The organism is Ralstonia sp. RRA, from assembly GCF_037023145.1.
Classification (GTDB): domain Bacteria; phylum Pseudomonadota; class Gammaproteobacteria; order Burkholderiales; family Burkholderiaceae; genus Ralstonia.
The window spans coordinates 2,839,916-2,897,586 of the sequence record NZ_CP146091.1 but is presented as its reverse complement, the minus strand read 5'-3'; the positions used below and the strand labels follow the sequence as shown (position 1 = coordinate 2,897,586).

General features: G+C 64.0%; 50 protein-coding genes (1 of these 50 cut by a window edge). 28 read left to right on the top strand and 22 right to left on the bottom strand.

Annotated features, from left to right (window positions below):
- The 4 genes from dgoD to V6657_RS13935 all read left to right on the top strand — a co-directional run.
- Nucleotides 1-626, top strand: partial view of a galactonate dehydratase gene (gene dgoD, locus V6657_RS13950; RefSeq protein ID WP_048933059.1) — the 3' portion only. 523 nt of this gene lie to the left of the window's left edge; the window shows 626 of its 1,149 coding nt (coding positions 524-1,149); its start codon lies beyond the left edge, outside the window; its stop codon occupies nt 624-626.
- 132 nt (nt 627-758) lie between these two features.
- Nucleotides 759-2,774 carry a transketolase gene (gene tkt, locus V6657_RS13945; RefSeq protein WP_048933058.1) on the top strand — a complete coding sequence of 672 codons (2,016 nt, stop codon included), beginning with the start codon at nt 759-761 and terminating at the stop codon, nt 2,772-2,774.
- A 74-nt stretch (nt 2,775-2,848) separates the two neighbouring features.
- On the top strand, nt 2,849-3,847 hold the full coding sequence (gene gap / locus V6657_RS13940) for a type I glyceraldehyde-3-phosphate dehydrogenase (protein WP_048933057.1): 999 nt from the start codon (nt 2,849-2,851) through the stop codon (nt 3,845-3,847).
- A 320-nt stretch (nt 3,848-4,167) separates the two neighbouring features.
- Nucleotides 4,168-5,202, top strand: coding sequence for a LysR family transcriptional regulator (locus V6657_RS13935; protein ID WP_048933056.1), 1,035 nt, complete (start codon nt 4,168-4,170; stop codon nt 5,200-5,202).
- Between the two features lie 82 nt (nt 5,203-5,284).
- Here V6657_RS13935 and fur read toward each other — a convergent pair whose 3' ends face one another.
- Nucleotides 5,285-5,716 carry a ferric iron uptake transcriptional regulator gene (gene fur / locus V6657_RS13930; RefSeq protein WP_021196003.1) on the bottom strand — a complete coding sequence of 144 codons (432 nt, stop codon included), beginning with the start codon at nt 5,714-5,716 and terminating at the stop codon, nt 5,285-5,287.
- Between the two features lie 163 nt (nt 5,717-5,879).
- On the opposite strand from fur, the gene V6657_RS13925 reads away from it, so the two are divergent.
- The 8 genes from V6657_RS13925 (at nt 5,880) to V6657_RS13890 (ending at nt 15,146) form a co-directional block, all read left to right on the top strand.
- On the top strand, nt 5,880-6,539 hold the full coding sequence (locus V6657_RS13925) for an outer membrane protein assembly factor BamE (protein WP_048933055.1): 660 nt from the start codon (nt 5,880-5,882) through the stop codon (nt 6,537-6,539).
- Nucleotides 6,540-6,659: 120 nt separating this feature from the next.
- Entirely contained in the window at nt 6,660-7,451 is a 792-nt protein-coding gene (gene dapB / locus V6657_RS13920) for a 4-hydroxy-tetrahydrodipicolinate reductase (RefSeq protein ID WP_048933054.1), read from the top strand.
- Nucleotides 7,452-7,627: 176 nt separating this feature from the next.
- Nucleotides 7,628-10,261, top strand: coding sequence for a leucine--tRNA ligase (leuS, locus tag V6657_RS13915; RefSeq protein ID WP_048933053.1), 2,634 nt, complete (start codon nt 7,628-7,630; stop codon nt 10,259-10,261).
- Nucleotides 10,262-10,285: 24 nt separating this feature from the next.
- Nucleotides 10,286-10,804 (top strand): LPS assembly lipoprotein LptE, encoded by a 519-nt coding sequence (gene lptE / locus V6657_RS13910; protein ID WP_048933052.1) that lies wholly within the window; start codon nt 10,286-10,288, stop codon nt 10,802-10,804.
- Nucleotides 10,805-10,817: 13 nt separating this feature from the next.
- Nucleotides 10,818-11,894, top strand: coding sequence for a DNA polymerase III subunit delta (gene holA, locus V6657_RS13905; protein ID WP_048933051.1), 1,077 nt, complete (start codon nt 10,818-10,820; stop codon nt 11,892-11,894).
- A 63-nt stretch (nt 11,895-11,957) separates the two neighbouring features.
- Nucleotides 11,958-13,238: a glutamate-5-semialdehyde dehydrogenase gene (locus tag V6657_RS13900; RefSeq protein ID WP_048933170.1), complete on the top strand. Its 1,281-nt coding sequence runs from the start codon at nt 11,958-11,960 to the stop codon at nt 13,236-13,238.
- 59 nt (nt 13,239-13,297) lie between these two features.
- Nucleotides 13,298-13,720, top strand: coding sequence for a CopD family protein (locus V6657_RS13895; RefSeq protein WP_048933050.1), 423 nt, complete (start codon nt 13,298-13,300; stop codon nt 13,718-13,720).
- 16 nt (nt 13,721-13,736) lie between these two features.
- Complete coding sequence (locus V6657_RS13890; RefSeq protein WP_048933049.1) at nt 13,737-15,146, top strand: class I SAM-dependent RNA methyltransferase; 1,410 nt, start codon at nt 13,737-13,739, stop codon at nt 15,144-15,146.
- 34 nt (nt 15,147-15,180) lie between these two features.
- Here V6657_RS13890 and V6657_RS13885 read toward each other — a convergent pair whose 3' ends face one another.
- The 9 genes from V6657_RS13885 to V6657_RS13845 all read right to left on the bottom strand — a co-directional run bounded on the left by V6657_RS13885 (nt 15,181) and on the right by V6657_RS13845 (nt 25,450).
- Nucleotides 15,181-16,203, bottom strand: a complete 1,023-nt coding sequence (locus V6657_RS13885; protein ID WP_048933048.1) for a response regulator — start codon at nt 16,201-16,203, stop codon at nt 15,181-15,183.
- A 70-nt stretch (nt 16,204-16,273) separates the two neighbouring features.
- Complete coding sequence (gene phcR / locus V6657_RS13880) at nt 16,274-17,380, bottom strand: two-component system hybrid sensor histidine kinase/response regulator PhcR (RefSeq protein WP_137884643.1); 1,107 nt, start codon at nt 17,378-17,380, stop codon at nt 16,274-16,276.
- 8 nt (nt 17,381-17,388) lie between these two features.
- The gene (locus V6657_RS13875) at nt 17,389-18,732 is read right to left on the bottom strand and encodes an ATP-binding protein (RefSeq protein ID WP_048933046.1); all 1,344 of its coding nucleotides are present in this window, start codon (nt 18,730-18,732) and stop codon (nt 17,389-17,391) included.
- On the bottom strand, nt 18,733-20,127 hold the full coding sequence (locus V6657_RS13870) for a class I SAM-dependent methyltransferase (RefSeq protein WP_048933045.1): 1,395 nt from the start codon (nt 20,125-20,127) through the stop codon (nt 18,733-18,735).
- A gap of 640 nt (nt 20,128-20,767) precedes the next feature.
- Nucleotides 20,768-21,805: a response regulator gene (locus V6657_RS13865; protein WP_048933044.1), complete on the bottom strand. Its 1,038-nt coding sequence runs from the start codon at nt 21,803-21,805 to the stop codon at nt 20,768-20,770.
- 186 nt (nt 21,806-21,991) lie between these two features.
- A complete protein-coding gene (locus V6657_RS13860) occupies nt 21,992-23,452 on the bottom strand; it encodes an NAD(P)(+) transhydrogenase (Re/Si-specific) subunit beta (protein ID WP_048933043.1) in 1,461 nt (486 codons plus the stop codon).
- Nucleotides 23,452-23,787: an NAD(P) transhydrogenase subunit alpha gene (locus V6657_RS13855; RefSeq protein WP_048933042.1), complete on the bottom strand. Its 336-nt coding sequence runs from the start codon at nt 23,785-23,787 to the stop codon at nt 23,452-23,454. Before V6657_RS13855 ends, V6657_RS13860 begins: the two co-directional genes overlap by 1 nt.
- A 78-nt stretch (nt 23,788-23,865) precedes the next feature.
- Complete coding sequence (panD, locus tag V6657_RS13850; protein ID WP_009241493.1) at nt 23,866-24,228, bottom strand: aspartate 1-decarboxylase; 363 nt, start codon at nt 24,226-24,228, stop codon at nt 23,866-23,868.
- An 82-nt stretch (nt 24,229-24,310) separates the two neighbouring features.
- On the bottom strand, nt 24,311-25,450 hold the full coding sequence (locus tag V6657_RS13845; protein WP_048933041.1) for a Re/Si-specific NAD(P)(+) transhydrogenase subunit alpha: 1,140 nt from the start codon (nt 25,448-25,450) through the stop codon (nt 24,311-24,313).
- Nucleotides 25,451-25,731: 281 nt separating this feature from the next.
- Between V6657_RS13845 and V6657_RS13840 the strand changes: the two genes are divergently transcribed.
- From V6657_RS13840 to V6657_RS13820, 5 genes are all read left to right on the top strand, one after another.
- Nucleotides 25,732-27,801, top strand: coding sequence for a TonB-dependent siderophore receptor (locus tag V6657_RS13840; RefSeq protein ID WP_048933040.1), 2,070 nt, complete (start codon nt 25,732-25,734; stop codon nt 27,799-27,801).
- Nucleotides 27,802-27,803: 2 nt separating this feature from the next.
- Complete coding sequence (locus tag V6657_RS13835) at nt 27,804-28,958, top strand: DUF1624 domain-containing protein (protein WP_048933039.1); 1,155 nt, start codon at nt 27,804-27,806, stop codon at nt 28,956-28,958.
- A 72-nt stretch (nt 28,959-29,030) separates the two neighbouring features.
- Nucleotides 29,031-29,525 (top strand): NUDIX hydrolase, encoded by a 495-nt coding sequence (locus tag V6657_RS13830; protein WP_048933038.1) that lies wholly within the window; start codon nt 29,031-29,033, stop codon nt 29,523-29,525.
- Nucleotides 29,522-30,634 carry a tRNA 2-thiouridine(34) synthase MnmA gene (gene mnmA / locus V6657_RS13825; RefSeq protein ID WP_048933037.1) on the top strand — a complete coding sequence of 371 codons (1,113 nt, stop codon included), beginning with the start codon at nt 29,522-29,524 and terminating at the stop codon, nt 30,632-30,634. Before V6657_RS13830 ends, mnmA begins: the two co-directional genes overlap by 4 nt.
- A gap of 101 nt (nt 30,635-30,735) precedes the next feature.
- A complete protein-coding gene (locus V6657_RS13820) occupies nt 30,736-32,334 on the top strand; it encodes an FMN-binding glutamate synthase family protein (RefSeq protein WP_048933036.1) in 1,599 nt (532 codons plus the stop codon).
- Nucleotides 32,335-32,358: 24 nt separating this feature from the next.
- Here V6657_RS13820 and V6657_RS13815 read toward each other — a convergent pair whose 3' ends face one another.
- Nucleotides 32,359-33,390, bottom strand: a complete 1,032-nt coding sequence (locus V6657_RS13815) for a porin (protein ID WP_048933035.1) — start codon at nt 33,388-33,390, stop codon at nt 32,359-32,361.
- Nucleotides 33,391-33,629: 239 nt separating this feature from the next.
- Here V6657_RS13815 and V6657_RS13810 point away from each other — a divergent pair, with 239 nt between their 5' ends.
- Genes V6657_RS13810 through V6657_RS13800 form a run of 3 tightly spaced genes read left to right on the top strand, consistent with a single transcriptional unit; the run spans nt 33,630 to nt 36,714 of the window.
- Entirely contained in the window at nt 33,630-34,490 is an 861-nt protein-coding gene (locus tag V6657_RS13810; protein ID WP_048933034.1) for an N-formylglutamate amidohydrolase, read from the top strand.
- 5 nt (nt 34,491-34,495) lie between these two features.
- Nucleotides 34,496-35,260 carry an IclR family transcriptional regulator gene (locus V6657_RS13805; protein ID WP_048933033.1) on the top strand — a complete coding sequence of 255 codons (765 nt, stop codon included), beginning with the start codon at nt 34,496-34,498 and terminating at the stop codon, nt 35,258-35,260.
- A 35-nt stretch (nt 35,261-35,295) separates the two neighbouring features.
- Nucleotides 35,296-36,714 (top strand): SLC13 family permease, encoded by a 1,419-nt coding sequence (locus V6657_RS13800; RefSeq protein WP_048933032.1) that lies wholly within the window; start codon nt 35,296-35,298, stop codon nt 36,712-36,714.
- Between the two features lie 30 nt (nt 36,715-36,744).
- On the opposite strand, the gene V6657_RS13795 is transcribed toward V6657_RS13800, so the two are convergent.
- Nucleotides 36,745-37,353, bottom strand: a complete 609-nt coding sequence (locus tag V6657_RS13795; RefSeq protein ID WP_048933031.1) for a glutathione S-transferase N-terminal domain-containing protein — start codon at nt 37,351-37,353, stop codon at nt 36,745-36,747.
- Between the two features lie 230 nt (nt 37,354-37,583).
- Here V6657_RS13795 and purB point away from each other — a divergent pair, with 230 nt between their 5' ends.
- The 4 genes from purB (at nt 37,584) to V6657_RS13775 (ending at nt 41,156) form a co-directional block, all read left to right on the top strand.
- Complete coding sequence (purB, locus tag V6657_RS13790) at nt 37,584-38,963, top strand: adenylosuccinate lyase (RefSeq protein ID WP_048933030.1); 1,380 nt, start codon at nt 37,584-37,586, stop codon at nt 38,961-38,963.
- Nucleotides 38,964-39,224: 261 nt separating this feature from the next.
- Nucleotides 39,225-39,806, top strand: a complete 582-nt coding sequence (locus tag V6657_RS13785; RefSeq protein ID WP_048933029.1) for a cytochrome b — start codon at nt 39,225-39,227, stop codon at nt 39,804-39,806.
- 116 nt (nt 39,807-39,922) lie between these two features.
- Nucleotides 39,923-40,501, top strand: a complete 579-nt coding sequence (locus V6657_RS13780) for a YceI family protein (RefSeq protein WP_048933028.1) — start codon at nt 39,923-39,925, stop codon at nt 40,499-40,501.
- Nucleotides 40,502-40,559: 58 nt separating this feature from the next.
- Entirely contained in the window at nt 40,560-41,156 is a 597-nt protein-coding gene (locus V6657_RS13775) for a YceI family protein (RefSeq protein ID WP_048933027.1), read from the top strand.
- A 74-nt stretch (nt 41,157-41,230) separates the two neighbouring features.
- Here V6657_RS13775 and V6657_RS13770 read toward each other — a convergent pair whose 3' ends face one another.
- From V6657_RS13770 to V6657_RS13760, 3 genes are read right to left on the bottom strand one after another with little or no spacing between them, the layout of a single operon-like run.
- A complete protein-coding gene (locus V6657_RS13770) occupies nt 41,231-43,486 on the bottom strand; it encodes a molybdopterin cofactor-binding domain-containing protein (RefSeq protein ID WP_048933026.1) in 2,256 nt (751 codons plus the stop codon).
- Entirely contained in the window at nt 43,487-43,960 is a 474-nt protein-coding gene (locus V6657_RS13765) for a (2Fe-2S)-binding protein (RefSeq protein WP_048933025.1), read from the bottom strand.
- The gene (locus tag V6657_RS13760) at nt 43,957-45,213 is read right to left on the bottom strand and encodes a cytochrome c (RefSeq protein WP_248694659.1); all 1,257 of its coding nucleotides are present in this window, start codon (nt 45,211-45,213) and stop codon (nt 43,957-43,959) included. Before V6657_RS13760 ends, V6657_RS13765 begins: the two co-directional genes overlap by 4 nt.
- A gap of 521 nt (nt 45,214-45,734) precedes the next feature.
- On the opposite strand from V6657_RS13760, the gene V6657_RS13755 reads away from it, so the two are divergent.
- Nucleotides 45,735-46,361, top strand: coding sequence for an IS1595 family transposase (locus tag V6657_RS13755; RefSeq protein ID WP_248694658.1), 627 nt, complete (start codon nt 45,735-45,737; stop codon nt 46,359-46,361).
- Nucleotides 46,362-46,428: 67 nt separating this feature from the next.
- Here the strand turns inward: V6657_RS13755 and secF are convergent, their stop codons facing one another.
- The 5 genes from secF to queA form a co-directional block, all read right to left on the bottom strand.
- On the bottom strand, nt 46,429-47,400 hold the full coding sequence (secF, locus tag V6657_RS13750) for a protein translocase subunit SecF (protein WP_048933024.1): 972 nt from the start codon (nt 47,398-47,400) through the stop codon (nt 46,429-46,431).
- Nucleotides 47,401-47,488: 88 nt separating this feature from the next.
- A complete protein-coding gene (gene secD / locus V6657_RS13745; protein WP_048933023.1) occupies nt 47,489-49,381 on the bottom strand; it encodes a protein translocase subunit SecD in 1,893 nt (630 codons plus the stop codon).
- Between the two features lie 237 nt (nt 49,382-49,618).
- Entirely contained in the window at nt 49,619-49,948 is a 330-nt protein-coding gene (gene yajC, locus V6657_RS13740) for a preprotein translocase subunit YajC (protein WP_031329700.1), read from the bottom strand.
- A gap of 108 nt (nt 49,949-50,056) precedes the next feature.
- Nucleotides 50,057-51,208: a tRNA guanosine(34) transglycosylase Tgt gene (gene tgt, locus V6657_RS13735; RefSeq protein ID WP_048933022.1), complete on the bottom strand. Its 1,152-nt coding sequence runs from the start codon at nt 51,206-51,208 to the stop codon at nt 50,057-50,059.
- A gap of 1 nt (nt 51,209) precedes the next feature.
- Entirely contained in the window at nt 51,210-52,262 is a 1,053-nt protein-coding gene (gene queA / locus V6657_RS13730) for a tRNA preQ1(34) S-adenosylmethionine ribosyltransferase-isomerase QueA (protein WP_048933167.1), read from the bottom strand.
- A gap of 93 nt (nt 52,263-52,355) precedes the next feature.
- On the opposite strand from queA, the gene recG reads away from it, so the two are divergent.
- Entirely contained in the window at nt 52,356-54,533 is a 2,178-nt protein-coding gene (gene recG / locus V6657_RS13725; protein WP_048933021.1) for an ATP-dependent DNA helicase RecG, read from the top strand.
- A 12-nt stretch (nt 54,534-54,545) separates the two neighbouring features.
- On the opposite strand, the gene V6657_RS13720 is transcribed toward recG, so the two are convergent.
- Together V6657_RS13720 and V6657_RS13715 are read right to left on the bottom strand one after the other, a co-directional pair.
- On the bottom strand, nt 54,546-54,977 hold the full coding sequence (locus tag V6657_RS13720) for a hypothetical protein (protein WP_053166352.1): 432 nt from the start codon (nt 54,975-54,977) through the stop codon (nt 54,546-54,548).
- 229 nt (nt 54,978-55,206) lie between these two features.
- Nucleotides 55,207-55,353 carry a hypothetical protein gene (locus V6657_RS13715; protein ID WP_160315281.1) on the bottom strand — a complete coding sequence of 49 codons (147 nt, stop codon included), beginning with the start codon at nt 55,351-55,353 and terminating at the stop codon, nt 55,207-55,209.
- A 402-nt stretch (nt 55,354-55,755) separates the two neighbouring features.
- Between V6657_RS13715 and V6657_RS13710 the strand changes: the two genes are divergently transcribed.
- Nucleotides 55,756-56,034 carry a hypothetical protein gene (locus V6657_RS13710; protein WP_137884641.1) on the top strand — a complete coding sequence of 93 codons (279 nt, stop codon included), beginning with the start codon at nt 55,756-55,758 and terminating at the stop codon, nt 56,032-56,034.
- The gene (locus tag V6657_RS13705; protein ID WP_160315280.1) at nt 55,989-57,518 is read left to right on the top strand and encodes a hypothetical protein; all 1,530 of its coding nucleotides are present in this window, start codon (nt 55,989-55,991) and stop codon (nt 57,516-57,518) included. Before V6657_RS13710 ends, V6657_RS13705 begins: the two co-directional genes overlap by 46 nt.
- Nucleotides 57,519-57,671 lie beyond the last annotated feature (153 nt).

Here is a 57,671-nt window from a genome sequence, read left to right as displayed (position 1 = left end):
GCAACACGGTTGAGTTCGGGCTCGACTTCCACGGCCGCGTGTCTGCGCCGATGGCCAAGGTGCTGATCAAGGAGCTGGAGCCGTATCGCCCGCTCTTTATTGAGGAGCCTGTTCTGGCCGAACAGGCTGAGACCTACGCCCGTCTGGCCGCGCAGACCCATCTGCCGATTGCCGCCGGCGAGCGCATGTTCTCGCGCTTCGACTTCAAGCGCGTGCTGGAGGCAGGCGGGGTGTCGATCCTGCAGCCAGATCTGTCGCACGCGGGCGGCATTACCGAATGCGTGAAGATCGCCGCCATGGCGGAGGCCTACGATGTGGCGTTGGCGCCGCATTGCCCGCTTGGGCCGATCGCGCTCGCCGCCTGCCTGCACGTCGATTTTGTGAGCTGGAATGCCACGTTGCAGGAGCAGAGCATGGGCATCCACTACAACAAGGGTGCCGAATTGCTCGATTACGTGCGCAACAAGGCCGATTTCGCGCTGGAAGGCGGCTATATCCGCCCGCCGCGCCTGCCGGGCCTGGGCGTGGACATTGACGAAGCGCTGGTCATCGAGCGCAGCAAGGAAGCCCCCGACTGGCGCAACCCCGTGTGGCGCCACGCCGACGGTTCCGTGGCGGAGTGGTAAGCCTGGCGGGCGAGGGGGGCCGGGAGGGGGCGCTGTCCCCCGTTTTTCTGACCGCGATCACCCCAGCGGGGGCATGTCCGTCTGGTAAAATCGCGGTTTTCCCGCCTACCGTCTCTCCGCCCGCAGGTTCGCATGACCGCCCCCGCACTCCACTCGAATACCACCCAGCCCACTCAGCTGATGGCCAACGCCATCCGCGTGCTTGCCATGGACGCCGTCCAGCAGGCCAATTCTGGTCACCCCGGCGCGCCGATGGGCATGGCAGACATCGCCGTGGCACTGTGGAGCCGCCACCTGCGCCACAACCCGCTGAACCCGCGCTGGCCGGATCGCGACCGCTTCGTGCTGTCCAACGGCCACGGCTCGATGCTGATCTACGCGCTGCTGCACCTGACCGGCTACGACCTGCCGATGTCGGAACTGAAGAACTTCCGCCAACTGCACAGCAAGACCGCCGGCCACCCGGAATACGGCATCACCCCTGGCGTTGAGACGACGACCGGCCCGCTGGGCCAGGGCATCACCAACGCCGTCGGCATGGCGCTGGCTGAACGCCTGCTGGGCCAGGAGTTCAACCGCCCCGGCTTTGACATCGTCAACCACCACACCTACGTCTTCCTGGGCGATGGCTGCCTGATGGAAGGCATCAGCCACGAAGCCTGCTCGCTGGCCGGCACGCTGGGCCTGAACAAGCTGATCGCGCTGTGGGATGACAACGGCATCTCGATCGACGGCGAGGTCGTGCACTGGTTCAACGACGACACCCCGAAGCGCTTCGAAGCCTACGGCTGGAACGTGATTCGCGCCGTGGACGGCCACAACGTGGACGCTGTGGACGCCGCCATCGCTGAAGCCAAGAAGTCGAACAAGCCGACGCTGATCTGCTGCCGCACCGTGATCGGCAAGGGCGCGCCCAACAAGGAAGGCGGTCACGACGTGCACGGCGCCCCGCTGGGCGGCGTGGAAATCGCTGCCGCGCGCGAAGCGCTGGCTTGGCCGCACGCCCCGTTCGAAGTCCCGCAAGCCGTGTACGACGCATGGGACGCCAAGGGCCAAGGCCAAGCCGTGGAAAAGGCCTGGAACGCACTGTTCGATGCGTACTCCGAGCGCCACCCGGCCGAAGCCGAGCAATTCGAGCGCCGCATGCGCGGTGAACTGCCGGCCAGCTTCGAAAAGGCCGTCGAAGAGTTCATCGAGAAGTGCGAGCTGAAGGCTGAAACCATCGCCACCCGCAAGGCCAGCCAAAACACGCTGGAAGCCTACGGCCCGGTGCTGGGCGAGCTGCTGGGCGGCTCGGCCGACCTGACCGGCTCGAACCTGACCAACTGGAGCGGCAGCAAGGCCGTGCGTGTGGATGCCTGGGGCAACCACATCAACTACGGTGTGCGCGAGTTCGGCATGAGCGCCATCATGAACGGCATCGCGCTGCATGGCGGCTACATTCCGTACGGCGGTACGTTCCTGACGTTCTCCGACTACAGCCGCAACGCCCTGCGCATGGCCGCGCTGATGAAGATCCGCTCGATCTTCGTCTTCACGCACGACTCCATCGGCCTGGGCGAAGACGGCCCGACGCACCAGTCGATCGAGCACGTCGCCAGCCTGCGTCTGATCCCGAACATGGATGTCTGGCGCACCGCCGACACCACCGAAACCGCCGTCGCCTGGGCCGCAGCCATCGAGCGCCAGAACGGCCCGAGCTGCCTGATTTTCAGCCGCCAGAACCTGCCGTTCCAGGCACGCAACCCCGCCACCCGCGAAGCCATTGCCCGCGGCGGCTACGTGCTGCGCGATGCGGCCAACGGCAAGCCGGACGTGGTCATCATCGCCACGGGTTCGGAAGTCGGCCTGGCGGTTGGCGCGGCTGACCAACTGGCTGCCGAGGGCATCCACGCCCGCGTGGTGTCGGTACCGGCGACCACCGTGTTCGACAAGCAGGACTCGGCTTACAAGGCCAGCGTGCTCCCGCATGGCGTGCCGCGCATTGCCGTGGAAGCGGGCGTGACGGACTTCTGGTGGAAGTACCAGGTGCAGGCTGTGGTCGGCATCGACACGTTCGGTGAATCGGCCCCGGCGGGCGTGCTGTTCAAGCACTTCGGCTTCACCGTCGAAAACGTGGTGAACACCGCCAAGAGTGTCATTGCTTAACTGAATTTGCGCATGCGGCACCCACGAGGTGCCGCGTTGCTTTCGATTTCATCTTTGCTATCAGGAGACTGACCATGACCATCAAGATCGGCATCAACGGCTTCGGCCGCATCGGACGCATGGTGTTCCGCGCCGCCATCGCCAACTTCAAGGACGTCGAAGTCGTTGCCATCAACGACCTGCTCGAGCCCGACTACCTGGCGTACATGCTCAAGTACGACTCGGTGCACGGCCGCTTCGACGGCGAAGTCGCGGTCGACGGCAACACGCTCGTCGTCAACGGCAAGAAGATCCGCCTGACCGCCGTGAAGGACCCGTCCGAGCTGAAGTGGGGCGAAGTCGGCGCCGACGTGGTGATCGAGTCGACCGGCATCTTCCTGACCAAGGAAGGCGCACAGAAGCACATCGACGCGGGCGCCAAGAAGGTGATCATGTCGGCCCCGTCCAAGGACGACACCCCGATGTTCGTGTTCGGCGTGAACCATGAGTCGTACAAGGGCGAAGCGATCATCTCGAACGCCTCGTGCACGACCAACTGCCTGGCACCGGTTGCCAAGGTGCTGAACGACAAGTGGGGCATCAAGCGCGGCCTGATGACGACCGTGCACGCTGCCACCGCCACGCAGAAGACCGTCGATGGCCCGTCGAACAAGGACTGGCGCGGCGGCCGCGGCATCCTGGAAAACATCATCCCGTCGAGCACTGGCGCTGCCAAGGCCGTGGGCGTGGTGATCCCGCAGCTCAACAAGAAGCTGACCGGCATGTCGTTCCGCGTGCCGACCTCCGACGTGTCGGTGGTCGACCTGACCGTCGAACTGGAAAGCGCTGCCACGTACGCTGAAATCTGCGCCGAAATGAAGGCACAGAGCCAGGGCGCACTGAAGGGCGTGCTGGGCTACACGGAAGACAAGGTTGTGGCCACCGATTTCCGCGGCGATGCGCGCACTTCGATTTTCGACGCTGAAGCCGGTATCGCGCTGGACGGCACCTTCATCAAGGTCGTGAGCTGGTACGACAACGAGTGGGGTTATTCGAACAAGTGCCTGGAAATGGCGCGCGTGGTGGCCAAGTAATCCGCACTTTGTGGCACAGGAAACGTGCCACAGACGTGTTCATGATGCAGGCCAGTTAATCTGGCTGGTGCTTCATGCAAAGGCGGCATGATGGGCTTTCGAACCTGTCTGCCGCCTTTGTTATAGTGCGAAACGAAAACGTTTGCGCAGAAGCAAATTTAGGGTGCGGGCCACTGGAATTCGCTTTGAAAATTGAGACGTGTTCCGTACACTGAACAAATACTACATTGTGATGTGGCGGCTATTTGCGGCCCATCTGGCCGTTGCTCTTGCAACGTTTGCCATTTCAGCTTTCCAACGTGTCTGAGCCAAGGCATCCCATGGTCAACGTCGATACCAAGCTGTTGGTGATTTTTGTCGAGCTGCTCAGCAAGCGGAACGCCACATACGTGGCTGAAAAGATGCACATGACCGCGCCCGCGGTGTCGCATTCGCTGGGCCGTCTGCGCGAGATCTTCGACGATCCTCTCTTTATTCGCGTCCCGCATGGCCTGACGCCAACGCCCAAGGCGCTCGAACTCGGCCCCAAGGTGCGCGAGATGCTCGACCTGTGGGCGGCCATCAACGAAGGCGATATCGCCACGTTCGATCCGGCAGAGGCCACCGGTGCGTTCAACGTCAGCTTTGCCGGTACGTTGGGTGATGCATTGTTCGATCGCTTCCTGCTGCGCATCAAGCGCCTGGCACCGGGCCTGCAGGTGCGTCTGACCGAATCGTCCTCGTGGGAAGCCGACGTGGCCGCCATGCGTGCCAACGAGCTGGACCTGGCGTTCTCGCCGTTCCCCACGCGGCATCCGGAGATCATGGAAGAGGTCGTGACCTCCTTCAACATGTGGGTCTGCGCACGCAAGGACCACCCGATCCTCGCCGAGCGCTGCACGCTCGAGCAGTACCTCGAGTGCGAGCACATCTTCATCGCACAGGGCAGCCCGGGCAACCGCGTGGCACCGTCGCTTATTCCGCTGGACTACGCACTGCAGCAGCGCGGCCTGAAGCGCAACTCCACCATGACCGTGCACGGCTGGCGCACCCAGGCCGAGGTGGCGAGCCAGACCGACATGATCTTCACGGTCAATTCGCTGATGAAGGATCTGGTGTGCGATGCGTACAACCTGAACGCCTTCCCGCTGCCGTCCGAGCTTGAAACCGTGCTGGGTCTGAACATGCTGTGGCACCGCAGCCGCAACACGCATCCGATGCTGGTGTGGGCGCGTCACCTGTTCAAACAGGTGGTGGCCGAATACACCGGTCAGGCATTGGGCGCGCCGGCGCACTCGCCGCTGCAGGCCGATGAGTCGGGCAAGAGCGGCAAGGGCGATGCAGAAAAGGAGGGCGAGACGCGGCTGTCCGTCTGACGCCTGCTGTGCTCCCGTCCCAATGAAAAACGGCCGCAGACGATGCGGCCGTTCTCTTTTGTGGGTGGCGCTTCAGCGCGATTCAGCGTTTGGGGCGATGTGGGCAGGGCTCTTTCGTGCAGTTGCCGTAGAGCGACAGTGCATGCTCCTGCAGCGCAAAGCCGCGCGCACGGGCGATGCTTTGCTGGCGCTGCTCGATCTCGGCGTCAAAGAATTCTTCCACACGGCCGCAGTCTAGGCACACGAGGTGATCGTGGTGCTTGCCCTCGTTGAGCTCGTAGATGGCCTTGCCGGATTCGAAGTTGTTACGCGACAGCAGCCCGGCCTGCTCGAATTGGGTCAGCACACGGTAGACCGTGGCTAGGCCAATATCCATGTGCTCGGCGAGCAGGATGCGGTACACGTCTTCAGCGCTCATGTGGCGCTCTTCGCTGGTCTGAAAGATCTCGAGGATCTTCAACCGCGGCACCGTGGCTTTCAGACCGATGTTCTTGAGGTCTGCAGGACTCGGCATGCGCCTGGCTCCCTAGAGTACAATGTTCGGATATTTCAATCATAAGGGTTTTGGCGGCAAAAGTCCTATTGGACAGGCTGAACGGGCATATGAGATGTGCCTGGGCCGTCGCCATCCCTCACGTACCGGGCCCGTCCCGGGACCGTTTCAAGGCCGATCGCTCATGACCTTTTCCGTTGCGCGCAGTCCTGTCCGTTTTGCCACCATCGCTGCCCGTCGCGGCGGCCTCGTACTGGGCACCATGCTTGCTGCATCGGCGTTGCTGGCTGGATGCGGTACCTACGACAGCACCACGCGCAAGATCGCCAATGCCATCACGCCGTATCGCATCGATATCGTGCAGGGCAACTTCGTCTCGCGCGAGCAGGCAGCGCAGCTCAAGGAAGGCATGACGCGCGATCAGGTGCGCTTCGTGCTCGGCACGCCGCTGCTGACCGACATGTTTCACGCCAACCGCTGGGACTACGTCTTCTCGTTCAAGCGCGGCAACACGAACGTCGTGCAGGAACGCAAGCTGACGCTGTGGTTTGACGGCGATCGTCTGGCCAAGTGGGTGGGCGCGGATGATCTGCCGTCCGAGACCGAGCTGATTGCCGAGATCGATGGCATCAAACGCCCGAAGAAGGAGGCCGCTGAGGCCGCCGCGGCTGCGGGTGCCGCGCCGGCAGCACGCGCGCCGTCGATTCCGTCGGCTGAAGTGAGCGACCGTGTGCAGTCGACCACCGGTGCCAAAAACACCGTGGACGTGACGCTACCGGAGCGCCGCACCGGTGGTGGTGGCAGTGACGCCGCCGTTCCGCCGCCGGCCACCCAGCCGCAGTGACGCGCCGAGGGGCGGATTAGCCAAACCGGCAACCCATCTTCAAGCGAGCGGCGGACTGGTTCCGCCGCTTGTCCGTTGTACAGACCGTTTTTTTATTCGTACTTTTCCGCGCTGACTGACATGAAAATCGCGATTGCAGGCGCCTCGGGCCGCATGGGCCAGATGCTGATCGACACCGTATTGCGTACCCCGGGTGCGACGCTGGCTGCGGCACTGGACCGTCCCGGCAGCGAAGCCGTAGGCCAGGATGCAGGCGCCAAGCTGGGCAAAACCACGGGCGTGATCGTAACGGATGACGTGCGCGCAGGGCTGTCGCAAGCCGACGTGCTGATCGACTTCACGCGCCCGGACGCGACGCTCAATCACTTGAACATCGCGCGTGAGCTGGGTACGGGCGTGGTGATCGGTACGACGGGTTTCACGGCCGAGCAGAAGGCCAGCTTCAAGACCTACGGCGAATCGATCGGCGTGGTCTGGGCGCCCAACATGAGCGTGGGCGTGAATGCGACCTTCAAGCTGATCGAGTTGGCCGCCAAGATCCTGGCGCAAGGCTATGACGTCGAGATCATTGAAGCGCACCACAAGCACAAGGTCGATGCGCCGTCGGGCACCGCACTCAAGCTGGGCGAGATCGTGGCCGAGGCACAGGGCACAAAGCTGGCGGACCGTGCGGTGTACGCACGTGAAGGTGAAACCGGCCCGCGCGAGCTCGGCACTATCGGCTTTGCCACCGTCCGCGGCGGCGACATCGTGGGTGACCACACGGTGCTGTTTGCCGGCGAAGGCGAGCGCATCGAGATCACGCACCGCTCCAACACGCGCCAGTCGTATGCCGAAGGCGCTGTGCGTGCCGCCGTGTTCCTGGCCGGCAAGAAGGGCCTGTACGACATGAACGACGTGCTCGGCCTGTAAGTCAGGCGGGCAAGAACGGGCGTCGGCAGGCCTGTCTGGCGCCCTTTCCGCAGTGTCGCCATCGCCCGGATAGGGTGGGTGGCGACGGTATAATCGGGCCTTTTCCGTCATTCACTCTGGCCACGCGCGCTGCGCGAGGCTGCAATCGCCCGGGGCTCCCTGGGCGACCCATCGCCATGCAAGACAAATACTCCCCGTCCGACGTTGAACAGCAGGCCCAGCAACACTGGCAGGCCAAAGACGCCTACCGCGTGACCGAACACGCGCGCGCCGCTGACGGCTCGGACAAGCCCAAGTTCTACGCCTGCTCGATGCTGCCGTATCCGTCGGGCAAGCTGCACATGGGCCACGTGCGCAACTACACGATCAATGACGTGATGACGCGTCAGCTGCGCATGAAGGGGTACAACGTGCTGATGCCGATGGGCTGGGACGCCTTCGGCATGCCGGCGGAAAACGCAGCGCTCAACAATGGCGTGGCCCCGGCCGCCTGGACCTACGACAACATCGCTTACATGAAGAAGCAGATGCAGTCGATGGGCCTGGCGATCGATTGGTCGCGCGAGGTTGCTACCTGCAACCCGGACTACTACCGCTGGAACCAGTGGCTGTTCCTGAAGATGCTCGAAAAGGGCATCGCCTACCGCAAGACCGGCACCGTCAACTGGGACCCGGTCGACCAGACCGTGCTCGCCAACGAGCAGGTGATCGACGGGCGCGGCTGGCGCTCGGGCGCGGTGGTGGAAAAGCGCGAGATCCCGATGTACTACCTGCGCATCACCGAGTATGCGGAGGAGCTGCTGTCCGACCTGAACCCGCTGGGCTGGCCCGAGCGCGTCAAGCTGATGCAGCAGAACTGGATCGGCAAGAGCGAAGGCGTACGTTTCGCCTTCCCGCACAGCATCCCGGGCGATGACGGCAAGCTGATCAACGACGGCAAGCTGTACGTCTTCACCACGCACGCCGACACCATCATGGGCGTCACCTTCTGCGCCGTGGCCGCCGAGCACCCGATCGCCACGCACGCCGCGCAGACCAACCCCGCACTCGCCGCGTTCATCGACGAATGCAAGCACGGCAGCGTGATGGAAGCCGACATGGCGACCATGGAAAAGAGGGGCATGCCGACGGGCCTGACGGTCACGCACCCGCTCACGGGCGAATCCGTGCCGGTGTGGGTCGGCAACTATGTGCTGATGACCTACGGCGACGGCGCCGTGATGGGCGTGCCGTCGCACGACGAACGCGACTTCGCTTTCGCCAACAAGTACAACCTGCCGATCAAGCAAGTCGTGGATGTGAAGGGCCAGCCCTACGACACGACCACCTGGGCCGAGTGGTACGGTGACAAGGAACACGGCGTGCTGGTCCACAGCGGCAAGTACGATGGCCTGAACTACAAGCAAGCCGTCGATGCCGTGGCCGCTGACCTGGCCGCCAAGGGCCTCGGCGAGAAGAAAACCACCTGGCGCCTGCGCGACTGGGGTATCAGCCGCCAGCGCTACTGGGGCACGCCGATCCCGCTGATCCACTGCGACAGCTGCGGCGTGGTGCCGGTGCCCGAGCAAGACCTGCCGGTGCGCCTGCCCGAAGACCTCGTGCCGGACGGCACGGGCAACCCGCTCAACAAGGACCCGCGCTTCCTGGAATGCACGTGCCCGTCGTGCGGCAAGCCCGCGCGCCGCGAGACCGACACGATGGATACCTTCATCGATTCGTGCTGGTACTACATGCGCTACACGTGCCCGGACGGCGCCACGATGGTCGACGCCCGCAACGATTACTGGATGCCGATGGACCAGTACATCGGCGGCATCGAACACGCGATCCTGCACCTGCTGTACGCGCGCTTCTGGACCAAGGTCATGCGTGACCTGGGCCTTGTCAAGTTCGACGAGCCGTTCACCAACCTGCTCACGCAGGGCATGGTGCTCAACGAGACGTACTACCGTGAAGACGCGTCCGGCAAGAAGCAGTGGATCAACCCGGCCGATGTGGACGTGCAGACCGACGAACGCGGCCGCCCAGTGGGCGCCACGCTCAAGGCCGACGGCCAGCCGGTGGTGATTGGCGGTGTGGAGAAGATGTCGAAGTCGAAGAACAACGGCATCGACCCGCAAGCGCTGATCGACCAGCACGGCGCCGACACCGCGCGCCTGTTCACGATGTTCGCTGCACCGCCCGAGCAGCAGCTCGAGTGGAACGATGCCGGCGTGGAAGGCGCCTCGCGCTTCCTGCGTCGCCTGTGGAACTTCGGCGTGGCGCATGGTGATGCGATCCGCGCTGGCCACGGCAATGGCGTTGTCGCTGGTGCGACCGATGCCGACCGCGCGCTGCGCCGTGAGCTGTACACCGTGCTCAAACAAGCCAACTACGACTACGAGCGCCTGCAGTACAACACCGTTGTCTCGGCGACGATGAAGATGCTCAACGCGCTGGAAGGCGCCAAGGACGCCGGTGCCGATGCGCGCCGCGAAGGCCTCGGTATCCTGCTGCGCGTGCTGTACCCGGTGGTGCCGCACATCACGCACGTGCTGTGGACGGAGCTCGGCTACGCCGGCGCGTACGGCGACTTGCTCGACGCCCCGTGGCCGCAGGTCGACGAAAGCGCGCTGGTGCAGAGCGAGATCGAACTCGTGCTGCAGGTCAACGGCAAGGTGCGCGGCAGCATCGTGGTGCCGGCCGATGCCGACCGCGCTGCCATCGAGGCGATTGCCGCCAAGGACGAAGCCGTCCAGAAATTTGCTGAAGGCAAGCCGCCCAAGAAGATCATCGTGGTGCCCGGCCGTCTGGTGAACGTGGTGGCCTGACCGGCCATCCCACTCAAGGAACGTATGGTTATGTCGTTGTCCCGTCGTCGCTTTGGTCGCTCGATCGTCGTCCTGGCTGCCGCTTTGCCGGTGCTGTCCGCTTGCGGCTTCCATCTGCGCGGCAACAATGACTTCGCTTTCAAGCGGCTATACATCAACCTGCCGCAAAACTCGCTGATGCGCGCGCAGCTGCGCCGGCTGATCGACAACGGCTCCGACACCGTCATCGTGTCGGACAAGAAAGATGCCGACGCGCTGCTCGACGTGCTGGCCGAAGACCGCGTGAAGACGATTTCGTCGCTCACGCCGCAGGGCGTGGTGCGCGAGTACCGCATCACGTATCGCTTCCGCTTCCAGCTGCGCGATGCGAAAGACAACCTGCTGATCCAGCCGTCGGAGATCACGCAGTTCCGCGACCTGTCGTACAACGAGACGCAGGTGCTGGCCAAAGACTACGAAGAAGCGGCGCTCTACCGCGACATGCAGGGCGATACGATCAACCAGCTCGTGCGGCGTCTGGCTGCCGTGAAGCTGCCGTCGTAAGCACAAGCTGGCCATGCAACTGCGGCTCGACGCGCTCGAAGGGCACCTCAAACAGGCCAGTACCAAGGGCTTGGCGCCGCTGTATGTGGTGCACGGTGACGAGCACTTGCTCGTGCTGGAAGCCGTCGATGCGCTGCGTCAGGCCGCCCGGGCGCAAGGCTTCTCCGAGCGCGAGGTGATGAGCGTCGAGCGCGGCTTTTCCTGGTCGCGCGTGACTGAGGCGCAGCAGTCGATGTCGCTGTTCGGCGATCGCAAGATCGTCGAATTGCGCATTCCGTCCGGCAAGCCCGGCAAGGATGGCGGCGAGGCATTGCGCGCGTTGGCGGCGGGTACACCGTCTGGTCCGGCCACCGACACCATCACGCTGATCACGCTGCCGCGCCTGGACTTTGCGACCGCCAAGTCGGCGTGGTTCGCGGCGCTGGAAGGCGCGGGCGTGTCGATCAAGGTCGACACTGTGGACCGCACCAAGCTGCCCGGCTGGATCGGCGAGCGTCTGGCGCGCCAGCAGCAACGCGTGGAGCCCGGCGAACCCGGTCGACGTGCCCTGCAGTTCATCGCCGACCGCGTGGAAGGCAACCTGCTGGCTGCGCACCAGGAAATCCAGAAGCTCGCTTTGCTGCATCCGCCGGGTGTGCTGACGTTCGACGATGTGCACGATGCGGTGCTCAACGTGGCGCGCTACGACGTGTTCAAGCTGTCCGAAGCGATGCTGGCCGGTGACGTGCCGCGCTTGGTGCGCATGCTCGAAGGCCTGCGCGGCGAGGGCGAGGCCACGGTGCTGGTGCTCTGGACGTTGACCGAAGAAATTCGCGTATTATCAAAAATCGCCTCGGGCGCAGCCCAAGGCAAGCCGGTGGCCTCGATGCTGCGTGAACTGCGGGTCTGGGGCCCGCGGGAACGGTTGGTGCCGCAGGCGGCGCAACGGCTGTCCCAGCGCGAACTCGAGGGCGCGCTTTCCATGGCCGCCAAGCTGGATCGGCAAGTCAAGGGCTTGCGTGAACCGTCGCTGCCGGCCGAGCCGTGGGATGGCCTGCTGCAACTGGCGATGCGCATTGCGCGGCCGGGCAGTCTTCCCGTTCCGGCATAGTCCAGCGCATCACCTTCTTGTCCTCACATTGAATTCGCCGGCACATTGCCGGCCGCGATCATCATGAAGCAGCTCGACGTGAACGAATACATGGCCCTCATTGGCCGTCAGGCGCGCGCCGCCTCGCGTGGCATGGCCCGCGCCGGCACCGCGCAGAAAAATCGCGCGCTGCTGCACATCGCCGCCGCCATCCGCCGTGACGCTGCCAAGCTGAAAGAGATCAACGCCCGCGACGTCGAGCGCGCCCGCGCCAACGGCCAGGACGCCGCCTTCATCGACCGCCTCACGCTCACCGACCGCGCCATCGACACGGTGGCTGCCGGCCTAGAGCAGATCGCCGCGCTGGCGGACCCGATCGGCGAGATCAGCAACATGAAGTTCCGCCCGACCGGCATCCAGGTCGGCCAGATGCGCGTGCCGCTGGGCGTGATTGGCATCATCTATGAGTCGCGTCCGAACGTGACGGTGGATGCGGCGGCGCTGTGCATCAAGTCGGGCAATGCGACCATCCTGCGTGGCGGTTCGGAAGCGATTGAGTCGAACGGCGCACTGGCTGCGCTGATCGAAGAAGGGCTGGCGGATGCCGGTCTGCCGGCCAACGCCGTGCAGGTGGTGGCGACCACGGACCGCGCTGCCGTCGGCAAGCTCATCACCATGACGGAGTACGTCGACGTGATCGTGCCGCGCGGCGGCAAGAGCCTGATCGCGCGCCTGATGGAAGAAGCGCGCGTGCCGATGATCAAGCACCTGGACGGCATCTGCCACGTCTACATCGACGCCGATGCCGACATCGAGAAGGCCGTGCGCGTGTGCGACAACGCCAAGACGCAGCGCTACGCACCGTGCAACACGATGGAAACGCTGCTCGTGTCGCGTGACATCGCCGCGCGCGCGCTGCCGCCGCTGGTGAAGATCTACCAGGATAAGGGGGTTGAGCTGCGCGTCTGCCCGGCCACGCGCGCCACGCTGGAAGCCGCCGGCTTCGGCAATCTGAAAGATGCCGTCGAAGCCGACTGGCATACCGAATACCTCGCGCCGATCCTGTCGATCCGCACCGTCGACGGCCTGGATGCCGCCATCGAGCACATCAACACCTACGGCTCGGCGCACACCGATTCGATCATCACCGAGAACTACTCGACCGGCATGCGCTTCCTGCGCGAGGTCGATTCGGCCAGCGTGATGATCAACGCCTCCACGCGCTTTGCCGACGGCTTCGAGTACGGCCTGGGCGCCGAGATCGGTATCTCCAATGACAAGCTGCATGCGCGTGGGCCGGTCGGGCTGGAGGGACTGACCTCGCTGAAGTACGTCGTGTTCGGACACGGCGAGATTCGTACCTGATCTGACGCGACATGCGCGCCGCCACGAGCGGCGCGCATTGCTTCTAACGAGAACAACACATGCTCTGGGTCAAAGCCTTTCACATCGTCTTTATCGCGTCTTGGTTTGCCGGGCTGTTCTATCTGCCGCGCATCTTCGTCAATCTGGCGATGGAAACCGAACGCGCAGCCATCACGCGACTGCTGATCATGGCGCGCAAGCTGTTCCGCTTCACGACCATGCTGGCGATCGTTGCGATCCTGCTCGGCCTGTGGCTGCTCTTCGGCTACCGCATCGGCCTGACGCCGCCCAATGGCTGGATGCACGCCAAGCTTGCACTCGTGCTGGTGACGATCGGTTACCACCATGGCTGCGGCGTGCTGCTGCGCAAATTCGAGGCGGGTGCCAACAAGCGCTCGCACACCTTCTACCGCTGGTTCAATGAACTGCCGGTGCTGTTGTTGTTGGCGATTACGATCCTGGTGGTCGTGAAGCCGTTCTGATTTTCTTGGTTTTCTGATGGCAACTGCATACTTCGCGCCGTGCCCCCGCGGGCTGGAACAAGCGCTGGCCGATGAACTGGCCGAAATCTCGATCCGCCCCGAGGTGGATGAGCTGGCCGCGTTTGAGGTCGGCCGTACCGTGCCAGGCGGCGTGCATTTCTTTGGCACGCAGGGCGCGGCGTATGCCGTCAACCTGCACAGCCGCATCGCCAGCCGCGTGCTGATGCGATTGGCCTCGCGCGGGTATCGCTCGGAAGACGACATCTACGCGCTGGCTGCCGCGCAGCGCTGGGAAGACTATTTCACGCCGGACGAGATGATTCGCGTGGATGTGACCGCGCACAAATCGCCGCTGCAGAGCCTCAAGTTCGTCGGTCTGCGCGTCAAGGACGGTGTCTGTGATCGCTTCCGCCAGCGCATGGGCGCGCGGCCCAGCGTCGACACCGTCTCACCCGACGTGCGCATCTACGCGTACCTGACCGAGACCGATTGCACGATCTACCTCGACACGACCGGCGAGCCGCTCTTCAAGCGCGGCTGGCGCGAGGAGAAGGGCGAGGCGCCGCTGAAGGAAAACCTCGCGGCGGGCATTCTTCGCCTGACCGGCTGGACGGGCGCGAAGGGAGAACCGTTCTACGACCCGATGTGCGGCAGCGGCACGTTCCTTGTCGAAGCTGCGCAGCGTGCCTTGGGTATTGCACCCGGCAGCAAGCGTGCCTTCGCGTGCGAGTGGTTGATTGACCACGACGCCAAATGCTTCAAGCGCCTGCGCGAGGCGGCTGCCGATGCGGCAGCTGCGTCCATGCGACGGGCGCCGCCGCTGGTGGCCGGTGCTGATATTTCCACCGACATGCTGGCTTATGCCAAGGCCAACTGGCAGCGTGCCGGTCTGCCCGGCGAGCCGCTGCTCAAGCAGGTCGATGCGCGCTTCGGCAAGCCGCCGTTTGAGGCCGCCGGCGTGTTGCTGATGAACCCGCCGTACGGTGAGCGTATCGCCGTGCGTGGTGCCCAAGGTTCGCGCCGCCGCCGACCGGAAGGCGAAGGAGAGGATGACGGCACTGTGTTCGAGCGCGCCAGCCGTGCGATGGGTGCCCCGCGCGACGATGCACGCCGCCCGATGCGCGAGCATCGCCAGCCCGAGCCGCCACCGCCGGTTGATCCGGTGGAAGAGGCCGCCGCCAACGAATTCGCCCAGGCCTTTGCGGGTACGCTCAAGCGTGAGTTCTCCGGTTGGAAGGCGTTCGTCTTTACCGGCGATCTTTCGATGCCGCGCCGCATGCGGCTGAAAGAATCGCAGCGCACGCCGCTCTATAACGGCAACATCGAATGCCGCCTGTTCCGCTTCGATATGGTGAAGGGGGGGATGCGCGATCGCCCGGCCCGCGATACGGCTTCGGGTTCAGAAAACGACAACGCCGACGCATAAGCATCGGCGTTGTGCGAAAGGCCGCCTGGCAGAATCAGGCGGCCTGCTGATTCTCCTGGAAGTGCTCCATCCAACCCGCCAACTGGTCTGGCGTGAGTTGCGTCAGGTGATCAACCAAGCGTAGCTTGACGGTCGCGCCGTCGCGCTCGGCCTTGATCGACCAGCCCTTGCCGTCAAGCCACAGCAGGAAGGCCAGCCACTTGGCATGCGCTTCCGACACCTTGTGCGTTGACGCGGTCTCCAGAAATTCCGTCAGCGTAGTGAGGTCGATCACGGCTGCCGCATCACCGCCAGCCGGCGAGACCTTGCCTTGCAGCATTTCGGTCAACACGTCCAATGCCTGCGTGGCAGGTGTGCTGTCGAATCGTGACGACAGGTCTTGATAAATCTGCCGCACTGCGTGGCTCAGCTCACCGGTGCGCAGGCTTTCTTCGCTGACGAGTTCGGTGTAATCCTTCACTGCCCAATCTGGTTGCTCCATGGCGTGCAGCCCGACGGCCGCCGCTGCGTGCAGGTAATCGTTGACAGCGCTGAACGACGGCAGCCCGGACACTGCCAGATACAGCGTCTGCAGCGCGCCGATGCGATGCGTGAGCGTCTGGCTCTGGCGCACGGTCATCTTCTCGCGCAGCAGGGCATCACGCTCGCGGCGCAGGTCGGAAAATTCCAGCGCCTGCTTCAGTTCCACGCGCAGTGCGGTGATGTCCCACGGCTTCTTGATGTAACGATGGATCTGCCCTTGGTTGACGGCTTCCACCGTGTCCTCGATTTCCGAGTACGCCGTGGTCAGGATGCGCACCAGGTGCGGATAGCGCTCGCGCGCATAGCGCAGCAGTTCGTTACCGAGCTCACCGGGCATGCGCTGGTCCGACACGAGCACGCCCAGCGTGGCGGCGTGCTGGTCAAGCATGCGCTTGCCTTCTTCAACCGAGGTGGCGGTGACGACCGGCGCCAGTGAACCGATGGCACGGCCGAAGTAAGTCAGCGCCAATGTCTCGTCGTCCACGTACAGGATCTTGGGCGGGGTTGTGGGCGTGTGGCCCCCGGGATTGGTCATCCATCACTCCTCATAGCAAATGCAGTCAATACGCGGATCAGGTGCAGCGTGGTTCGTCTTGTTGATGGGGTCATGGGAACGTCAGAGTCACGCGCGTGCCTGCGCTGGGTGCGGAGTCAATCGCAATCGCTCCCCCGAACGATTGCATGATCCGCGTACAAAAAATCATGCCCATGCCGTTGCCGCCTTCTTCGGCGCGCGTCGTCACAGGGTCGATGGTCAGCCGCTTGAGGACATCCGGGGCGATGCCGGGGCCGTTGTCTTCAATGCGGATCATGTGGCGGATGCCACTGGCTTCCGGCGCGTTGCTGGCGACGATCTCAAGGCGCGGCAACGGCGTGCGCCGCAGCGCGTGCAGCGCATTGCTCGTCAGCGACGACAGCACCAGCATCACGCAGTTGGGCAGCGTGGCGATCGGGAAATCCTGCTCTACGCGGTACGACACCCATTCACGCTGCGCGCTGGTGAACGGGTATGTGTCAAACAGCGAGCGGATCAACCCGCTGGCGCTGTTGGGTGTGGCCGCCGTGCCGGGCTTGCCGTAGGTGTTGCGCACTGAATTCAGGAACGAGGCGATCACCGACAGGCAATAGCGCGCGTTGTCCTGCACGCGGTCAGCCGCACGGCCGATTTCCGGCAAGGCTTCCGGCACGAACTCGGTCTGGTCCACGCGCATGCGAATGCCACGCGCAAAGTTGGAGATGGCTGCCAGCGGTGTGTTCAGTTCGTGCGCGAGAAAGGCGAGTGTCTCGTCGATTGCCATCAGGCGCTGCGTGCGCAGCAGGCGGTCCTGGCGCAGCGCCAGCGCTTCCTGCAGCGAGCGCCGCACGTCTTCCGGCTTGTAGGGCTTCTCCAGAATCTTGAACACGCGACCTGTGTTGACCGCCTGGATCAGCAGATCCTTGTCGGCATACGCGGTGACGAGGATGGTGGCGATGTCGCCGTACTCCGCATCAATGAAGCGCAGCAGCTCCGTGCCGTTGCCGCCGGGCATGCGGAAGTCCGTCAGCACCACGCTGATGCGCTCGTGCGCGTCGTGCAGCACGGTCTTGGCTTCCTCTACGCTGTTGGCCGTCAGCACCTCGTAGCCGTCGCCGATCGTGCGCGCGAACCACTTGCAGGCCTGCAGCTCGTCGTCGACGTAGAGGATGGTGACGGTGTCCGGCGTGATGTCCATGATGCGTCCTACTCCGAGCGCGGCAGATCGAACGTGAAGCGTGCCCACTCGCCTTCCTGGCTCGTCACGGCAAGCGTGCCGCCATGGCGTTGGATCACGCTGTAGCTGATCGACAGGCCGAGTCCCAGGCCCTTGCCGACATCGCGCGTGGTGAAGAACGGCTCGAACACGCGCGAGAGATTCTTCTCGGAAATGCCCGGGCCGTTGTCGGTCACGACCACGTGCAGCCGACTGTCGATCCACTCGGCGGCGATCTCGATGCGCGGGCTCTCGCGCTGCACCTTCTGCATGGCCAGCGCCGCGTTCGACAGCAGGTTGATGAGCACACCGATGATGGCCGCTTCGTCGCCGCGCACCAGCGTGTCGGGCGGTAGCTTGCGTTCGACGTTCACACCGCGCAGTTCGTGGCTCGTCAGGCGGACGGCCGAATCGATGGCTTTCTCCACCAGGAAGGGGGCATCGGCCTCGCCTTTCTCAGGGCTGCGATAGGCGAAGGTCTTCAGGTCCGACACGATGTGCTGCACGCGCTGCATGCCTTCCTTGGCGTCGGCCAGGCATTCGAGCAGCATGGGGCTGTCTTTGGCAGCCGGGTCTTCCTGCGCCACGGCCACCGCCATCAGGCAGAAGTTGACCGGGTTGTTGATCTCATGCAGCAAGCCCGCCGACAGCGTGCCGATGGCGGCCATCTTCTCCTGCTGCAAAAGCTGGCCCTTGATCTCCACCAGGTTGGTATTGGTGGATTCAAGCTGCAGGTTCTTGTCGGCAACTTCCTCTTTCAGCTTGAAGAGTTGGAATCGGCTGCTTTCGTTGAAGTAGGTGCAGAAGACGCCCAACGTCGACGTGAAGATCAGGAACTGCGAGTTCACGAAGAACGTACTGCCGGTCACGCTGGCCGGATCGTGCGTCAGGCACGCCAGGAAGTACAGCGAATAGGTGATCAGCCCGAAGCCGATGGTCTGCTTGGTATTGAACGGCAGCACGCTGCCCGCCGCAAACACGGCCAGGTGCAGGCCGGTTGCGTAGATCGACTGTGCGCCCTGCGTGGCGGAAATCATCCACGCAATCATGATCTGCGGGAAACACAGCCAGAGCAGGGTCAGATACGACAGCCGCTGCCGGCCCCAGCGCGTTGGCAGGATCAGGTAGACGAAAAAAATCAGCAGCGAAACAAAGACGCGTGCGTAGAAGAACGGCTTGAGCTCGCCGGGGTAGGTGTTGTAGTCCAGGCCGCTTCCCATCAGCACCAGGACGATACCGACAAGTGCCGTGGTCCGGCTGAACGACAGCCGGAAGCCTTCGCGCTCGCTGCGGTAGAACGCACTCTTCAGAGGATCACTTGCGCTCTCGGCCATCTAGATCACCGTTGCCTCGCTGAACACGTTGACGCCGGTGGCGTCGACGTAGGCCTTGATATCGCGGCACGCTTCCTCAGGGAAGGTGGCTGCGAGTTGCTGCTCGTCCCGATAGATCAGATACCACTCGAGCAGATGCTCCATGGTGAAGAGCCGCTCCGGGTTGTTCGAGTGCACGTTGGTGGCCAGGATGCGTCCGCCCGGGCGCGAGCGTGTGGTGAAGTACGTCAGCAATCGATTGCAGACCTTGTCTGAGATGTAGTCGAACAGCCCTGCACAATAGACGGCATCGCAGTCGCGCACTTCTTCAGCCCTGCGCGCGGGGCGCTTGATGAGTTCATGCACCGATTGGTGAACGAATTCCGCCTGCAGCGTGGTGCTTCCCTGCCGGGCCGCTTCGGTCAGTCGGGCCTTTGCGTAGTCCAATGTCTCCTGGCTGAAGTCGATCAACTCGAACTCGAGCAGATGCGGTTCTTCGAACTCACGCAGGAAGCGCTGGATTTCCACCGCCGGGCCACAACCGAGATTCATGACACGGTAGGGTCGTCCTTCAGCCTTGGCCTGAATCGCCAGCTTCTTGAGGAAATCGACCAGGATGTCGATGCGGTTTCTGTGTGCCTGCGCAACCTGCGCTTTCAGGAACGTGACATTGATGATCTGGAAATAGGTGCTCGGGCCATCCTGGGGGTCCCCCAGAATCTGGTTGACCATTTCATAGTCACCGGCGTAGCCCAGCGGCTTGGTGAAGGTACGGTGCACGAACGGCGAGCGCAGCAGCAGCGGATGCAGTGCGGTCTGCGCGAAGGCGCGGTGGGACGGTGCCAGGCTGGCTTCAATGTCGGCGGCCTCCGCCTCCAGAATGTCCAGGTAGTGCTTGACCCGCAGCATGACGGGCTCCGCCAGTTCCATGAAGACATCGGGGCGCAGCTTGCTGTCTTCGCGCGGCAAGGTCTTGGACAAGTCGACCTGCTCGACCCAGCGCGAGACCTCCGCCAGGAAGGCGCGCATTTCATTGATGACGAGCTGGTATTCGCGCCGGATGCGGAAGCGTTCCTGCCAATCCCGCACGAACGTTCGCGCTTCCTCGCCGACGGAGGCGGGCGTGTCGGCCACTTCCGACAGCTCGCGCCATTCGTCGATCAGCGTGAGCGAGACGACAGCGGTCAGGCCGGTGTTGACCAGGCTGATCACCACCGCCTTGCCGAGGTAGACCTGACGCGTACCGATCTTGATCGCCAGGTCGGAGAGGACCTCGCTCACCTGCACGATCGAGTACGGGTTGTAGATCTCCATCACCAGGGCGCGCCGCTGCAGCGTGATGATGGTGCCGCGGACCTGCTGACCCTGGGAGTTGCGGAAGCTGACTGCCGGATCGATTTGGTTGGGTGAGTACACGGTGCGAATTTGCCGGAGACTTCAGGGAAAACGTCTGCCAAGCGGGACGCTCACTCCAACCACCGCGCGTCCGGGCCCGTACTGCAATGTCGGGCACAACGAACACAGCACCACCGCAGCGAGAGACCGCCGGGCATGCCGTCGCATCAGTCGTGAAAGCGTGCTTGAAGCCGTCCGCTGGCCGCGCTTACCGCGCGTCGGCCCGGGGCGTCTCTCGCCCAAACCCGCTTCGAGAAGATCAGAGATGGCGACCTGCCATTGCGAAAGCGATCAGGCTTGCGCAACCTGCAGATCAACAGCGTGGCAACGGGAATCGTGCGACCGCAAACAGACTGGAACGATGCACTCCCCTGACATCCGCGACACGCGCTGGTTTGGCGCGCGGCCCGCTGCTGCATCCCAAATCGTCTCTCAAGGAGAATCCCGCACAGTAATACTTCGGAGCGCCGTACCGTAGATTGCCTGCCGACGCACTGGCATCGCCATGATGCCGCAGCACTGCCATGCATGCATCAGGGAGATTGCACCGGCGCATGCTCTGACGTCATGCATGCCGGATGACTCAAACGATTGTACTTGCCCAATGTAGCCCACACAATGTGGATTCCCGCAGTGCAGCGCAAATCAGAATGTGGCGTTTTCAGCGCGGCTTGCGGCCGGTGAGCGCGTCCGGATCCTGCTTGTAGTTGGCGAGGAACTGGGTATAGCTGTAGACCTGCGCAGGCAGCAGATGGCTGGGCATGTCGAACAGCGCGTAGTAGTACGGCTCGCGACCCTGGCACACCTCGGCCGGCAGGCAGTATTGCTCCCATTCCACGCAGGCTGGCGTGTACATGCCGTCGCCGGGCCAGAAGAACGGGACGATCTGCTTGTTGTGCAAGCCTTTGAGCAGTTCGTCGGGCGCGTTGTAGGCCTCGGCGTTCTCCAGGTGCGTGAGCATGCTCGCGTTGGTTTCGATGACCATGAGCGTGGCACGCCCATCAGCGGTAAGCAGCAGCACGCCGGCCGGATGCGGGTACAGGTAATACTCGATGAAGCGGTAGCGCGCAGACAGTTCGCGCACGAGCTGCATGACCGCCGGGTCCGACAGAAAACTGAACGAGTGGCGCGACAGCAACTCGCGCAGCGTGCTCGATAGTCGGCTGAAGTAGCGCATCTGCAGCGCTTCGATTTCCGCGCCCAGACGCTCGGCCATGGCCGGGTGATCCTTCTTGATGTAGCGATCGATCAGCCCGTCGTTGAAGCCCTGCACGGCGATGTTCTCGTCGGCCATACCGGTGAGTAGGATCGTCATGCACGGCAGCTCTTTGAGCTTGGCGCAGAACTCCAGCCCGTTCATGCGCGGCATGGAGTAGTCCACCACGATCACCGACGGTTGCAGGAAGCGGTTGACCTCGTGGATCTGACGGTAGACGCGATCGACGTCAAGCTGGATGGTGCGGCGCTCGCTGGAGAACGTCAGATCGTCGTGCGTCACGCGCACCGGCAGGAAGCCTGGCATGCGCAGTGAATGCCACTGGCGCAGCCACGCCAGCGCCTCGTCCGGATCGTTGAAGGCCAGCATTGCCCGCGACGGGTCCATCTGGAACCCGAGGCTTTCCACGAACGACTGGCTGTCGTCGACCACGACGGTCAAAGACGGGTGGAAATAGACCGGCAGGGCGCTGTCCTGTTGCATACGTCGGGATGGCTGGAAAGAGGGCCGAAAAAAAGAGGAAGGAAGGGCAAAAGAGGCAGCGCCGGCCGGTGTGGCCTGCGCTGCCCGTTAGCACTAAGTTACTGCCTGCCGCCACCGGGGGCAAGCGGAACGGGGTGAACTGATGCCGCAACCTGAGGGTGGATTGACGGCAGTCAGCGTACCGTCTTAATCCACAGATTTCACCATATCTTCCACGACCTTCTTGGCATCGCCGAACACCATCATCGTTTTGTCCATGTAGAACAGCTCGTTGTCGAGCCCGGCATAGCCGGCGTTCATCGAGCGCTTGTTCACGATGATGGTCTTGGCCTTGTAGGCCTCCAGGATCGGCATGCCGGCAATGGGCGACTTCGGATCGTTCTTGGCCGCCGGGTTGACCACGTCGTTGGCGCCCAGCACCAGCACCACGTCGGCCTGGCCAAACTCGCCGTTGATGTCTTCCATTTCAAACACCTGGTCGTACGGCACCTCGGCTTCGGCCAGCAGCACGTTCATGTGGCCCGGCATGCGGCCGGCGACGGGGTGGATGGCGTACTTGACCGTCACGCCCTTGTCCGACAGTTTTTCGGTCAGTTCCTTCAAGGCGTGCTGCGCGCGCGCCACGGCCAGGCCGTAACCCGGGACGATGATGACCGTCTCGGCATTGCCCATCAGGAAGGCGGCGTCATCCGGCGAGCCCGACTTGACGGGGCGCTGCTGCCCGCCGCCACCGGCTGCTGCGCCGGCAGAGGCCTCCGAACCAAAGCCACCCAGGATCACGTTGAAGAACGACCGGTTCATCGCGCGGCACATGATGTAAGACAGAATTGCACCGGACGAACCCACCAGCGAACCCGCGATGATCAGCATCGGGTTGTTGAGCGAGAAGCCGATGCCTGCCGCTGCCCAACCCGAATACGAGTTCAGCATCGACACCACCACCGGCATGTCGGCGCCGCCGATCGGGATGATGATCAGCACGCCCAGCACGAAGGCGATGGCCGTCATGATGACGAACGGCAGCCAGCTCTGCGTCAGGAAGAACAGGATGCCGAAGCCCAGCATGGCCACGGCCAGCAGCAGGTTCAGCATGTGCTGGCCGGCAAACTGCACCGGTGCCCCCTGGAACAGGCGGAACTTGTATTTGCCCGACAGCTTGCCGAAGGCGATCACCGAACCCGAGAAGGTGATGGCGCCCACGAACGTGCCGATGAACAGCTCCACGCGGTTGCCCAGCGGCAGCACGTTGTCACCGGCCATGGTGATGCCGAAAGCGTCGGGCTCAGCCACCGCGGCGACGGCAATGCACACCGCCGCCAAGCCGATCAGCGAGTGCATGGCAGCCACCAGCTCCGGCATCTTGGTCATCTCGACCGTGCGTGCCACGTAAGCGCCAATGCCGCCGCCGACCACCAGGCCGGTGAAGATCAGGATGAAGCCCGTGGACGTGCCGCTTTCAGTGCCGGCAAACATCTCGGACTTGAGTTTGTAGATGAGCGCGAGGGTCGTGACGGCGGCGATGGCCATGCCCGTCATGCCAAACGCGTTGCCGCGCCGCGCCGTGGTCGGGTGCGAGAGCCCCTTGAGCGCCTGAATGAAGCAGACCGACGCCAGCAGATACAGCAGGGTGACGAGGTTCATGCTCATTACTTGGTCTCCCCGCTTGTGCCATTCGCGCCGGCCTTGGCCTTCGGCTCTTTCTTCTTGAACATCTCCAGCATGCGCTGGGTGACCAAGAAGCCGCCAAACACGTTGACTGCCGCCAGCGCCACCGCCACCACGCCCATGGTGCGGCCCAGGCCCGTCTGGGTCAGGCCCGCCGCCAGCATGGCGCCGACGATGATGATGGCTGAGATGGCATTCGTCACGGCCATCAGCGGCGTATGCAGCGCCGGGGTGACCGTCCAGACCACGTGGTAGCCGACGTAGATCGCCAGCACGAAGATGATCAGGTTGATCACCGTGTGATTGACCAGCTCCATTTGGGTGCTCCTCCTCGCTTCTTGGTCGATGTGCAGTGCAGCCCCGCGTTGGTTGTTCTGCGGGGCCGTTTCCGCGCGTCAGGTTTCCTTGATGGCCTTGATCTTGTTGCCTTCGCCCAGCAGCACGACCTTCGGCTTGTAGCTGGCGACTTCTTCTTCGTTCATCGGCGCGTAGGTGCAGATGATGAGCAGGTCACCCACGTGCGCGCGGCGCGCAGCGGCGCCGTTGAGCGAGATCTCGCCCGAGCCGCGCTTGCCCTTGATGATGTAGGTCGAAAAGCGCTCGCCGTTGTTGACGTTGTACAGCTCGATCTTTTCGTATTCGCGCATGTCGGCGGCGTCGAGGAGATCCTCGTCGATGCCGCACGAGCCTTCGTAGTCCAGATCGGCCTGGGTAACCGTCGCGCGGTGCAGCTTGGCGCGAAGCATGTTGCGTTGCATGAAGCTTTCCTTGAAACAAAGATGAAATCGCCACTGGCGGCTTGGCGACGTTGTGACGCCTGCCGGGCCGCCGTCTCCGTTCTTATTTGGCGGCGCTCGTGGCAGCGGGAGCGCGCACCACCTGGCCGGCCTGACTCAACAGGCAGGCGGCCACGATGTCGTCTTCGAGGTTGATGGCGAGGCCACCATCCTTGTCGATGATCAGCTTGAGGAAATCCAGCACGTTGCGCGCATAGAGGGCCGAGGCATCGGCCGCCACCATCGACGCGAGGTTGGTGTAGCCCACCAGCGTGACGCCATGCTTGACGACCACGCGATCGGCTTCCGTCAGTGGGCAGTTGCCGCCTTGTGCGGCCGCCAGGTCGACCACCACCGAGCCCGGTTTCATGGCCTGCACGGTGGCTTCGGACAGCAGCGTCGGCGCGCGGCGGCCAGGGATCAGCGCAGTGGTGATGACGATGTCGGCCTGGCTTGCGCGTGTATGCACGAGTTCAGCCTGACGGCGCATCCAGTCGGGCGGCATCGGGCGGGCATAGCCGCCGACACCTTGGGCGATCTCGCGTTCTTCGTCCGTCAGGAACGGCACGTCGAGGAATTTGGCGCCCAGCGATTCGATCTGCTCCTTCACGGCGGGGCGCACGTCGGAGGCTTCGATGACCGCGCCCAGGCGCTTGGCCGTGGCAATCGCCTGCAAGCCCGCCACACCGGCGCCGAGGATCAGCACACGCGCCGCTTTGACGGTGCCGGCGGCGGTCATCAGCATCGGCATGAAGCGCTGGTAGTGGTTCGCGGCCACCATCACCGCCTTGTAGCCGGCAATGTTGGCCTGCGAGGAGAGCACGTCCATGCTTTGCGCGCGCGTGGTGCGCGGCGCGGCTTCCAGCGCGAACGCGGTGACGTTGGCCGCAGCCAGGCGCGCGGTGTTCTCGTCATCAAACGGGTTGAGCATGCCGACCAGCACGGCGCCGGCTTGCATCTGCGCAAGCTCCGCAGGTTCCGGTGAGCGCACCTTGAGCACGATCTGTGCGCCCAGTGCCTCGGCAGCGGTGCCGATCTTGGCGCCGACAGCCACGTAGGCCTCGTCGGGCTGTGCGGCCGCCACCCCGGCGCCGGATTGCACCGTCACCTGATGGCCTTGCGCCACGTACTTCTTGATCGTCTCCGGGGTCGCGGCAACGCGCGTCTCGTCCGCCCGCGTCTCCTGCGGGATGCCGATGTGCATCGTGTTCTCCTCGTTGTGGTGCGCGCAAGAGGTGAAGAAGGGCGCGCTTTGATCGGTTTTGTTGAACGATGTGCAGCTTACCCGAAGTTTTTGGCCGGCGGACCAGCCTTAGAACTGACCCTAAAAATGAGAATTTGCTGAGTAACAGGCCGTGCGCCCCGAAAACACTGTTGCAACAGAGTTGCAAATTCGATACGGTGGGCGTTTTTCACGGTTCGATTGTTGCCATGCAGCGTAGACGTTCAACGGTCCGTCCGCATCTGAGGTGGAGTTTGGTTGGAATGGTTTTGTGCGGTGCATCAGAAATGGCCGGCGCCGAGGCCGCCCCAACGTTTGCGCTGGAAGAGGCCGTCGTGCGCGGCCAGGCAGGGGAACGTTTGCGGGTACGCCGCGCCAGCTCCGCCACACTGACGGATACGCCGCTTAAGGACGTACCCCAATCTGTTGGCGTGGTGACACGCACGGCGCTCGACGATTTCGGGGCGAGGCGCCTGGATACCGCGCTCGACTGGGTCAGCGGCATCAGCCGGCAGAACAACCTGGGCGGCATGGCCGACAACTTCGCCATCCGCGGGTTTGCCGGCGACATCAATACGGGCGCCGACTACCTCGTCAACGGCTTTTCGGCCAATCGGGCGAACAACGTGCCGGTGGATGCCATCAATATCGCGCGCATTGACGTGCTCAAGGGGCCGTCGGCGGCGCTGTACGGGCGCAGTGACCCGGGCGGCATCGTCAACATCGTGACGCGTACGCCGCAGTTCAAGCCGTCGCGTGAGATCACGCTGTCGGTGGGCAGCCACGATCAATACCGGCTGGCGACGGAGCTGACCGGGCCGCTGTCCGAGCGATTGGCCTACCGCCTGGGTGTGGCGGCGGAGAGCAACCACAGCTTTCGCGATTTTTCATCGAGCCGGCGCTATGTGATTGCGCCGTCGTTCACGTGGCTGGCGACGGACGATACGGTGGTGACGTATGCGTTTGAAGCGGCGCAACTGAAGGCGCCGTTCGACCGGGGCATCGTCGCCATCAACAAGCAGTTGGGTGCGCTGCCCAATTCGCGCTTTCTGGGTGAGCCGGGGGATGGCGATACGACGGTGCGCACGCAAAGCCATCAGCTGACCGCGGAACATCAACTCAACGAGGGCTGGAAGCTGAACGCGGGGCTGTCGTACCGGACGTCGGCGCTGTTCGGCAAATCGTCGGATGCGTCGCGCTTGCTGGCCGACGGCCGCACGTTGTGGCGCCAGGCGCGTGAGCGCGATTACCACGCCAACGATCTGGCTGGCCGCGTCGACGTGCAAGGCGATGTGCATACCGGTGCGGTCAAGCACACGCTGGTGGCCGGCGCGGATTTCTACAACTTCCGCTACGACCCGGTGATGTACCGCGCCAACCCGAGCGCTGCGGCGCCGTATGCGATCGACATCTTCAATCCGGTCTATGGACAACCGCGACCGGCTCTGCGGCCGAGCATCAGCACGCGCGAAACCCAGCGCGGCTTTGGCGCGTTCGTGCAAGACCAGATCACGCTGACGCCGCAATGGAAGCTGCTGGCCGGCGTGCGCATGGACCGCTTCCTGCAGCATGCCGACAACCGCCTGACGGGCGAGAGCGTCTCGCAACAGCAGACGGCGTACAGCCCGCGCTTGGGGCTGGTCTATCAGCCGACGCAGGCGCTGTCGCTCTACGCCAATACCTCGCGCTCGTTCCGGCCGAATACCGGCACGGGTGCGCAGGGCAATGCGTTTGCGCCCGAGCGCGGGCGTGGCTATGAGGTCGGCGCCAAGCTGGAGACCGCCGACGGCAAGTTCGGCGGCACGCTGGCGCTGTATTCCATCGACAAGACCAATGTGCTGACGGGCGATCCGCGTGACCCGACGTTCCAGCGCACAGCCGGCGCCGTGCGCAGCCGCGGCGTGGAGCTGGATGTGTCGGGCCAGGTGACGGCCAACCTCAAGGTGATGGGCGCGTACGCCTACACCGATGCCACGGTGACGGCTGATACGGTGCTGCCGGCTGGGGCGCCGTTGTCCAACATTCCGCGCCACAGCGCGAGCGTGCTCGGCCTGTATGAGTTCGGTGCCGGAGCGCTCGGCCGGGCAGGTGCGGGCGGTGGCGTGGTCTACGTGGGCGAGCGCGCCGGCAACAGCGTCGACAACGGCTTCAAGCTGCCCGCCTACACCACCGTGCGCCTGCATGGTTACGTGCAGCCGACGCGCGCGCTGCGTCTGTCGCTCACTGTCGACAACCTGTTCGACAAGCGCTATTACGCCAGCTCGTACAACGAACTGTGGGTCGCACCTGGCGCCGAGCGGCAGGTGACGCTGGCCGCGACGTACAAGTTCTGAACATGACGACGCAGCCTGCTCGCGCGTTTTCCCGTGTCGCCGCCATCGATCTGCTGCGCGGGTGGGTGATGGTGCTGATGGTGGTCGACCACCTGCGCGAGTTCTTCTTCCTGCATGCGCAGGTGATGGACCCGGTCGATCTGGCGGTCACCTCGCCAGCCTTGGCGCTGACACGGTTTGCGAGCCATCCGTGCGCACCGGTGTTTGTGTTCCTGGCGGGCATGTCGGCGTGGCTGTCGGGGCAGAAGCAGGGTGGCGACCGGCGCGTGATTGCGGCGCACCTGCTCAAGCGCGGGCTGTTCCTCGTCATGCTGGAGGTGACGGTCGTCAATTTTGCGTGGACGTTCACGTTCCCGCCCACCACGCTGTACCTGCAGGTGATCTGGGCGATCGGCTTGTCGATGATCGCGTTGGCGGGGTTGATCTGGCTGCCGCGCGGCGCGCTGCTGGCGGTGTCGCTGGCGATCATCGCGGGGCACAACCTGCTGACGGGCGTGCATGTCGCGCCTGATTCACCGTGGCATGCGCTATGGGCTGTCCTGCATCAGCGGGATTGGATTGTGTTGGCGGATGGGTTGCGGTTGCGCACGTCGTATCCGGTGCTGGCATGGATTGGCGTGATCGGGCTCGGGTATGTGTTTGCGCCGGTATATGCGCGGCGTTCGCCCGAGGCGCGGCGGACGTTGTGTCTGGCGCTGGGCGTCGCCTGTCTTGCCGGGTTTGCCGTGCTGCGCCTGGTGAATGGCTATGGCGAACCGAAGCCTTGGACCGCTTACCCAGATGCACTGACGACGGCCGTGTCGTTCCTGAACCTGACCAAGTACCCACCGTCGCTGGGTTTTCTGCTGGCAACGCTGGGTCTTGGCCTGTGTGCGCTGGCATGGCTGGACCGATTGCCCGCGCGCGTTGCCACTGTGCTGCAAACGTTGGGTAGCGCACCGATGTTCTTTTACCTGCTGCATCTGTATGTGCTGCACATCGCCTATCTGCTTGCGCTGCAGATGGCGGGCGCCAACCAGGGCGCGCGTTTCGGCTTTGACGCCGTCTGGCAACTGTGGGCGGTCTGGCTGCCCACCATCGCGCTGCTGTACTGGCCAACGCGCTGGTTCGCCAGCCTGCGCCGCACGGGGCGCTACCCCTGGATGCGCTATTTGTGATGCCCCCGCCATTCCAAGCGGACGCGGCCTTGCGCGGCTACAATAACGCCTTGTTTTTGTTGCCTTTTTGCCATGAGCCAAGCCGTTCGTTGGAAACCCAGCGTCACCGTTGCCGCCGTCATTGAACAGGACGGGCGCTTCCTGCTGGTGGAGGAGCACACCGATGCCGGTCTGCGCCTGAATCAGCCCGCCGGCCATCTCGACCCGGACGAAAGCCTGGTCGACGCCGTTGCACGTGAAGCGCTGGAAGAAACCACCTACAGCTTTGTGCCGACCGCCTTGCTCGGCTGCTACATGGCGCAGTTCCAACCGCCGGAAGGCGATCCGGTCACTTATGTGCGGATGGCTTTCACCGGCGAACTCGGGCCGCAAGACGTGCGCCGCACGCTTGATGAGGGCATCGTCCGCACGGTCTGGATGACGCCGGAGGAAATCCGCGCCAGCCGCGAGCGCCATCGCAGCCCGCTGCTGCTGGCCTGCGTGGAAGACTATCTCGCCGGCAAGCGCTATCCGCTCGACGTGATTCACACGCACGCCAGCGTGTACGGCTTGGGGACGGAGCAATGAGCAAGAAGCGCGTCGTCGTCGGTATGTCCGGCGGCGTGGATTCCTCCGTCACGGCGTGGCTGCTCAAGCAGCAGGGCTACGAGGTCATCGGCCTGTTCATGAAGAACTGGGAAGACGATGACGACAGCGAATACTGCTCGACCCGACAAGACTGGATCGACGTCGTCTCCGTCGCCGACCTGGTGGGCGTGGATGTGGAGGCGGTCAACTTTGCCGCCGAGTACAAGGACCGCGTGTTCGCGGACTTCCTGCGCGAGTACTCCGCTGGCCGCACGCCCAACCCCGACGTGCTGTGCAACGCCGAGATCAAGTTCAAGGCCTTCCTCGACCACGCGATGGCGCTGGGCGCGGACACGATTGCCACCGGCCACTACGCCCGCGTGCGCGAGGTGGACGGCCGCTTTGAGCTGCTCAAGGCGTTCGACCACACCAAGGACCAGAGCTACTTCCTGCACCGGCTGAATCAGGCGCAGCTCTCGCGCACGCTGTTCCCGCTGGGCGAGATCCCGAAGACGCGCGTGCGCGAGATTGCCGCCGAAATCGGCCTGCCCAACGCCAAGAAAAAGGATTCCACCGGCATCTGCTTCATCGGCGAGCGGCCGTTCCGTGACTTCCTGAACCGCTACCTGCCGACCAAACCGGGCCCGATCAAGACGCCTGACGGCAAGACCATCGGCGAGCACATCGGTCTGGCGTTCTACACGCTGGGGCAGCGCAAGGGCATCGGTATCGGCGGCAGCCGCGACGGCAATGGCGATGCCTGGTACGTGGCGCGCAAGGACATGGCGGCCAACACGCTGTACGTGGTGCAGGGTCACGACCATCCGTGGCTGCTGGCGCATACCGTGCACGCCGATGATCTGAGTTGGGTCGCCGGTCACGCCCCTGCCGAGGGCAGCCACATTGGTGCCAAGACGCGCTACCGCCAGGCCGATGCGCCGTGCACGGTTGTGCGCGCCACCGATGGCGCACTCACGCTGGCCTTCCCCGAGGCGCAGTGGGCTGTGACGCCCGGTCAATCCGCTGTGCTGTACGACGGCGAGATTTGCCTGGGCGGCGGCATCATTGCTTCGGCCGAAGCGGCTGTACCTGAGAGGGCGGTCGCTTAAGCGGTTTTCGCAACAGTCCGTTGTGACGGCTGCGGCCGTCACGCGGGTCGCGCATGGTCGGTTATGCTGGCGCCCTGATTCGTCTCCACACAGGGTTTGTCATGCTGCCTCGTCGCTATTGGGCCTTCGCGGGTGTTGTGCTGTTGTTTGTCATCACCGCCGGGTTCTGGGCCACAGGACACCTGCATTGGGCGTGCGCACTCATCCCGGGTCTGCTGGTGCTGCTGGGTATCTACGACGTCACGCAGACGCGCCACTCGGTGCTGCGCAACTACCCGCTGTGGGGCCACTTCCGCTTCCTGTTCGAGTTCATCCGCCCGGAAATCCGCCAGTACTTCGTTGAGGACGACACCGACGAGCGTCCGTTCTCGCGTGCCCAGCGCAGCATCGTCTACCAGCGCGCCAAGGGCGAAGTCGACAGCCGCCCGTTCGGCACCGAACTGGATGTGAAGATCGCCGGGCACGAGTGGATTGGCCATTCGCTTGCGCCCACGCGCATTGCTTCGGCGGACTTTCGCGTGATGGTGGGCGAGGGGCGTGCCAAGCCGTATTCGATGTCGGTGTTCAACATCTCGGCGATGAGCTTTGGGGCGTTGTCGGGCAACGCCATCCGCGCGCTCAATCGCGGTGCCAAGCTCGGTAACTTCATCCATGACACGGGCGAGGGTTCGATCTCGCCGTACCACCGCGAAGAGGGCGGCGACCTGATCTGGGAAGTCGCCTCAGGCTACTTCGGCTGCCGCGATGCCAATGGTCGCTTTGATCCGGACAAGTTTGCCGAGCAGGCGCGCAGCCCGCAGGTGAAGATGATCGAGGTGAAGCTTTCACAGGGTGCCAAGCCGGGCCACGGCGGTGTGCTGCCGGCGGCCAAGGTCACGCCGGAGATTGCCGCCACGCGCGGTATTCCGATCGGGCAGGCTTGTGTTTCGCCAGCCGCGCATTCGGAGTTCTCAACGCCGCTGGGTCTGCTGCAGTTTGTGGACCGGCTGCGCACGCTGTCGGGCGGCAAGCCCACGGGCTTCAAGCTGTGCATCGGACACCCGTGGGAGTTCTTTGGCATCGTCAAGGCCATGCTGGAGTCGGGCATCTTGCCGGACTTCATCGTCGTCGATGGCGCAGAGGGCGGCACGGGCGCGGCGCCGCTGGAATTTACCGACCACGTGGGCACGCCGCTGCAGGAAGGGCTGCTGCTGGTGCACAACACGCTGGTGGGCGCCAACCTGCGCGACAAGATCAAGATCGGCGCATCGGGCAAGATCGTCACGGCCTTCGACGTGGCCCGCACGCTGGCGATGGGCGCCGACTGGTGCAACGCCGCGCGCGGTTTCATGTTTGCGCTGGGCTGCATTCAGGCGCAGAAATGCCACACCGATCGCTGCCCGACGGGCGTCGCCACGCAGGACAAATCCCGCCAGAAGGCACTGGTGGTGCCGGACAAGGCCGAGCGCGTGCATCAGTACCACGACCACACGCTGCATGCGTTGTTGGAACTGACGCAGGCGGCGGGCTTGCAACATCCGGCGGACTTCCGCGCGCACCATATCGTGCGTCGTGTGTCGGGCAACGAGGTGCAGTTGCTCTCCACGCTGCTCAAGTATCTCGAACCCGGCGATCTGCTCGCCGGGCGGTATCGCTATCAGCTGTACGAGCGCTATTGGCCGATGGCCCAGGCCGAGCGGTTCGACCCGGTGGCGGTGTAACGCGCATCGGGTCGATCGCGTCGATCAGAACAGGTGCTTGATGCCGGCGCCGTAGGTCGTCACCCGGTTGCCGCGCACGTTGGAGTTCGGGTCTTCGCGGTCGAAGAACACGTAGGGCATGGTGCGCTTGCTGAGGTTGTAGCCGTAGCCGATCTGGAGCTTCTTGAGCCGGCCCGCGCGGTCGGTCTGCACGTCGCGCTCCATGTAGTTGGCGGTGATCTGGTGCGCGGTGCCGAACGGCACCGTGAAACCCGCCAACCAGTAGCGCACCTGTGAGCGCGTGGTCATCGTGCCGGCATAGCGATCACGGCCGATCACGGCATAGGTATTGACCACCGTGAAGTTGTAGCCGACGGCCAACTGCACCTTGTCGTTGAAATCATTGGCGACCAAGCCGCCGCGCTTGTCATCCTTCGAGTAGCCGAGGCCCGCAGAGAACGGGCCATTGTCGTAGTTCAGGCCGACGTCGTAGGCGCGCCAGTCGCTCTCGAAGCGCACAGGAGCGGCCGGATTGGCCGGCGGCGTTTCCGGGCCGGCAAAGTACATCCGCGCGCGCAGCGAGAAACCACCGAAATCCGGCGATTGATACCCGAAGGCGTTCGACACGCGGTTGCGCGCATTGAGCACCTTGGTACCGATGGCCGTGGCGCCCGCGTCGTGGATGACGAAATCCGTGATGTGCGTGATCTGCGAATAGATGGGCGAGCCCACTGCCGTGGCCGAATCCAACCGGCCCAGGGCGAACGCACCGAACGCGCCGGTCAACCCCACATAGGCGTTGCGGAACTGCGGGGTGACGGCGGTCCCGTCGTTCGCGTTGAAACCTTGCTCCAACCCGAACACTGCCTTCATGCCGTTGCCCAGGTCTTCCTGGCCGCGCATGCCCCAGCGTGAGGCGTTGTCGGTCTCCTGCGCGGTGGAGCCCTTCGGGCCCTTCTGGATTTCGGCATCGAGATCGACGCGTCCATACAGGGTGACGTCGGCGGCGGCGCTTGGGGTGGCGACCGACATCAGACAGCCGAGTGCCATCAGGCCGGCCGGGGCAAAGCGTTGCATGGGGGTTTCTCCTCTCTGGTTTTATAGAATAAAACAATGTTTCATAAAATCGTGCGGGTGATGGCAATTCGGTGTCAAGTGTGGGCATATGGGTGATTTCCCGTAAACGGCTGTGGTAGATAAGTGAAGCTCAAGCTAGGCTGTTTACGGGATAACCCGTGTTGTCAGGATGCACCGCGCACTGCCACACTTCGGTTTCATTAAATAAAACGGTGTTTCAAAAACGCTGCGCTTGTTCGATGTCGATGCCGTCTCCCTCCGCCTTCCACCTCACGCTGCCGCAGGTGCCTGCCATGCCTGTCGTTTTCGATTCGCCGCATAGCTCGCGAGCGTTTCCCGAGGGCTTTGCGACCGTGGCGCCCGAAGAGGCGCTGCTGACCACGTGGGATGCGTATGTCGACGAGTTGTGGGCTGGGGTGCCGGAGCAGGGCGGTACGTTGCTGGCGGCAGCGTTTCCGCGGGCGTACATCGATGCCAACCGCTCGATCAACGACATCGACGCGGCGCTGCTGGCCGAGCCGTGGCCCACACCGCTACAGCCGGAGTCGTACACCGCGCGCGGCATGGGGCTGATCCGCCGGTTTGCGCTGCCCGGCGTGCCGATGTATGACACGCCGCTCTCGCTGGCTGAGGTACGTGCGCGCATCGACCACTACTACCTGCCGTATCGCGCGGCACTGGAAGCGGCGCTCGACGGTGCGTGGCAGCAGTTCGGCCATGTCTGGCACGTCGACTGCCATTCGATGAAGTCGCGCGGCAACGCCATGAACGAAGACAACGGCGCGCTGCGCCCGGATGCGGTCGTGAGCGATCGCAGCGGCACCAGCGCTGATCCGGCGTTCACTGCGTGGGTGGCCGACACACTGCGCGCGCTGGGCTTTCGTGTGCAGATCAACGACCCATATCGCGGTGGCGATCTGGTGCGCAGCTATGGCGATCCAGCAGCGCACCGGCACAGCATCCAGATCGAACTGAACCGCGCGCTCTATATGGATGAAGCCACCTGCGAGAAGCACGATGGCTTCGCGGCTTTGCGTGGACAACTGACCCGTTTCGTGGAAGCCTTGCGCGGCTACGTAAACGAACAGATCAAGGGTTAGGTGCCATGAGCTACATCGTCGAATCGGTCGACAGCGCGTTGTCGTTGCTGACGCTGGTGGCGGAACATCCGGGGCTCGGGGTGACCGAGCTGTCCAACCGCCTCGGCATCAACAAGTCGCGCGCGTTCCGCCTGCTGCATACGCTGGAGGCGCACCGCTTCGTCATTCTCGATGCCAAGACGTCGACCTACGCGCTCGGCCCGCAGGCCTTCGTGGTGGGTGTGGCTGCTGCCGCGCAGGATGCCGTGGTGCGCACCGCGCATCGGCACATGCTGCTGCTCAACCAGCAGGTGAACGAGACCGTCATCCTGCGCGTGCGCGAAGGACAGGAGACCGTGTGTGTGGCGCGCTGCGAGACCTCGCACGAGATGCGCATCATCGGCCGCGTTGGCAACCGCCGCCCGCTGTGGTACGGCGCGGCCGGCAAGGTGCTGCTGGCGTTTGCCCCGCAAGAGGTGCGCGCGCAGTACCTCAGCAAGGTCAAGCAGATGGCGGCTGAATCCCTTGGCCCTGAACCGCAGGTCATTGCCGAGCAGATCGCCGCCGTCCAGCAGAAGGGTTACGCCACCAGCTTTGCCGAAGTCACGCCGGGCGCCGCGGCCGTGTCCGTGCCGGTGCGCGACGTGAGCGGCATGGCCGTCGCCGCGCTCAGCATTTCGGGGCCGGACACGCGCATCACCGCGCGCGACGTGCCGCAATTGCTTGAACCACTGCTGGCCTGCGCTGCAAGCATCGGCCGCGAGCTTGGCTACAACCCGCCACCCCCCTGATTCTTCAATAACGATCCGCCGCAGGAGCCAATTGCATGTCCGCCACCCTGGAGACCGAACGCGTAGAAACGCAACGCCCGCACGCCGGGTTCATGCACCCGATTGTGATGATGCTGTGGGTCATGCTCGCAGCCATCTGCATGACCTACCTTGTGGACGCGGGCAAGTTCGAGCGCAAGGGCAAGCTGGTGGTGCCGGGCACGTATCAGCTGGTGCCGAAGGTGGCGGGGTTGCCGGAGCTGACCTCGCCGATGCCGCACAAGAGCACGCCGGCCGAGGCGCATGCGGCCAGCGTGGTCGGTGCGGTGATGGCGATTCCGCAGGGGCTCATCAAGAGCGCGCCGCTGGTGTTCATGGTGATGTTCGTGGGCGGCATGTTCGGCGTGATGCGCCGCACCGGCGTGATCGACGCAGGCATTGATCGCTTGCTGCAGATCACGGGCGGCAACATCTATCGCCTCGCGCCCGCCGTGATGATCGTGCTCGGTCTGGGCAGCAGCTTCCTGGGGCTGATCTCCGAATACCTGGTGGTGATTCCCATCGTGGTGGCCATGGCGCGACGGCTCGGCCTGAACGAGTTGTACGGGCTGGCGCTGGTGACCATTGCCGCCAAGGTTGGCTACATCGCTTCGGTCACCAACCCGCTGGCGCTGCCGATTGCGCAGCCGCTGGCCGGCGTGCCGCTGTTCTCGGGCATCGACATGCGCCTGGCCGTGTTCGTCGTCTTCATGACCATCGGCATCGGCTACTGGCTTTGGCGCGTGCGCCGCTCGGGGCAGGTGACGACCTATGTGCCGACCGAGCACAAGCGCTTGTCGCGCAGCCACGTGGCCGTGCTGCTCGTGCTGCTGGCATCGAGCGTGATGATGATCGTCGGCACCCGCCTGTGGAGCTGGCACAACGTTGAACTCGCCGCGTTCTACATCGTCATGGCCATGGCGATTGCGCTGGCGGGGCGGCTCGAGTCGCGCGTGGCATCGGAGGCGTTTGTCGACGGCATGAAGGGGATGATGCTGGCCGGCCTGCTGATCGGGCTCGCCTCTGCCGTCGAGCTGATTCTGCAGAACAGCCTGGTGCTCGACACCATCATCCACAGCCTCACGCGCCTCACGCAGGACAGCGCGCGCCCAGTGGTGGCCGGCGGCATCATGGTCATGGAGATGATTCTCGACGTGTTCATGCCGTCGCTGTCGGGCAAGGCGGCGGTAAGCATGCCGATCCTGGCACCGATTGCACACCTGTCGGGTGTGAGCGGGCAGACCACCGTGCTGGCGTTCCTGATGGGTGGCGGCCTGATGAATATGATCACGCCCACCTCGGGCATGCTGCTGGCCTACCTGGCAACCGCGCGCGTCAACTACGGCCAGTGGGTGGCCTTCATCTTCCCGCTGTTTGCGGTGCTGTTTGTGCTGTCGCTGCTGGTGCTGGGCGTGGCGGTCGAGATCGGTTACTGAACCTCGTCACCGTCACGGATAGGGGCGGGCTTACTGCGGCTGGGTTTCGATGAAACTCGGCCGCTTTTCCATGCGCGTGTAGAACGCGGCCAGGTTGGCGTGGCGCTCGCGCCAGTCGATCTGCGGCTGGCGGAAATCCAGATAGCCAAGCGCGCAGCCAACACAGATGTCGGCCAGCGTCAGGTGGTTGCCGTTGCACCAGGTCTTGTCGGCCAGACCCTGCGACATGGCCTTGAGCGCGTCGTCGATCTTGTGGTTCTGGCGCGCCAGCCAGGTGTCACTGCGCTGCTCGGGCGTGCGTTGCGTGTGTTCGATGCGCAGCATGAGCGCGGCGTCGAGCAGGCCGTCGGCCAGCGCTTCCCAGCAGCGCACTTCCACGCGCTCGCGGCCCGCCGGCGGGATCAGGCGTGCCACCGGCGACAGCGTGTCGGCATATTCGGCAATCACGCGTGAATCGAACAGGGCGCCGCCGTCGTCCATCACCAGGCAGGGCACCTTGCCCAGCGGGTTGAACTGGTGGATCTGCGTGTCGGCGCTCCAGACGTCTTCCAGCACGAACTGGCAGTCGATTTTCTTTTCGGCCAGCACCACACGCACCTTGCGGGTGTACGGGCTGGCGTGGGATCCGATCAGTTTCATAGGCATGTCATGTTGGAGGCGGAAGTATAGCTGCGCACTTTCCTGCGTGCTCTTGGCGGCGCTTCAACCAAACGGAGGCTTGCCAAGGTCCCGGATTGGCCCTGAGACCGGCGTGCCGGGTGGTAAAATCGCGGGCTCGCTGGGGTGCGCATATGCACCTTGGTTCAACGCTCGATGCAGCGTCCGGGTTGTCCGGATTGAGATTCCCTTCACATTTTTCCCCACCTGCCATGTCGTCGCTTTCTGCACTGACCGCTCTGTCTCCCATCGATGGCCGCTATGCCGCCAAGGCCGATCCGCTGCGCGAGTGGCTGTCGGAAGCCGCTTTCATGCGCAACCGCGTGAAGGTGGAGGTGCACTGGCTGATTGCCCTGTCGCAGGCCGGCCTGGCTGAAATCCCGCGTTTCTCGGCCGAGGCCGAGCAAGCCCTCCTGGCCCTGGTCGAGAACTTTGCCGAGGCAGACGCCGCCCGCATCAAAGAGATTGAGGCCGTCACCAACCATGATGTGAAGGCCGTCGAGTACTGGATGAAGGAGCGCGTGAAGGGCAACGCCGAGTTGGAAGCCGCCAGCGAGTTCATCCACTTCGCCTGCACGTCCGAAGACATCAACAACACCTCGCACGGCATGATGCTCAAGGGCGCGCGCGACGCCGTCGTCGTACCGGCGCTGCGTCGTGTGCAGGCCCGCCTGGTGGAACTGGCTCACGCCAACGCCGATGTGTCGATGCTCTCGCGCACGCACGGCCAGCCGGCCAGCCCGACCACGCTGGGCAAGGAAATGGCCAACGTGGCGGCCCGCCTGGACCGCGCCATCCGCCGCATCGAAGCCGTGGAACTGCTCGGCAAGATGAACGGCGCGGTGGGCAACTACAACGCGCACCTGTCGGCGTATCCGCAACTGGATTGGGAAGCCTTCTCGAAAAATGTGATCGAGAGCCGCCTTGGCTTGACGTTCAACCCGTACACCATCCAGATCGAGCCGCACGACTACATGGCCGAGTTGTTTGATGCCGTGGCGCGCGCGAACACCATCATCCTGGACCTGGACCGCGACGTCTGGGGCTACATCTCGCAGGGCTACTTCAAGCAGAAGACCAAAGCCGGCGAGATCGGCTCGTCGACCATGCCGCACAAGGTCAACCCGATCGACTTTGAAAACTCCGAAGGCAACGTCGGCCTGGCCAACGCGGTGCTGCGCCACCTGTCGGAAAAGCTGCCGGTGTCGCGCTGGCAGCGTGACCTGACGGATTCGACCGTGCTGCGCAACATCGGCGTGGCCTTCGGCTACAGCCTGCTGGCCTACGACGCCTGCCTGCGCGGTCTGGGCAAGCTGGAAACCAACCCGTCGCGCCTGGCGGAAGACCTGGACAACTGCTGGGAAGTGCTGGCCGAGCCGGTGCAGACCGTGATGCGCCGCTACGGCATTGCCAACCCGTACGAGCAGCTCAAGGAGCTGACGCGCGGTAAGGGCATCTCGCGCGAGGCGCTGCGTGAATTCATCGGCACGCTGGCGATTCCCGAAGACGCCCGCCAGCTGCTGCTGGACATGACGCCCGGCAGCTACATCGGCAAGGCAGAAGAACTGGCACGCCGCATCCGCAACGCCTGATCGTTCCGAAAATTTGGTGGCTGCACTGAAAACAGCCTTCTCCGTACAGCTACGGAGGAGGCTGTTTTGCTATGCCGGCTCTGTAGAATATGCCGTCTGGGCGAGTTGATCGGCACATTTGTTTCATCAAAAAATTTGAATTTCTCGGTGAACTTTGGGTTGTCCTGCCCGATCAGATCGCTCCAATAATGCACAAACATTTGGCGCTGTGGTCTTATCCACAGACGCCGCATACCGAGCGTCCTACAACCGAGGGAACCGATGTCGCAAGCCGCCCAACCGAATCTCGCCGCCAGCGCCGCTGTGGATGACGGCGCCTATGGCAAGCCCGCCATCGCGCTGCACTGGATCATCGCGCTGCTGATCTTCGCCGCGTTCGGGCTCGGTCTGTACATGACCGATATCCCCGGCTTTACGCCGACCAAGCTCAAGCTGTACTCGTATCACAAGTGGATCGGCATCACCGTGCTGATCTTTGCCGTACTGCGCGTGCTGTGGCGCCTGACGCATCCGGCGCCGGGCCCGGTGAAAGGCATGCCGGCATGGCAGCACAAGGCAGCGGAAAGCGCGCACATCGTGTTGTATCTGCTGATCCTGGCGGTGCCGCTCACCGGTTACCTGCTAAGCGTGGCGGCGGGCATCAAGGTGGTCTATCTCGGTGTGTGGGAAATGCCCATGCCGTTCGACAAGAGCGACATGCTGAAGGACCTCTTCCACGAAGCCCATGAGTGGCTGAACTGGACCATGGCCACGATTGTCGTGCTGCACATCCTGGCCGCGCTCAAGCACCACATCATTGACCGCGATGGCACGCTGCGCCGCATGCTGCCTTTCCTGCGCTGAATTCGTGCGCTGATCTGATCGTTCTGCTTTCCAGCGCACCGGCGTGTGCCGGTGCCCTTGCTTCCCATCCTGACCAAGACCGCCGGCACGACCGGCCTGACCGAAGGAGTCTGAAGATGAAACGTTTTGTGCGCCCCCGCGCTATCGCCCTGGTTGCCGCCGGCGCGCTGTCGATCGCCGCGGTGTCGGTATCGGTGTCAGCCATGGCCCAGGTGGATGCCGCCAAGAGCAGCGTCACCGCCACCGGCAAACAGCTCGGCGTGCCGATGGACATCAAGTTCGGTAAGTTCGATGCCGCCGTGAACTACAACCCGGCCAACGTGGCAGCGTCCACGGCCAAGGTCGATATCGATATCAACAGCGTCGACGTGGGCAGCAAGGAATACAACGACGAGCTGAAGAAAAAGGATTGGTTTAACGCCGCCCAGTACCCGAAGGCCACCTTCGTGTCGTCGGCGTTCAAGCCGGGCGCCAATGGCAAGGTGGACGTGGTCGGCAAGCTGACCATCAAGGGCGTCACGCAAGACGTGACTGCGCCTTTCACCTTCAAGCAGGAAGGCGCCAACCAGATCTTTGAAGGCGCGCTTCCCGTCAAGCGCAATGCATTCAAGGTCGGCGACGGTGAGTGGAAGGACACCTCCGTCGTTGCCGATGACGTGACGATCAAGTTCCGCGTCGTCATCGCCAAGAAGTAATTCACCCCAACGTTTGTTTTTGCCTTCGTTTCAGCCCCTGTTACCTGCTGGAGTTCACATGAAATTGCGTACCCTCGTTGCTGCCCTGTCCGCTGTTGCCGCCACCGCCGCATTTGCTGCACCGGCCACGTACCAACTGGACCCGACCCACACCTACCCGAGCTTTGAGGCCGATCACATGGGTGGCCTGTCGAAGTGGCGCGGCAAGTTTGACAAGTCCAGCGGCACCTTTACGCTGGATCGCGAAGCCAAGAAGGGCTCCATCGACGTGACCGTGCAGACCGACAGCATCAGCTTCGGCCTGCCCAAGATGGACGAGCACGCCAAGAGCGCAGAGATGTTCGACGTGGCCAAGTTCCCGACGGCCACCTTCAAGAGCACCGACATCAAGTTCAAGGGTGATGTGCCGACGGAAGCCGTGGGCCAACTCACGCTGCATGGCGTGACCAAGCCGGCCACGCTGAAGATCAATGCGTTCAAGTGCATGCCGCACCCGATGATGAAGGTTGAGGTATGCGGCGCCGATGCTGAACTCACGTTCAACCGTGACGAGTTTGGTGTCGACTACGGCAAGAAGTACGGTTTCAACATGGAAACCAAGCTGAAGATTCAAGCAGAAGGCCTGAAGCAGGACACCAGCGTCGCCAAGCAATAAGCGCCACGCGCAGCAATAAAAACGCCCCGGCTTTCAAGGCCGGGGCGTTTTTGTTAGTACGTTCGGTCTGCGTGTTAGGCCTTCAACAGCGCGCGAATCGACTCGGGGTTGAACGGCAGGGTGCGCGGTCGTACGCCCACGGCGTCATACACGGCGCTGGCAATGGCGGAGGGAATGACCGCACAGGTTGGCTCGCCGGCGCCCACGAGGGGCTGGTCCGGCCGGTCGACCAGCACCACGTCCACCTGCGCCGGCAGCTCGGGGAACTTGAGCAAGCGGTACGTGAGCCAATCGAGGCTGGTCACGGCTGACGGCGAGAAGTTGATCTCTTCGAACAGCGTCCGGCTGATGGTCTGAACGACTTCGCCTTCCACCTGGTTGCGCACCCCGTCAGGATTGACGACGAGACCGCAGTCGTGTGCCACCGTGACTTTGCCCACCTGAATGACGCCGGTGGTGCGGTCCACTTCCACTTCAATGACGGCGGCCACGAACGCATTGTTCGGCTCGTAGCGCACACAGGCCATGCCGCGGCCACGGGCGATGTTGCCGCTGGGCTGGGTCGAGAACAACGGGCGGCGCACCCATCCGGAGCGCTTTTCCACCGCATCCACGACCGCCTTGATGCGCGGTTCGGACAGGTGGCGCAACCGGAATTCGATCGGGTCGGCTTTGGCGGCCACCGACAGTTCGTCCATGAACGACTCGTTCGCATACGTGTGCTGGAGCCGGCCGGGGCCACGCAGCCATGCGGGGCGCAGCGGTGCGCGCGCATAGCGGTTGACCACGACGCTGGCGTTGGGCAGCTCGTAGGGCGCGACCATGTTGAATTCCATGCCGCCGGGGTTGTCGGGCGGCTCGGCCAAGGTTGCGGAGCGGGTCAGTTCGCCAGCCAGCAAGGGCACGTCGACACTGCCTGAAGCGCGATGCGGCACCCACGACGTGTACTGCCACGCCTGAATCCGGCCCTGGTCGTCGAGTGTGCCTGCCACATCGGAGATGACCGGCGGGCCCTTCGGGTCCCAGCCGTGCTCGTCGTCACGCATCCACTGCACGCGCACGGGTTGCCCGATGGCCTTGGAGAGCAGGGCGGCTTCCGCAGCGGCGTCTTCGTGGCCATTGCGGCCGTAGCAGCCGGCGCCTTCCACGTAGATCAGGCGCACATCGCCCTTGTCCATCTTCAACATCCTGGCGATCTGGTCGCGCGTCAGATGCGGTGATTGCGTGGCCGACCAGACGGTCAGCTTGCCGTCGCGGTAATCGCCAATCGCGCAGGAGGGGCCGATCGAGCCATGTGTCTGAAACGGCCACGCATACGTGGCGCGAATGGCCTTGCCCTTGCTGATCTCTGCAGCGGCCTGACCGGTTTCCTTCACCTTGCCCTGATCGTGCAGCGGGAGGGCGCGCACGGCGTCGTACAGCTTGGCTTGCTCGGGGAGCCCCTTCCAGTCGGACCACGTGGCCTTCAGTGCGCGGGCGGCGCGGATGGCCGCCCATTCGTCGCTGGCGATCACGGCCAGCAGGTTGCCCACACGCACCGTGCGCAGGAAGCCCGGCACTTTCTTGGCGTGCGTGTCGTCCACGGTTTCCAACTGCGCGCCGTAGGCGTCAGGGTGGATCACGCGTGCGTGCACCATGCCGTCGACCTTCACGTCCTGCATGAAGGTGAAGTCGGCAAAGACCTTCGTGCGCACGTCGTCGCGCTTGATCGGTTTGCCCACGAGCTTGTAGTCGGCTGGCTTCTTGAGCGGTGCCTTGGGGTCGAGGTTGAGTGACAGCGGGTGTGCGGCCAGTAGCTTGTGATACGGCGTGCCCTGCGTGTCCGCCGCGCCACGGAAGGCGAGGCCGTTCTCCAGGCGCACATCGGCCGGCGCCATGCGATACGCACGCCCTGCCACTTCGCGGATGGCCGCTGCCGCCGTGGCGGCAGCCTGGCGCAACTGCGGGCCCGCATTGGACACCGACAGTGAGCCGATGGTGGCCCCCTGATCGACCGTCATGGCCGTATCGCCCTGCACGACGCGCACGCGGTCGATCGGAAACTCCAGCTCTTCGGCCACCATCTGCGCCAGCGCGGTGGTGTTGCCAGTGCCCAGGTTGACCTTGCCCGTATAGAGCGTGAGCGCGCCATCGCCTTCCAGTACGAGGAAGGCATCGACGCGCGTGGCATCGAGGGACTTGGCCTTGGCGAGCGGTGCGGCGCTTTCCTCGGTGATCTCGCCCAGGACGCGGGCCATGGCCAGCCCCGAGAACGAGAAACCAACAGCAAGCGCGGCCCCTTGCTTGAGAAAGTGCCGACGGGAGAACGAAGTGGATTCATTGACGCGCATTTAGGCCTCGCTGGCTTTGAGGATGGCGCGGACGATCCGCATGTGCGTGCCGCAGCGGCACAGGTTGGAGGCGAGCGCTTCCTTGACCTGGGCCTCCGTCGGCTTCGGGTTGGTGTTGAGCAGCGAGCGTGCGGCGATCAGCATGCCGTTGATGCAGTAGCCGCATTGCACCGCTTGTTCGTCAATGAAGGCTTGCTGCAGCGGATCGGGTTTCTCCGGCGTGCCCATGCCTTCGAGCGTGGTGATGGGGCGCCCGGCCGCGGCGGCAACCGGCAGCACGCACGAGCGTTGCACCACGCCGTCGATCAGCACGGAGCAGGCGCCGCATTGGCCGAGTCCGCAGCCGAAGCGCGGTCCCTTGAGCGAGAGAGTATTGCGCAGCGCATACAGCAGCGGCATCTCGGGCGAGACATTGACGTCAACCACCTTTCCGTTGACGTGCAGGGTGATGGGAGTCGAAGTCGAGGTGGTCATTTGTCGTGTCCGGTTTGCTCGCGCAGTGTCTTGACGTCGCGGGCGGCGACGGCGGGCGCCTGGTTGCCCCAACTGTTGCGCGTGAAGGTCAGCGCATCGGCGATCTGGGCGTCGGTGAGCGCGTGGCGATGCGCGGGCATCGGATAGGGCGCGGGAACACCGTCAATCACCAGCGCTTCCGTGCCGTTCAGGGTGACGTTAATAAGGGAGACCGGGTTGCCTTCCAGCACGTTGGGGTTGCCCGCCAGCGGCGACAGCCACGGCGCGGTGCCCTTGCCGTTGGGCAGGTGGCAGGACACGCAGTAGTTCTGATACACCTGCGCGCCGTGCGCCATCACCTTCGGATCGACGGGGCCATGCTGTGGGATTGCCGTGCCCGCGGCGGCCAGGGATTTCAGGTAGACCGCCATCGCGGCCAGATCCTGGTCGGTCATCCACTGCGTGCTGTTGTTGATGACCTCGGTCATCGGCCCGAATGCGGTGGCGTGCGAGTTGGCACCGGTCTTCAGGAAATCCACGATGTCCTGGGCACTCCACTTGCCGATGCCCGTGGTGGGGTTGGACGTCAGGTTGGACGCGAACCAGCCGCCCAGCTGCGCGCCAGACAGGTAGGCACCGCCACGCTGATCGAGCGCTTTTTCCTGCAGGCCGATGCCGCGCGGCGTATGGCAGGTGCCGCAATGGCCCAGGCCCTGCACCAGATAGGCGCCACGGTTCCACTCGACGCTGTTCTCGGGAATGGGCTTGAAGCGCTCGGTATCGAGAAACACCAGGTTCCACAGCTTGAGCGGCCAGCGCATCTGCAGCAGCTTGGGAATCTCGGGCGCGAGATTGGCCTGCTTCACGGGCGCCACGCCGTGCATGAAGTACGCGTACAGGGCCGAGATATCTTCGTCCGAGACCTTGCTGTATGACGGATACGGCATGGCCGGGTAAAGGTTGTGCCCATCCTTGGCGACGCCCTCACGCACGGCGCGTGCGAAATCCTGCTCGGTATAGCGGCCGATGCCAGTTTCCGGGTCGGGCGTGATGTTGGTGGCGAAGATGGAGCCCAGCATGGGCACCGCCATCTTCAAGCCGCCCGCAAAGGGCGCTGCGCCCTTAGCCGGGGAGGTATGGCAGGCAACGCAGTCGCCCGCCTGCGCGAGGTAGCGCCCGCGCTCGATCAGCGTTTGATCGGGCACCGGTTGACTGGCTTTGGCGATGCCGATGGTGCTCAGCAGCACGAGTATTGCGGGGAGTAGGGTTCTCAACGGCCTGTCCTTTGTCGAAATCTGCCGCGACTTTCCCAACTGCGGAGAAAGCCATTGCCGAATGTGACGCGCCGCATTGGCGTGCTATGAAAGCCGGGAGAGGCGACAGGAGCGACAGGCGGGGTTCGGTAGGGTGTTGCGCTTTCGGGAGTCCGATCTGCCATGCGGGAAGGCCGCTCGAATCGGCCGGGGCACGTGGGGAGCGCGTCCACCCGAGACTGTGCGGGATCGCTGCGACTTCCGAAATCGGAAAAGTCCGATATGCAGGTGTGATGTGGCGCCGAGTTGCCAGAGCGGCGTCGGTGGAGCTGCCAAAGAAAAGGTAATGCCTAACCAAACTGGACCAAATCTGAGAGGATTTGGCGATGAAAAGGTGTCCGGAGTGTGGGTACACGAGGGCATACCAGCTGGGTGATGGCAGGCGCAAATGTCAGCGCTGCGGTCACCGATATCGCTGGCGCAGTGCCTGGGATGCGAGCCGTCTGTCTGGGCGGGTCAAGCACGAACTACTGCAGCGGTTTGTGTGGGGCGTACCGGTCTATCGCCAGCGCTTTGGTAGCACCGTCAGCCGCCCAGCGATTGAGCGCTTTTACCGTTTGATCCGCGCCTGCATGGCCGCCCAGGAACAGTTGCGTGAGCCATTCACCGGCGCACTGGAGTGCGACGAAACCACGTTTGGCGGGGCTCGGCACGGCAAACGCGGCTGGGGAGCGGCCGGCAAGGTAGTGGTCTTCGGCATCGTCAAGCGCAATGGCGAAGTGAAGGCGGCACCGATCGCCCAGCACGACCAAGCAGCCATCATGGAGCAGATCCAAGCCCACACGCGTGAAGGCTCGCTGTACTACTACACCGATGCCTGGCAGGCCTATGCCACCTTACGGCTACGAGGCGATCACGTGGTGGTGCGCAAGGAGAAAGGCAGGCCTGTTGGCCGAGACCACATCAACGGCATCGAGGGCTTCTGGAGCTACGCCAAAAACTGGCTCTATCCTTACCGGGGCGTGCCTCGCAAACACTTCCATCTTTACCTAGGGGAAGTTTGCTGGCGTTTCAACCACCGCGATCAGGACTTGAAACCGTTGCTGCTCAAGCTTCTGCAGGCAACGGCTCTGTCTGATATCGAGCCTGTTCTGGTCCAGATTCGTTAGGCATTACCAAAGAAAAAGCCCCGCAATCGCGGGGCTTTTCTTGCTGCCTGAACGGCTGGCGAGGTGCTCAGACCTGCGCGCCGAAGTTTGGATCGTCTTCCTTCGGGCCGCCGGCCTTCTTGTCGGCCTTGACCAGGTCTTCGCGCTTGACGCCCAGCCACATGCACAGCGCGGCCGCCACGAATACCGACGAATAGATACCGAACAAGATACCGATGGTCAGCGCCAGGGCGAAGTAGTGCAGCGTCGGGCCGCCGAACACCAGCATCGACAGCACCATCATTTCGGTCGAGCCGTGGGTGATGATCGTGCGCGAGATGGTGCTGGTAATCGCGTGGTCGATCACCTCGTGCGTGTTCATCTTGCGGTACTTGCGGAACGCCTCGCGAATCCGGTCGAAGATCACGACCGACTCGTTCACCGAGTAGCCCAGCACCGCCAGGATGCCGGCCAGCACCGACAGCGAGAACTCCCACTGGAAGAACGCGAAGAAGCCCAGGATGATGACCACGTCGTGCAGGTTGGCGATGATGCCCGCCACTGCAAACTTCCACTCGAAGCGGATCGACAGGTAGATGACGATGCCGATCACCACGAACAGCAGCGCCAGCAGGCCGTCGGTGGCGAGTTCCTTGCCGACCTGCGGGCCGACAAATTCAACGCGCTGCAGCTTGGCGTCGGGGTTGGTGGCGTTCAGGGCCGTCATGACCTGCTGGCTCTGCACGGCCGACGCGATGGGCTTGCCATCCGGACCATTCTTGAGCGGCAGGCGGATCATCACGTCGCGCGAGGTGCCGAAATTCTGCACCTGGGCATCGGCATAGCCGAGCTTCTCGACGTCGGCGCGGACCTTCGGCAGATCAGCGGCCTGGGTGTAGGCGACTTCCATCACCGTACCGCCGGTGAATTCCACCGACAGGTGCAGCCCTTTGTGGAACAGGAAGAAGACGGCGGCGATAAACGTGATGAACGACACGGCGTTGAGAACCAACGCGTGCTTCATGAACGGAATATCGCGGCGGATGCGGAAAAACTCCATGGTCTGCCCTTTGTGGCAACCGGCCCGAATCGGAACCCGAGGGCGCGGACCGGTGCCGGTTATGCAAGATGTCTGTGGGTGATGTGCCTTACTGCTTTGCCGGCGGCTGGGCGTTGGGGGCGGTATTGCCCGGCTTCCAGATCTGGCCGATTGCCAGGCCTTGCAGCTTCTTGCGGCGGCCGTACCAGAGATTGACCAGGGCGCGGTTGAAGAACACCGCCGAGAACATCGACGTCAGAATGCCCAGGCAGTGCACCACGGCAAAGCCCTTCACCGGACCGGAGCCGAAGGCGATCAGCGCCAGGCCCGCGATCAGCGTGGTGACGTTCGAGTCCACGATGGTGGCCCACGCACGCTCGAAGCCGGCGGCAATCGCCATCTGGGCCGAGGCGCCGTTGCGCAGCTCTTCACGGATACGCTCGTTGATCAGCACGTTCGCGTCGATGGCCATACCCAGTGCCAGCGCAATCGCGGCAATGCCCGGCAGCGTGAGGGTGGCCTGCAGCATCGACAGCACGGCGATCAGCAGGAACACGTTCACGCCCAGCGCCACCACCGAAAACACGCCGAACAGCATGTAGTACAGGACCATGAACACCGACACGGCGAGGAAGCCGTACAGCGCCGAGTCGAAGCCCTTGCGGATGTTGTCGGCACCCAGCGACGGGCCGATGGTGCGTTCTTCGATGATCTCCATCGGCGCCGCCAGCGAGCCTGCACGCAGCAGCAGCGCCAAGTCAGCCGACGCTTCCGTCGAGCCCATGCCGGTGATCTGGAAACGCGAGCCCAGTTCGGACTGGATGGTCGCCACCGTCAGCACTTCGCCCTTGCCCTTTTCGAACAGGACGATGCCCATGCGCTTGCCGATGTTGTCGCGCGAGACATCGCGCAGCATGCGGCCGCCCTGGCCGTCGAGCGTGATGTCGACCGACGCATTGTGGTTCTGGTCAAAGCCGGCCGAGGCGCTGGTGATGCGGTCACCCGTGAAGATCACCTGCTTCTGCAACAGCACCGGGGCGCTGCGGCCTTGCGTGAAGAGCTCGTCGCCCAGCGGCACCGGGTCGCCGGCGCGCGGCACCAGCGGCGCGTTCGGGTCAGCCAGGCGGGCTTCCAGCGTGGCGGTCCGGCCGATGATGTCCTTGGCCTTGGCCGTGTCCTGCACGCCGGGCAGCTGCACGACGATGCGGTCCGGGCCCTGTTGCTGGATCACCGGCTCGGCCACGCCCAGTTCGTTCACGCGGTTGTGCAGCGTCACGACGTTCTGCTTGACGGCGTTGTCCTGCACTTCCTTCATCGCGGCAGCGGTAAAGGTGCCGGTGAGCGTGGCGCCGTCAGCGGTCTTGTCGACGCTGTAGGCCAGTTCACGGGTGGAATCTGCCAGCACGCCACGCGCGCGGTCGGCGTCGTCGGCGTTGCCGAACTTGATGGTGATGGTGTTGCCGCTGCGGTCGATGCCGTTGTGGCGGATGCTCTTGTCGCGCAGTTGCGTGCGGATGTCGCCAGCCAGCGAGTCGAGCTTCTTGGTGACCGCACCGTTCATGTCGACCTGCAGCAGGAAGTGCACCCCGCCACGCAAGTCCAGACCCAGGAACATCGGCAGGGCGTGGATGGAGGTCAGCCAGCGCGGCGAGCCCGACAGCAGGTTCAGCGCGACGATGTAGGTCGGATCGGTCTGGTCGGTGTTCAGGCCGCGGGCCAGGATGTCCTTGGCCTTGAGCTGCGTGTCGGTGTCGGCAAAGCGCACACGCACGCTGGCCGAGGTGCCGTTGTTGTCGAAGAACACGCCGTTGGGCTGGATGTTGGCCGCAGCGAGCAGGCTCTCAACCTGCTTTTGCACGTTCAGGTCGACCTTGACGGTGGCCTTGCCCGAAGACACCTGCACGGCAGGCGCCTCACCGAAGAAATTCGGCAGCGTATAGAGGAACCCGATGGCAAGCGCCACCAGGATCACAAGGTATTTCCAGAGCGGATAACGATTCATCTTGGAGGGCGGTGAAGAACCTGTTCGCGATCCTACTGCGCGACCCGATCTTGGCCCTGTGATGCTCGCCGTACTTGTGTACGGCTGCGCTTCTCGGGCCAACCTCGAGCCGCTCGCTACGGATCGAGAACCGGTTCCACGGCTGCGCCAGGGGGCGCGGGCGCGGATTCTTAGAATAGGCGCTGCCTGGGATTCCGGCACCGGTGCCAAGCAGCACGCGGTGCCGGTCAAACCGGATTACAGCGCTTTGAGCGTGCCCTTGGGCAGCACGGTCGTCACAGCGCTCTTCTGGACGGTGATTTCAGTGTTGGCAGCGATTTCAACCACCACGAACTGCTCGGTCACCTTGGCAACCTTGCCCAGGATGCCGCCGGCAGTGACGACTTCGTCGCCCTTGGCCAGGGCTTCGAGCATGGCCTTGGTTTCTTTCTGGCGCTTCATTTGCGGGCGGATCATGATGAACCACAGCACCACAAACATCAGGATGATGGGCAGGAAGCTCATCAGGCCACTGGCGGCGCCGCCCGCCGGGGCGGTTTGTGCGTAAGCGTCGGAAATGAGGAACACGGTCAAAACTCCGTAAATGGTGCGTCAATCGGTCAAAAACTGGACCGAACATTCTACCATTGCCGTCTTGCGGCAAATGGGCGCATGGCCAGTCCTGTCAAGGGGGTGTCAGAGTGCGCCGCGGGCCCGATCGGCGGCAAAGCGCGCCTGGAATGCAGCAAAGCCGTGCGACTCAATGGCGGCGCGCATCTCGGCCATCAGCTCCAGGTAGTAATAGAGGTTGTGGATGGTGTTCAGGCGCGCACCCAGGATTTCGCCCACGCGCTGCAGATGATGCAGATAGGCGCGCGAGAAGTTGCGGCAGGTATAGCAGCCGCAGGTTTCGTCCAGCGGGCGCGGGTCATTGCGATGCACCGCGTTCTTAATCTTGATGTCGCCAAAGCGGGTGAACAGCCAGCCGTTGCGGGCGTTGCGGGTGGGCATCACGCAGTCGAACATGTCGATGCCGGCGGCGACGCCCGCCACCAGGTCTTCCGGCGTGCCCACGCCCATCAGGTAGTGCGGCTTGTTGGCAGGCAGACGCGGCGCCACGTGCTGCAGCACGCGCATCATGTCTTCCTTCGGCTCGCCGACCGACAGGCCGCCGATGGCATAACCGCCAAAGCCCTGGCCGCCCGCATCGGCGTCAATGGCTTGCAGCCCAGCCAGCGATTCGTCACGCAGGTTCTCGAACATGCCGCCTTGCACGATGCCGAACAGCGCGTTCGGGTTGCCTTCTCGCGCGAACTCGTTGCGCGAGCGCTGTGCCCAGCGCAGGCTCATGCGCATCGAGGCGGCGGCTTCGGCCTCAGTGGCGGGGCGATCCCCGATCTTGTACGGCGTGCATTCGTCGAACTGCATGACGATGTCCGAATTCAGTCGGCGCTGGATCTGCATGGAGATCTCGGGCGACAGGAACAGCTTGTCGCCGTTGATGGGCGAGGCGAATGTCACGCCTTCCTCGGTGATCTTGCGCAGATCGCCCAGCGAAAACACCTGAAAACCGCCGGAATCCGTCAGGATGGGTTTATCCCAGCCATTGAAGCCGTGCAGGCCCTTGTGCGCATCCATCACTTCCAGCCCCGGGCGCAGCCACAGGTGGAAGGTGTTGCCGAGGATGATCTGGGCGCCGATGTCCTTCAGTTCCGCCGGCGACATCGCCTTGACCGCGCCATACGTGCCCACCGGCATGAAGATGGGCGTTTCCACCACGCCGTGGTTCAGGGTCATGCGGCCGCGTCGGGCGAGGCCATCGGTGGTGAGGAGTTCGTACTTGAGCATGTCAGGCGGAAATGGAATCTGGTTCGGCGCGCGTGAGGAGCATGGCGTCGCCGTAACTGAAGAAGCGGTAGCGCTGGGCAATGGCGTGCTGGTAGGCGGCGCGGATGGCCGCCGTGCCCGCAAACGCCGACACCAGCATCAGCAGCGTCGACTTGGGCAGGTGGAAGTTGGTCACCAGCGCGTCGACCAGGCGGAAGCGGTAGCCGGGGGTGATGAAGATGTCGGTGTCGCCGCTGCCTGCGTGGAGCGTGCCGTCCGGCTGTGCGGCCGATTCGAGCGCGCGCATCGAGGTGGTGCCCACCGCGATGATGCGTCCGCCCGCAGCCCGCGTGGCACGGATGGCCTCGGCCAGTTCGGGCGAGATGGCGTACCACTCGCTGTGCATGCGGTGTTCGGCGATGTTTTCCACGCGCACCGGCTGGAACGTGCCCGCGCCCACGTGCAGCGTCAGGAAACCACGTTGAATGCCCATGGCGTCGAGCTTGGCGAACAGCGCGTCGTCGAAATGCAGACCTGCGGTAGGGGCCGCCACGGCGCCCGGGTTGCGTGCGTAGACGGTCTGGTAGCGCGTTTCGTCAAAGCTATCGGGATCGTGCTCGATGTAGGGCGGCAGCGGCAGGCGGCCGTATTGCTCGATCAGGTCCAGCGCCGGCTGCGGGAAGCGCAGCGTGAAGAACGGCTCGGCACGTGGGCCAACCGTCACATCAAAGGCATCGGCCAGGCGCAGCGTGGTGCCCTCGACGGGCGACTTGCTGGAGCGGATCTGCGCCAGCACGGTGTGCTCGTCCAGCAGGCGCTCAACCAGCACCTCAACCTTGCCGCCGCTGGCCTTTTGGCCGAAGAAGCGGGCCTTGATGACACGTGTGTCGTTGAAGACCAGCAGGTCGCCGGGGCGCAGGTAGTCGACCAGATCGGCGAACTGGCGGTCGTCAAAATGCACGCCATCGTCCGCGCGGCGGACAGCCAGCAGGCGGCTCGCGGTGCGGTCGGGCAGGGCGGTTTGCGCGATCAGCTCGGGCGGCAGATCGAAATCGAAATCGGACAGCGTCAGCATGAAAAGTGGCGCAGACGTGGATTGCGCCAAGTGATGGTGGCGGGCGCCGGTACAATCGGGCGACACCGCAAAGTTCGCCATTGTAAACGTCCTGTGCCGCCTCGCGCCCGTTCCGCCGCTGATACCGCTCCACTGCCCGACGCTGATACCGCGGCGGCGCCGAAACCAAAACGGGCGACCCCGGCAGACAAGCCCGCCAAGACGGCCCGTCCGGCCGACAAACTCGCCAAGCTGGGCCTGCACCGCGACGTGGATCTCGTCCTGCATCTGCCGATGCGCTACGAGGACGAAACCACGCTCCTGACCATCGCCGAGGCGGTCGCCCGCGCCAACACCGGCTGGGCCGCGCAGGTGGAGGGCACGGTCACGCGCAACGAAGTGACGCTCCGCGGGCGCCGGCAACTCGTCGTGCATATCACCGATGACTCCGGCGAGCTGGTACTGCGCTTTCTCAATTTCTACGGCAGCCAGGTCAAGCAGATGGCCGAAGGCGTGCAGCTGCGCGTGCGCGGCGAGGTGCGCGGCGGCTTCTTCGGCGCGGAGATGGTGCACCCGACCGTGCGCGCCGTCGCCCCGGACGAACCGCTGCCCGATCGTCTGACGCCGGTGTATTCCACCGTGGCGGGTGTGCCCCAGGCGTATCTGCGCAAGGCGATCCTGAACACGCTGACACGCACGCCGCTGCCGGAAACGGTGCCCAACAGCCTCATCACCGGGCCGCTGGCGCCGCTCAAGCTGATGGCCCCGGCGGAAGCCGTGCGCCTGCTGCACCAGCCCACGCCTGACGTGGACGAGTACAGCCTGGTTGAGCGCACGCATCCGGCGTGGCTGCGCATCAAGTTTGACGAGTTGCTCTCGCAGCAGTTGTCGCTTAAGCGGGCACAGGCGGCACGCCGTACGCGCAACGCGCCGGTATTGCGCACCAGTGGCAACGATGGCCTGCTCGCACGCTTCATGAACGCCTTGCCGTTCAAGCTGACCGGCGCCCAGGCCCGCGTGTGGGAAGAGATCCGCGCTGACCTTGCGCACCCGTACCCGATGCAGCGGCTGCTGCAGGGCGACGTGGGCAGCGGCAAGACCGTCATCGCCGCGTTGGCTGCGTGTCAGGCCATCGACGCCGGCTGGCAGGCCGCGCTCATGGCGCCAACCGAATTACTGGCCGAGCAGCACTACCGCAAGCTCTCTGCGTGGCTTGAGCCGCTGGGTGTGGATATCGTCTGGCTGGCCGGTAGCCTCAAGCGCAAGCAGAAGGACGAGGCGGCCGCGCGCGTGGCAGCGGGCACCGCGCAACTGGTGATCGGCACGCACGCGCTGATTCAGGACGCGGTCACGTTCGCGCGCCTTGGCCTGGCGGTGGTGGATGAGCAGCATCGCTTTGGCGTGGCACAGCGGCTCGCCTTGCGCGGCAAGGCCAGCAATGGCGATGCACCTGTCGTCGCCAATGCGCAGGTGCCGCACCAGTTGATGATGTCCGCCACGCCCATCCCGCGCACGCTGGCGATGACGTACTACGCCGATCTCGATGTCTCCGCCATCGACGAATTGCCGCCGGGGCGCACGCCCATCGTCACGCGGCTGGTGAACGATGCACGCCGCGACGAGGTGATCGAACGCATCCACGCCGCCGCACAAGAGGGACGACAGGTCTACTGGGTCTGTCCGCTGATCGAAGAGAGCGAAGCACTGCAGTTGCAGACTGCTGTGGAGACCTTCGAGACGCTTTCCCAAAGTCTCGCGGGCCTGAAGGTCGGTCTCGTACATGGCCGGCTGCCCTCCGCTGACAAGGCCGCCGTGATGAGCGCCTTCGCCAGCGGTGAGTTGCATGTGCTGGTGGCGACCACCGTCATCGAAGTGGGGGTGGACGTGCCCAATGCCTCATTGATGGTGATCGAACACGCCGAGCGCTTTGGACTCGCGCAGTTGCATCAATTGCGCGGGCGCGTGGGGCGGGGCACGGCGGAGTCGGTGTGCATCCTGCTGTATCAGGCGCCGCTGTCGCCCACGGCCAAGCAGCGCCTGCAGACCATGCGCGAGACCACCGATGGTTTCGAAATCGCCCGGCGCGATCTGGACATTCGCGGCCCCGGTGAATTCCTTGGCGCACGGCAATCGGGCGAGGCCATGCTGCGCTTTGCCGATCTCAATCACGATGCGTGGTTGGTCGAGTTTGCGCAGGGCGCCGCGGAGCAGATGCTCGCGCGCTTTCCCGAAGCCGTGGAGGCGCATCTCAAGCGCTGGCTGGGTGAGCGCGAGCACTATCTGCGGGTCTAGCCGCCCGAGGCTCTAGCGGCGCGAGCTGCCTTCATGACCACCGTTATGTCCGCCGTGGAATCCGCCGTGGAAGCCTCCACCGCCGCGCACAAAGCCACGGCCATCGCGGTGGAAGAACGCCCCGCGCATGTGGTGGATATGGTGGAAGCGGTCCACAAAGACCACGCTGCCGAAGAACACCGGGCCGCCCCAGTACCACGTGTCGTCCAGGTAGTACGGCGGGCCAAGGTAGGTGACGGGGCTGCCGTCGGTGTCCACCATTTGCCACGTCCCGTCCGGTTGCAGGCACGCCGTGCCTTGCACCTCCTGCATGACGCCGTTGATCTCGGTTTGCCCCGTCATCGGCTGGCAGGTGCCGACCGGCACGTCTTGCGCCGTCGCGCATGCGCAGATGCCCAGCGTGATCAGCGCCATCGTCAAGGTTGTCAGACGCTTCATGTTCATCCCCCAACACCAGGAATGCCCGACGTCTCAATACGCGCTGCAGCGGTGGTTCAGTGACCGGTCTGATCGTATTGCCTGGCACATCGGTTTGCCTGCGGGACGGCGCGGGCGTGCTCGCACGACGCATCCTGCACCCACGTAAACCGAATGTGCCCGCGCTTTATTCCGGCGCGGGCACGTTGCAGGTGTAACGGTTTATTGCCAGGTGATGCAATCGATGCGCCGGCCTTCAATGCTCGGTGACTGTCGGCAGCGCCTGCTTGCGCAGGCGCTTGGTGGCGTACATCGCGCGGTTGGCTTGGTCGAGCTGGGTAGCGATGTCGTCTTCCGTCAGGCGCTCGCATTGCGTGTATGCACTGGTCAGAAGTACGTGCACGACTACAGGTGTCACCGAAAACGTTTGGCCTCGAGCGTATCCAAATGCAGGCGTATCTCATGCGGTTGCATGCACAATCAGAGCAAAGAAACTTTCATGCTTGGCTGCCCCGACCATCTCCTAGGCTAGCACTGCCATTGCGCAGTCCCCGCGCAGTGCACGCCGGATCCACACACAACAATCACGGCAACGCACTGCGCAAGCGAGTGCAGTCATCGGTGTATCCCGCCGAGCTGCAGCGTGCGAACCATCGCGCCCCCGACCTGACTGCGCCGTTCATTGCGCTGCCTGCGCTGTGCTTGCGCGTCGCAGGTTTCGCGGCACATGCATGAAGGAGATGAGCGCACCTGATTCCCGATTCAGCACCAAAGGAACAATGACCAATACCTTGGGGGAGGCGCTATGCCACTGCGTTCCGGAGTTCAGCAAGCTTTGCGTGGTGCGGCGTTGCTGGCCGCGTTGGGCGTTGCACAGACGGCTGCGGCGCAAGCCGTGCCGACCGATGCCGCCGGAGGATGTCCGATCTCGCCGGCGACCGTCGCGAGCTTTTTTGAGAGCGGTACGGTCACGCTCAACGGTGTGGTCAAGCCCGCCGACAGCACCGTGGCGCTCGCGCCCAACTGCGGGTTCTTCCAGTGGACCGAGCAGTCCAGTGGACCGAGCAGATGTTCCTGTGGCTGACGTCGCCCGCGCCCGCCACGTACGGCGGTGGCAGCCACGTCATGTTCTCGCCGCAGTTCTACACGGTCAGCCCGGAAGACAGCAGCGGACGCCGCAACTTCATCCCCAATTCGCCGGGGCGGCCGATCAACATGTTCTTGCGTGCAATGGAGCTGGGCCCGCATGGCCTGCCGATCGTGATGGCGCGCACCGGGCAGATCGTGGAAGTGCCGCACGAAATACCGGGGCAGAAGCCGCCGTCGATCCGCCTGGCCAACGGCAGACTGATCCCGGGCACGCAAGTCCAGAGCGTGCGCAAAACTGAGCAGGGCACGCTTGAACTGCTCGATGCGCGCGGCAAGCTGCTGGCGCCGAAGGTGCTCAAACTCGCACCGATCGTGCGCCAGCGCGCGCTGCTGTCGGCTGATCGGCCGGTGCCGGTTGTGCCGATGAGGGCGTTCACCTCTGCCATCCAGGCGCGCAAGCTGGTCATCAAGGGCATTCCGATCTTCCTTGATCCGGCGGGCAATGTGATCGACGTCGAGCCTGGCCAGGCAGATAGCGGCGTGCTGATCTCGCAGAACGGGTCGTTGATCTACTACATCATCGCCGTGAACGATGTGTTTGCCTTCCACCGCACCATGCAGGGTGCGGCGGTGATCCCCCCCAATACCAACATCGCATTCCCAACCTCGATGGCCGATGTGAATGCCGTGGTCAGCTTTGCAGCCAGCAAGGGCCACACGATCCAGGATCCGAAGGCGCTGGCCATCGAGACCAAGTCGAGCTGGATGGATGCCAGCAAGGTGCCCAACCCGAACGACTACATCCAGGTCGAAGCCGTGGTCCCGACGTTCGACAAGAGCAACCCGAACAACTGGGTGCCCAACGGGCAGACGACGTTGAAGCTGGTCATGCTGGGCCTGCACGTGGTGGGTTCAACTAGCGGGCACGGCGAGATGGTGTGGGGCACGTTCGAGCACCAGGGCAATGCACCGAATGCGACCTACGCCTACAACTCGACCAGCGGCCTGAAGACCTTGGCGCAGAACACCTCGGGCAACTGGCTGTTCACGCCCAGCGGGTCGAGCGGTCCGTTCAACGCCACCAACAACAGCTGGACGGGCACCGCCATCACCGGCACGCCAGTTGGTCCGTCGCCTGTGCTGCGCGCCAAGCCGTGGGGCTCGAATGATGGCGGCAACCCAGCCAATGCGGCCGGCCTGAACACGCAGGTGATCTCGGCCAACGCCAGCGTGATCTCGCAGTTGAACGCGGCAGACGTGCGCCGGCAGTACTTCCAGCTGGGGACGAAGTGGACGATTTTCGGCGCACCGCCCAACGGGGGTAACGAGGTCGGCACGAACCATCTTGCCAACGCGACGATGGAAACCTTCGCGCAGGGCACGACGCCCTCCGCCCCGAGCGCCAACTGCTTCTCGTGCCATACGACCAACAAGGTGCCGGTCAGCCATGTCTACCCGAGGCTGACGCCGCTGCCCTGATCGGCAACGCTGTAACGAGGCACGGGGCATCGACGGATGCGAAAGCGTTCGTCGATGCCCCGTGTTGCTGGTGCTGGCGCGTCGTCATGCGATGGCGTTGCCGCAGGCGGGCGAACGCCTTGTGAGCCTCTGCAGCCGACGTCTTCAAAGGAG

Bases quoted from the DNA above. Each gene is read 5' to 3' on its own strand.
- tkt (WP_048933058.1), top strand. From the start codon at position 759: ATGACCGCCCCCGCACTCCACTCGAATACCACCCAGCCCACTCAGCTG.
- gap (WP_048933057.1), top strand. From the start codon at position 2,849: ATGACCATCAAGATCGGCATCAACGGCTTCGGCCGCATCGGACGCATG.
- V6657_RS13935 (WP_048933056.1), top strand. From the start codon at position 4,168: ATGGTCAACGTCGATACCAAGCTGTTGGTGATTTTTGTCGAGCTGCTC.
- fur (WP_021196003.1), bottom strand. From the start codon at position 5,716: ATGCCGAGTCCTGCAGACCTCAAGAACATCGGTCTGAAAGCCACGGTG.
- V6657_RS13925 (WP_048933055.1), top strand. From the start codon at position 5,880: ATGACCTTTTCCGTTGCGCGCAGTCCTGTCCGTTTTGCCACCATCGCT.
- dapB (WP_048933054.1), top strand. From the start codon at position 6,660: ATGAAAATCGCGATTGCAGGCGCCTCGGGCCGCATGGGCCAGATGCTG.
- leuS (WP_048933053.1), top strand. From the start codon at position 7,628: ATGCAAGACAAATACTCCCCGTCCGACGTTGAACAGCAGGCCCAGCAA.
- lptE (WP_048933052.1), top strand. From the start codon at position 10,286: ATGGTTATGTCGTTGTCCCGTCGTCGCTTTGGTCGCTCGATCGTCGTC.
- holA (WP_048933051.1), top strand. From the start codon at position 10,818: ATGCAACTGCGGCTCGACGCGCTCGAAGGGCACCTCAAACAGGCCAGT.
- V6657_RS13900 (WP_048933170.1), top strand. From the start codon at position 11,958: ATGAAGCAGCTCGACGTGAACGAATACATGGCCCTCATTGGCCGTCAG.
- V6657_RS13895 (WP_048933050.1), top strand. From the start codon at position 13,298: ATGCTCTGGGTCAAAGCCTTTCACATCGTCTTTATCGCGTCTTGGTTT.
- V6657_RS13890 (WP_048933049.1), top strand. From the start codon at position 13,737: ATGGCAACTGCATACTTCGCGCCGTGCCCCCGCGGGCTGGAACAAGCG.
- V6657_RS13885 (WP_048933048.1), bottom strand. From the start codon at position 16,203: ATGACCAATCCCGGGGGCCACACGCCCACAACCCCGCCCAAGATCCTG.
- phcR (WP_137884643.1), bottom strand. From the start codon at position 17,380: ATGGACATCACGCCGGACACCGTCACCATCCTCTACGTCGACGACGAG.
- V6657_RS13875 (WP_048933046.1), bottom strand. From the start codon at position 18,732: ATGGCCGAGAGCGCAAGTGATCCTCTGAAGAGTGCGTTCTACCGCAGC.
- V6657_RS13865 (WP_048933044.1), bottom strand. From the start codon at position 21,805: ATGCAACAGGACAGCGCCCTGCCGGTCTATTTCCACCCGTCTTTGACC.
- V6657_RS13860 (WP_048933043.1), bottom strand. From the start codon at position 23,452: ATGAGCATGAACCTCGTCACCCTGCTGTATCTGCTGGCGTCGGTCTGC.
- V6657_RS13855 (WP_048933042.1), bottom strand. From the start codon at position 23,787: ATGGAGCTGGTCAATCACACGGTGATCAACCTGATCATCTTCGTGCTG.
- panD (WP_009241493.1), bottom strand. From the start codon at position 24,228: ATGCAACGCAACATGCTTCGCGCCAAGCTGCACCGCGCGACGGTTACC.
- V6657_RS13845 (WP_048933041.1), bottom strand. From the start codon at position 25,450: ATGCACATCGGCATCCCGCAGGAGACGCGGGCGGACGAGACGCGCGTT.
- V6657_RS13840 (WP_048933040.1), top strand. From the start codon at position 25,732: ATGGTTTTGTGCGGTGCATCAGAAATGGCCGGCGCCGAGGCCGCCCCA.
- V6657_RS13835 (WP_048933039.1), top strand. From the start codon at position 27,804: ATGACGACGCAGCCTGCTCGCGCGTTTTCCCGTGTCGCCGCCATCGAT.
- V6657_RS13830 (WP_048933038.1), top strand. From the start codon at position 29,031: ATGAGCCAAGCCGTTCGTTGGAAACCCAGCGTCACCGTTGCCGCCGTC.
- mnmA (WP_048933037.1), top strand. From the start codon at position 29,522: ATGAGCAAGAAGCGCGTCGTCGTCGGTATGTCCGGCGGCGTGGATTCC.
- V6657_RS13820 (WP_048933036.1), top strand. From the start codon at position 30,736: ATGCTGCCTCGTCGCTATTGGGCCTTCGCGGGTGTTGTGCTGTTGTTT.
- V6657_RS13815 (WP_048933035.1), bottom strand. From the start codon at position 33,390: ATGCAACGCTTTGCCCCGGCCGGCCTGATGGCACTCGGCTGTCTGATG.
- V6657_RS13810 (WP_048933034.1), top strand. From the start codon at position 33,630: ATGTCGATGCCGTCTCCCTCCGCCTTCCACCTCACGCTGCCGCAGGTG.
- V6657_RS13805 (WP_048933033.1), top strand. From the start codon at position 34,496: ATGAGCTACATCGTCGAATCGGTCGACAGCGCGTTGTCGTTGCTGACG.
- V6657_RS13800 (WP_048933032.1), top strand. From the start codon at position 35,296: ATGTCCGCCACCCTGGAGACCGAACGCGTAGAAACGCAACGCCCGCAC.
- V6657_RS13795 (WP_048933031.1), bottom strand. From the start codon at position 37,353: ATGAAACTGATCGGATCCCACGCCAGCCCGTACACCCGCAAGGTGCGT.
- purB (WP_048933030.1), top strand. From the start codon at position 37,584: ATGTCGTCGCTTTCTGCACTGACCGCTCTGTCTCCCATCGATGGCCGC.
- V6657_RS13785 (WP_048933029.1), top strand. From the start codon at position 39,225: ATGTCGCAAGCCGCCCAACCGAATCTCGCCGCCAGCGCCGCTGTGGAT.
- V6657_RS13780 (WP_048933028.1), top strand. From the start codon at position 39,923: ATGAAACGTTTTGTGCGCCCCCGCGCTATCGCCCTGGTTGCCGCCGGC.
- V6657_RS13775 (WP_048933027.1), top strand. From the start codon at position 40,560: ATGAAATTGCGTACCCTCGTTGCTGCCCTGTCCGCTGTTGCCGCCACC.
- V6657_RS13770 (WP_048933026.1), bottom strand. From the start codon at position 43,486: ATGCGCGTCAATGAATCCACTTCGTTCTCCCGTCGGCACTTTCTCAAG.
- V6657_RS13765 (WP_048933025.1), bottom strand. From the start codon at position 43,960: ATGACCACCTCGACTTCGACTCCCATCACCCTGCACGTCAACGGAAAG.
- secF (WP_048933024.1), bottom strand. From the start codon at position 47,400: ATGGAGTTTTTCCGCATCCGCCGCGATATTCCGTTCATGAAGCACGCG.
- secD (WP_048933023.1), bottom strand. From the start codon at position 49,381: ATGAATCGTTATCCGCTCTGGAAATACCTTGTGATCCTGGTGGCGCTT.
- tgt (WP_048933022.1), bottom strand. From the start codon at position 51,208: ATGCTCAAGTACGAACTCCTCACCACCGATGGCCTCGCCCGACGCGGC.
- queA (WP_048933167.1), bottom strand. From the start codon at position 52,262: ATGCTGACGCTGTCCGATTTCGATTTCGATCTGCCGCCCGAGCTGATC.
- V6657_RS13720 (WP_053166352.1), bottom strand. From the start codon at position 54,977: ATGAACATGAAGCGTCTGACAACCTTGACGATGGCGCTGATCACGCTG.
- V6657_RS13710 (WP_137884641.1), top strand. From the start codon at position 55,756: ATGCCACTGCGTTCCGGAGTTCAGCAAGCTTTGCGTGGTGCGGCGTTG.